This window comes from Streptococcus sp. IsoGale022 (genome assembly GCF_031142805.1).
In the GTDB taxonomy this organism is placed as follows: domain Bacteria; phylum Bacillota; class Bacilli; order Lactobacillales; family Streptococcaceae; genus Streptococcus; species Streptococcus sanguinis_A.
The window spans coordinates 1-56,466 of sequence record NZ_JAKZJI010000021.1 but is presented as its reverse complement, the minus strand read 5'-3'; the positions used below and the strand labels follow the sequence as shown (position 1 = coordinate 56,466).

Annotated in this window: 56 protein-coding genes and 2 pseudogenes; 9 read left to right on the top strand and 49 right to left on the bottom strand. The window is 42.8% G+C overall.

All coding sequences use genetic code 11. The annotated features are described in order from the left end of the window. Window positions 1-35: 35 nt before the first annotated feature. The 17 genes from RG608_RS10325 to RG608_RS10245 all read right to left on the bottom strand — a co-directional run bounded on the left by RG608_RS10325 (window position 36) and on the right by RG608_RS10245 (window position 14,605). Window positions 36-287 (bottom strand): hypothetical protein, encoded by a 252-nt coding sequence (locus tag RG608_RS10325; RefSeq protein ID WP_268687177.1) that lies wholly within the window; start codon window positions 285-287, stop codon window positions 36-38. Between the two features lie 247 nt (window positions 288-534). Then, window positions 535-1,437 carry an aldose 1-epimerase family protein gene (locus tag RG608_RS10320; RefSeq protein ID WP_268687178.1) on the bottom strand — a complete coding sequence of 301 codons (903 nt, stop codon included), beginning with the start codon at window positions 1,435-1,437 and terminating at the stop codon, window positions 535-537. A 19-nt stretch (window positions 1,438-1,456) separates the two neighbouring features. Next, a complete protein-coding gene (locus tag RG608_RS10315; protein ID WP_268687179.1) occupies window positions 1,457-1,735 on the bottom strand; it encodes a DUF3884 family protein in 279 nt (92 codons plus the stop codon). Between the two features lie 57 nt (window positions 1,736-1,792). After that, entirely contained in the window at window positions 1,793-3,199 is a 1,407-nt protein-coding gene (lacG, locus tag RG608_RS10310; RefSeq protein ID WP_308946943.1) for a 6-phospho-beta-galactosidase, read from the bottom strand. A 98-nt stretch (window positions 3,200-3,297) separates the two neighbouring features. Beyond that, window positions 3,298-5,004, bottom strand: a complete 1,707-nt coding sequence (locus tag RG608_RS10305; protein WP_002894736.1) for a lactose-specific PTS transporter subunit EIIC — start codon at window positions 5,002-5,004, stop codon at window positions 3,298-3,300. Then, complete coding sequence (locus RG608_RS10300; protein WP_308946942.1) at window positions 5,004-5,321, bottom strand: PTS lactose/cellobiose transporter subunit IIA; 318 nt, start codon at window positions 5,319-5,321, stop codon at window positions 5,004-5,006. The genes RG608_RS10305 and RG608_RS10300 overlap by 1 nt, the downstream gene beginning before the upstream one ends. A gap of 48 nt (window positions 5,322-5,369) precedes the next feature. Beyond that, a complete protein-coding gene (locus tag RG608_RS10295) occupies window positions 5,370-6,203 on the bottom strand; it encodes a PRD domain-containing protein (RefSeq protein ID WP_268687180.1) in 834 nt (277 codons plus the stop codon). Window positions 6,204-6,399: 196 nt separating this feature from the next. After that, complete coding sequence (gene lacD, locus RG608_RS10290) at window positions 6,400-7,380, bottom strand: tagatose-bisphosphate aldolase (RefSeq protein WP_268687181.1); 981 nt, start codon at window positions 7,378-7,380, stop codon at window positions 6,400-6,402. A gap of 3 nt (window positions 7,381-7,383) precedes the next feature. After that, window positions 7,384-8,313: a tagatose-6-phosphate kinase gene (locus RG608_RS10285; protein ID WP_268687182.1), complete on the bottom strand. Its 930-nt coding sequence runs from the start codon at window positions 8,311-8,313 to the stop codon at window positions 7,384-7,386. A 12-nt stretch (window positions 8,314-8,325) separates the two neighbouring features. Further along, a complete protein-coding gene (gene lacB, locus RG608_RS10280; protein ID WP_268687183.1) occupies window positions 8,326-8,841 on the bottom strand; it encodes a galactose-6-phosphate isomerase subunit LacB in 516 nt (171 codons plus the stop codon). 16 nt (window positions 8,842-8,857) lie between these two features. After that, window positions 8,858-9,283, bottom strand: a complete 426-nt coding sequence (lacA, locus tag RG608_RS10275; RefSeq protein ID WP_268687184.1) for a galactose-6-phosphate isomerase subunit LacA — start codon at window positions 9,281-9,283, stop codon at window positions 8,858-8,860. A 207-nt stretch (window positions 9,284-9,490) separates the two neighbouring features. Beyond that, window positions 9,491-10,246, bottom strand: a complete 756-nt coding sequence (locus RG608_RS10270; RefSeq protein ID WP_268687185.1) for a DeoR/GlpR family DNA-binding transcription regulator — start codon at window positions 10,244-10,246, stop codon at window positions 9,491-9,493. Window positions 10,247-10,462: 216 nt separating this feature from the next. Further along, on the bottom strand, window positions 10,463-11,119 hold the full coding sequence (locus RG608_RS10265; protein ID WP_268687186.1) for a DUF4230 domain-containing protein: 657 nt from the start codon (window positions 11,117-11,119) through the stop codon (window positions 10,463-10,465). 4 nt (window positions 11,120-11,123) lie between these two features. After that, entirely contained in the window at window positions 11,124-11,258 is a 135-nt protein-coding gene (locus RG608_RS10260) for a hypothetical protein (protein WP_002899817.1), read from the bottom strand. Between the two features lie 136 nt (window positions 11,259-11,394). Next, complete coding sequence (gene metG / locus RG608_RS10255; RefSeq protein WP_268687187.1) at window positions 11,395-13,392, bottom strand: methionine--tRNA ligase; 1,998 nt, start codon at window positions 13,390-13,392, stop codon at window positions 11,395-11,397. Window positions 13,393-13,520: 128 nt separating this feature from the next. Then, entirely contained in the window at window positions 13,521-14,153 is a 633-nt protein-coding gene (locus RG608_RS10250) for a DUF421 domain-containing protein (RefSeq protein ID WP_002909170.1), read from the bottom strand. Continuing rightward, entirely contained in the window at window positions 14,150-14,605 is a 456-nt protein-coding gene (locus RG608_RS10245) for a DUF3290 family protein (RefSeq protein ID WP_002897090.1), read from the bottom strand. Before RG608_RS10245 ends, RG608_RS10250 begins: the two co-directional genes overlap by 4 nt. 141 nt (window positions 14,606-14,746) lie before the next feature. On the opposite strand from RG608_RS10245, the gene RG608_RS10240 reads away from it, so the two are divergent. Continuing rightward, a complete protein-coding gene (locus tag RG608_RS10240) occupies window positions 14,747-15,574 on the top strand; it encodes an exodeoxyribonuclease III (RefSeq protein ID WP_308946941.1) in 828 nt (275 codons plus the stop codon). A gap of 11 nt (window positions 15,575-15,585) precedes the next feature. After that, window positions 15,586-15,972, top strand: coding sequence for a VOC family protein (locus RG608_RS10235; RefSeq protein ID WP_268687189.1), 387 nt, complete (start codon window positions 15,586-15,588; stop codon window positions 15,970-15,972). 27 nt (window positions 15,973-15,999) lie between these two features. Here RG608_RS10235 and nth read toward each other — a convergent pair whose 3' ends face one another. The 9 genes and pseudogenes from nth to tmk form a co-directional block, all read right to left on the bottom strand. Then, window positions 16,000-16,629: an endonuclease III gene (nth, locus tag RG608_RS10230; protein ID WP_061585660.1), complete on the bottom strand. Its 630-nt coding sequence runs from the start codon at window positions 16,627-16,629 to the stop codon at window positions 16,000-16,002. A 94-nt stretch (window positions 16,630-16,723) separates the two neighbouring features. Continuing rightward, on the bottom strand, window positions 16,724-17,077 hold the full coding sequence (locus RG608_RS10225) for an arsenate reductase family protein (RefSeq protein ID WP_268687190.1): 354 nt from the start codon (window positions 17,075-17,077) through the stop codon (window positions 16,724-16,726). 135 nt (window positions 17,078-17,212) lie between these two features. Continuing rightward, window positions 17,213-18,388 carry a 3-phosphoglycerate dehydrogenase family protein gene (locus RG608_RS10220; RefSeq protein WP_268687191.1) on the bottom strand — a complete coding sequence of 392 codons (1,176 nt, stop codon included), beginning with the start codon at window positions 18,386-18,388 and terminating at the stop codon, window positions 17,213-17,215. 12 nt (window positions 18,389-18,400) lie between these two features. Then, on the bottom strand, window positions 18,401-19,492 hold the full coding sequence (gene serC, locus RG608_RS10215; RefSeq protein WP_268687192.1) for a 3-phosphoserine/phosphohydroxythreonine transaminase: 1,092 nt from the start codon (window positions 19,490-19,492) through the stop codon (window positions 18,401-18,403). Window positions 19,493-19,729: 237 nt separating this feature from the next. Continuing rightward, entirely contained in the window at window positions 19,730-20,494 is a 765-nt protein-coding gene (locus RG608_RS10210; protein WP_268687193.1) for a DpnI domain-containing protein, read from the bottom strand. A gap of 85 nt (window positions 20,495-20,579) precedes the next feature. Next, a pseudogene (gene rsmI / locus RG608_RS10205) lies at window positions 20,580-21,448 on the bottom strand (16S rRNA (cytidine(1402)-2'-O)-methyltransferase). A 2-nt stretch (window positions 21,449-21,450) separates the two neighbouring features. Continuing rightward, window positions 21,451-21,768 (bottom strand): DNA replication initiation control protein YabA, encoded by a 318-nt coding sequence (gene yabA, locus RG608_RS10200; protein WP_002894690.1) that lies wholly within the window; start codon window positions 21,766-21,768, stop codon window positions 21,451-21,453. Window positions 21,769-21,792: 24 nt separating this feature from the next. After that, window positions 21,793-22,683 carry a DNA polymerase III subunit delta' gene (locus RG608_RS10195; protein WP_268687195.1) on the bottom strand — a complete coding sequence of 297 codons (891 nt, stop codon included), beginning with the start codon at window positions 22,681-22,683 and terminating at the stop codon, window positions 21,793-21,795. Beyond that, window positions 22,680-23,318: a dTMP kinase gene (tmk, locus tag RG608_RS10190; protein WP_268687196.1), complete on the bottom strand. Its 639-nt coding sequence runs from the start codon at window positions 23,316-23,318 to the stop codon at window positions 22,680-22,682. Before tmk ends, RG608_RS10195 begins: the two co-directional genes overlap by 4 nt. A gap of 313 nt (window positions 23,319-23,631) precedes the next feature. On the opposite strand from tmk, the gene RG608_RS10185 reads away from it, so the two are divergent. Further along, on the top strand, window positions 23,632-24,519 hold the full coding sequence (locus RG608_RS10185; protein ID WP_223321441.1) for a YitT family protein: 888 nt from the start codon (window positions 23,632-23,634) through the stop codon (window positions 24,517-24,519). Window positions 24,520-24,554: 35 nt separating this feature from the next. On the opposite strand, the gene RG608_RS10180 is transcribed toward RG608_RS10185, so the two are convergent. The 12 genes from RG608_RS10180 to RG608_RS10125 all read right to left on the bottom strand — a co-directional run bounded on the left by RG608_RS10180 (window position 24,555) and on the right by RG608_RS10125 (window position 36,347). Continuing rightward, window positions 24,555-25,211, bottom strand: a complete 657-nt coding sequence (locus tag RG608_RS10180) for a CBS domain-containing protein (protein ID WP_176798564.1) — start codon at window positions 25,209-25,211, stop codon at window positions 24,555-24,557. 374 nt (window positions 25,212-25,585) lie between these two features. Continuing rightward, entirely contained in the window at window positions 25,586-26,296 is a 711-nt protein-coding gene (locus RG608_RS10175; RefSeq protein ID WP_002894681.1) for an ABC transporter ATP-binding protein, read from the bottom strand. Then, on the bottom strand, window positions 26,296-27,060 hold the full coding sequence (locus RG608_RS10170) for an ABC transporter ATP-binding protein (RefSeq protein ID WP_002920617.1): 765 nt from the start codon (window positions 27,058-27,060) through the stop codon (window positions 26,296-26,298). Before RG608_RS10170 ends, RG608_RS10175 begins: the two co-directional genes overlap by 1 nt. Next, a complete protein-coding gene (locus tag RG608_RS10165) occupies window positions 27,060-28,013 on the bottom strand; it encodes a branched-chain amino acid ABC transporter permease (RefSeq protein WP_268687197.1) in 954 nt (317 codons plus the stop codon). The genes RG608_RS10170 and RG608_RS10165 overlap by 1 nt, the downstream gene beginning before the upstream one ends. 3 nt (window positions 28,014-28,016) lie before the next feature. Then, on the bottom strand, window positions 28,017-28,886 hold the full coding sequence (locus RG608_RS10160) for a branched-chain amino acid ABC transporter permease (RefSeq protein ID WP_268687198.1): 870 nt from the start codon (window positions 28,884-28,886) through the stop codon (window positions 28,017-28,019). A gap of 240 nt (window positions 28,887-29,126) precedes the next feature. Continuing rightward, window positions 29,127-30,287 carry an ABC transporter substrate-binding protein gene (locus RG608_RS10155; RefSeq protein WP_072074399.1) on the bottom strand — a complete coding sequence of 387 codons (1,161 nt, stop codon included), beginning with the start codon at window positions 30,285-30,287 and terminating at the stop codon, window positions 29,127-29,129. An 88-nt stretch (window positions 30,288-30,375) separates the two neighbouring features. Further along, window positions 30,376-30,645, bottom strand: coding sequence for a YlbG family protein (locus RG608_RS10150; RefSeq protein WP_268687199.1), 270 nt, complete (start codon window positions 30,643-30,645; stop codon window positions 30,376-30,378). Between the two features lie 160 nt (window positions 30,646-30,805). Beyond that, entirely contained in the window at window positions 30,806-31,423 is a 618-nt protein-coding gene (locus RG608_RS10145; protein ID WP_260467856.1) for an ATP-dependent Clp protease proteolytic subunit, read from the bottom strand. An 80-nt stretch (window positions 31,424-31,503) separates the two neighbouring features. Further along, the gene (upp, locus tag RG608_RS10140) at window positions 31,504-32,133 is read right to left on the bottom strand and encodes a uracil phosphoribosyltransferase (protein WP_002894672.1); all 630 of its coding nucleotides are present in this window, start codon (window positions 32,131-32,133) and stop codon (window positions 31,504-31,506) included. 163 nt (window positions 32,134-32,296) lie between these two features. After that, complete coding sequence (locus RG608_RS10135; RefSeq protein ID WP_268687200.1) at window positions 32,297-33,463, bottom strand: MalY/PatB family protein; 1,167 nt, start codon at window positions 33,461-33,463, stop codon at window positions 32,297-32,299. 1 nt (window position 33,464) lies between these two features. Beyond that, entirely contained in the window at window positions 33,465-34,562 is a 1,098-nt protein-coding gene (locus RG608_RS10130; RefSeq protein ID WP_268687201.1) for a cystathionine gamma-synthase, read from the bottom strand. 156 nt (window positions 34,563-34,718) lie between these two features. Then, window positions 34,719-36,347 (bottom strand): polysaccharide biosynthesis protein, encoded by a 1,629-nt coding sequence (locus RG608_RS10125; RefSeq protein ID WP_268687202.1) that lies wholly within the window; start codon window positions 36,345-36,347, stop codon window positions 34,719-34,721. 86 nt (window positions 36,348-36,433) lie between these two features. On the opposite strand from RG608_RS10125, the gene RG608_RS10120 reads away from it, so the two are divergent. Further along, a complete protein-coding gene (locus RG608_RS10120; protein ID WP_268687203.1) occupies window positions 36,434-37,879 on the top strand; it encodes a UDP-N-acetylmuramoyl-L-alanyl-D-glutamate--L-lysine ligase in 1,446 nt (481 codons plus the stop codon). A gap of 44 nt (window positions 37,880-37,923) precedes the next feature. On the opposite strand, the gene RG608_RS10115 is transcribed toward RG608_RS10120, so the two are convergent. From RG608_RS10115 to treP, 9 genes are all read right to left on the bottom strand, one after another. Continuing rightward, window positions 37,924-38,679 (bottom strand): CPBP family intramembrane glutamic endopeptidase, encoded by a 756-nt coding sequence (locus RG608_RS10115; RefSeq protein ID WP_268687255.1) that lies wholly within the window; start codon window positions 38,677-38,679, stop codon window positions 37,924-37,926. Window positions 38,680-38,914: 235 nt separating this feature from the next. Further along, window positions 38,915-39,109: a CsbD family protein gene (locus tag RG608_RS10110; protein WP_002894655.1), complete on the bottom strand. Its 195-nt coding sequence runs from the start codon at window positions 39,107-39,109 to the stop codon at window positions 38,915-38,917. 100 nt (window positions 39,110-39,209) lie between these two features. Then, entirely contained in the window at window positions 39,210-39,863 is a 654-nt protein-coding gene (locus RG608_RS10105) for a DUF1803 domain-containing protein (protein ID WP_268687204.1), read from the bottom strand. Next, window positions 39,856-40,368, bottom strand: a complete 513-nt coding sequence (locus RG608_RS10100; RefSeq protein WP_268687205.1) for a YiiX/YebB-like N1pC/P60 family cysteine hydrolase — start codon at window positions 40,366-40,368, stop codon at window positions 39,856-39,858. Before RG608_RS10100 ends, RG608_RS10105 begins: the two co-directional genes overlap by 8 nt. 91 nt (window positions 40,369-40,459) lie before the next feature. After that, a complete protein-coding gene (locus tag RG608_RS10095) occupies window positions 40,460-41,395 on the bottom strand; it encodes a manganese-dependent inorganic pyrophosphatase (protein ID WP_268687206.1) in 936 nt (311 codons plus the stop codon). 139 nt (window positions 41,396-41,534) lie between these two features. Further along, window positions 41,535-42,344, bottom strand: a complete 810-nt coding sequence (gene pflA / locus RG608_RS10090; protein ID WP_125341026.1) for a pyruvate formate-lyase-activating protein — start codon at window positions 42,342-42,344, stop codon at window positions 41,535-41,537. Window positions 42,345-42,566: 222 nt separating this feature from the next. Further along, window positions 42,567-44,816: an endonuclease/exonuclease/phosphatase family protein gene (locus tag RG608_RS10085; RefSeq protein WP_268687207.1), complete on the bottom strand. Its 2,250-nt coding sequence runs from the start codon at window positions 44,814-44,816 to the stop codon at window positions 42,567-42,569. A 187-nt stretch (window positions 44,817-45,003) separates the two neighbouring features. Further along, window positions 45,004-46,635, bottom strand: a complete 1,632-nt coding sequence (gene treC, locus RG608_RS10080; protein ID WP_268687208.1) for an alpha,alpha-phosphotrehalase — start codon at window positions 46,633-46,635, stop codon at window positions 45,004-45,006. Window positions 46,636-46,707: 72 nt separating this feature from the next. Next, complete coding sequence (treP, locus tag RG608_RS10075) at window positions 46,708-48,705, bottom strand: PTS system trehalose-specific EIIBC component (protein ID WP_268687209.1); 1,998 nt, start codon at window positions 48,703-48,705, stop codon at window positions 46,708-46,710. A gap of 188 nt (window positions 48,706-48,893) precedes the next feature. Here treP and treR point away from each other — a divergent pair, with 188 nt between their 5' ends. Beyond that, window positions 48,894-49,607 (top strand): trehalose operon repressor, encoded by a 714-nt coding sequence (treR, locus tag RG608_RS10070; protein WP_308946939.1) that lies wholly within the window; start codon window positions 48,894-48,896, stop codon window positions 49,605-49,607. A 365-nt stretch (window positions 49,608-49,972) separates the two neighbouring features. On the opposite strand, the gene RG608_RS10065 is transcribed toward treR, so the two are convergent. Then, the gene (locus RG608_RS10065; RefSeq protein WP_002897050.1) at window positions 49,973-51,313 is read right to left on the bottom strand and encodes a hemolysin family protein; all 1,341 of its coding nucleotides are present in this window, start codon (window positions 51,311-51,313) and stop codon (window positions 49,973-49,975) included. Between the two features lie 151 nt (window positions 51,314-51,464). Beyond that, complete coding sequence (locus RG608_RS10060; RefSeq protein ID WP_268687211.1) at window positions 51,465-52,589, bottom strand: AI-2E family transporter; 1,125 nt, start codon at window positions 52,587-52,589, stop codon at window positions 51,465-51,467. Window positions 52,590-52,663: 74 nt separating this feature from the next. Between RG608_RS10060 and RG608_RS10055 the strand changes: the two genes are divergently transcribed. The 4 genes and pseudogenes from RG608_RS10055 to RG608_RS10040 all read left to right on the top strand — a co-directional run bounded on the left by RG608_RS10055 (window position 52,664) and on the right by RG608_RS10040 (window position 56,388). After that, window positions 52,664-53,458 carry an ABC transporter ATP-binding protein gene (locus RG608_RS10055; protein WP_268687212.1) on the top strand — a complete coding sequence of 265 codons (795 nt, stop codon included), beginning with the start codon at window positions 52,664-52,666 and terminating at the stop codon, window positions 53,456-53,458. Next, window positions 53,455-55,018, top strand: a pseudogene (locus RG608_RS10050) (ArnT family glycosyltransferase). Before RG608_RS10055 ends, RG608_RS10050 begins: the two are co-directional and overlap by 4 nt. Window positions 55,019-55,129: 111 nt before the next feature. Next, window positions 55,130-55,504: a hypothetical protein gene (locus RG608_RS10045; protein ID WP_002905901.1), complete on the top strand. Its 375-nt coding sequence runs from the start codon at window positions 55,130-55,132 to the stop codon at window positions 55,502-55,504. Between the two features lie 119 nt (window positions 55,505-55,623). After that, window positions 55,624-56,388 (top strand): class I SAM-dependent methyltransferase, encoded by a 765-nt coding sequence (locus RG608_RS10040; protein ID WP_268687214.1) that lies wholly within the window; start codon window positions 55,624-55,626, stop codon window positions 56,386-56,388. The last annotated feature ends 78 nt before the right edge of the window (window positions 56,389-56,466 follow it).

The window sequence follows — 56,466 nt, the reverse complement described above, 5'->3', positions numbered from 1 at the left end:
CACTGCACCCATAGGAGGGTTATTCTCTTGTCCCATTATTGGGGGAGAGTTCTTTCTTCAACCTCTCCCCCAATATTCCTCGCAAAATCATAGATAGGTAATGCCATAGGAGCTTGTAGCATTTCTGGATAATACTCTTCTAAAATATCCTCTGCAATTTTATCTATATTATTTGAACTAACATAAGGGATAAAATCTTTTCTGAAATAAGGAATAGGTCCTTTGTCACCAGAAGAATCATATAGCTTTATTCTTATTATGGAAAGTTGATGAAGGCCGTTTTCCAATAAGTATCTTACTCTTATAGTAAAATCATCCAACCTAATATATTTTTGTTTTCAAATCAAATACGTGGATACATCCAATAATTCTCTACATTCATAAATATACTAGATTATATTGGCAAATAATGCATTATAAATAGTGTCTTGGAGTAACTTTTGAAACAACATAATAATCCCCCTCCCAACGATACCTTTACAGATTTTTTACCTACTAATCTAATAAAGCAACTACTTTTTATCCATTATTCGTTTAAATTTCTGTTATCTCAATGGAATAAGTTTTATAATCAGACATTTCAGGCTCAATAAAAGTTACATTTTCCTTGTAATTAAAAAATCCAGATTCTTCTTTTGATGTAGATAAGCCGCCCCATGGTTCAATTGCAATAAACGGCCCTTTATTCGCAGTAGACCACAAAATTAAATATGGAAAATCTTGGAAATCAATTTTTACTGCTTTATTATGATTTTTAGACTTTAATGTTACCGAACGAGAAACCAGCTTATCCAAAGTAATTGCATCCTTTGAAAATAGATCATAATCTAAAGCTAATACTTTTTCTTTATTTAAAAAAGGCGAACGGCTTTTTATGTCAAGTAATCCCGTCTCGGGATATGATGCTGGAATACTACAATTTTCTTCCTTTTCAAACTCGAGATAATAATCTTCATACCGTTCATTTTCAAATAAGGGACAATTAAAACCCGGGTGTGCGCCTATGAAATAAGGCATATCTTGATTTAATCCTAAGTTCTCAACTAAGTATTCTACTTCAATCTTAGATTTATCTAAAGTATAAAATATACTTAAACGAAAAGGATAAGGATATTGTTTTAACATTTCCGAATTACTTTCAATTGAAAACATAATTTGATGGTCATTTATTATCTTATGCTCAAAATCTTTCTTTCTAACTAAACCATGACGAGGAAGATGGCCTTCTATAACTCCTTCATCTCCCATAATAAAGAGAGGAGCATCATCACGGACACTACCACAGTTAGGAAACAAGACAGGAGCCTGTCCTCCCCAATATTCAGGATTTCCCTGCCATAAATATTCCACGCCATCCTTATCTTTTATAGAAGATAATTCTCCACCCTTTTCCTTAAATTGAACTTTTAGAAAATCATTTGATAACTCTAGTACCATATTTTTACCTCTCTTTTTACTATTTATCCTTTTCATAGGCTATTATATCTATATCAAAACTAACCAAACTTCTGTCAGATTCCTCAACTAAACTTAGAAACATGTACTCAAAACTATCAATAGTCAACTTAGAATAGCAAATCCCTTCTAAACCTTCTGATACGAACCAATCTCCAATAAAAATAAGTTCCATTTTTTTAATCCGAGGTGCTTGAGAACATCGTTCAAAATTAATAATATAAACTTTTTTATATAGAGAACCTGATACTGCTTTTAGTAAACTCTTTGTTTTTTTCAAGCATGGCTTCCCTCTTTTCGAAAAGCCGAAAGAGTTCAACTCTAACGGCTTTACTTTCTATTCAATCATTTGTGTTTCGGCTAGTTTCTTATACCAGTGAGCGGATTTCTTCGGATAGCGTTCCTGAGTTTCAAAGTCTACGTAGAATAAGCCGTAGCGTTTTTCATAACCGTTAGACCAAGAAAAGACATCCATCAGAGACCAGATAAAGTAGCCCTTGACATTAGCCCCGTCCGCAATCGCATCGGATAAAACTTCCAAATGCTGCTTGACGTAGTCAATTCGAGCATCGTCGTAAACCGTATTGTCCACAAATTCATCTTTATAACCCAGACCATTTTCTGTGATATAGATTTTCTTGTAGTTTGGATAATCTTTCTTAATCCGCATGATCTGATCATAAAGACCTTGCGGATAGATAATCCAATCCCAATCAGTTTTCGGAATATGGATTGGAGATTCTCTGCGCCCTACACCCTTAATCTGGTACTTGGAGCTTCCCTTTTCGCCTTTACCGTTATGGATAATTTCTGTTTCACCGTCAAAGTCACGCATCCAGTCACTCATATAGTAGTTGATGCCAAGGAAGTCATTAAGATCTTTAGCTGCTTCTAAAGCTGCAAAGTCTTCATCTCGCAGATCCAGCTGGCCACCATTGACCTTAAGGATGTGATTTACACCTGCCAGAGTTACATCTGAATAGTGCCCCAGATAAGTCGCATCTAGGATAAACTTGTTATGAATAATATCTTCCAACTCTGCTGCTCTGACATCTGCTGGATTTTCTGGGTCGTAAGGGTATTTTGTCGGCAGGGCATGAACGACACCGATTTCACCCTTGTAGCCCTTGTCCTTATAAAGCTTAACGGCACGGGCATGGGAGACCATCATGTTGTGATGGGATTGGAAAACCTTGGCCAAGTCATACTGGATACCCGGAGGGAATTTTCCAACTAAGTACTGACCATCACCAATGGGACCAATTTCATTGAAAGTCGTCCAATAGCGAACTTCTGGAAATTCTTCAAAACAGAAAGCCGCATAGTCCACAAAGTGCTCAATATTTTCCCGATTGAGGAAATCGCCATTTGAATGAAGAGCCTCTGGTGTATCAAAGTGGTGAAGGGTCACAAAAGGTTCTACATGGCGTTTGTGGCATTCTGCGAAAAGATTATGGTAAAATTCCACACCTTTTGGATTGACCTCGCCATAGCCTGTCGGGAAAATCCGTGACCAAGCAATGGAAATCCGAATACCATTGACACCATACTCTTCAGCCAATTTCAGATCCACAGGGTATTTGTGGTAAAAGTCGCTGGCAGGTTCTGCCGTGTACCAGTAGTTATCCTCTAGGTACTTATCCCAGGCAACAGGTCCTTTTCCATCTGTGTGGGTTGCTCCCTCAGCTTGATAGGCCGCTGTTGCGCCGCCGAAAATAAAATCTTTAGGTAAGCTTTTTGTCATCTTATTTTCCTTTCAATAGCATTTGAGGTGAAACAAGTAAGTAAATAGGTGAATAACAGGGGAATTGAACTTTGCTTCACCTCAAATGAACTAACAAATTAGTTGTTAAATTGCTCCTGAACGAAGGCCAGTGCTCCTTTGCCATCACGGGTTAGTTTGATGTATTGGCCGCCTTCAGTCTTAGCCAGCTTGATACCCAATTTATCAGTTTCCGCCTTCATGTCTTCAAAGTTGGAGGCAACTTGAGGAGCCAAGATAACCAGGTCAAACTCAGGCAGCATTTCACGGTGAGCACCGTAGCCGCCAGCTGCTGCTTTGACAGGAACATTGTATTCAGCTGCTGCTTTATTCAAAGCGTTGGCCAGCAATCCACTAGTACCGCCGCCTGCACAGAGCACCAGAACATTGGTTTCTTCGCTAATATTGTTTTGAGATGGAGCTTCTTCATCCACTCCTGCTTTTTCAAGGATAGCATCCGCTTTAGCAGTATTAAAGTTAGCTGCTACTTTTTCTTTAAGAGCATCGTTAGCTTTACCAGAACGTTCTTCTTCTAGGATTTGTTCGTCATAAACCTTGACAAATGGATAGTAAATAATTACATCTACTACGACAAGGAGGGCTGCAAGAACAAAGGACAGAAGCTGGAAGTTGGTACCCAGCACAATTCCCAGAGGTCCAGGTGTCACCCAAGGAAGGTTGGCTGAGAAGGAGTTCATGTTCAAAGTATCAACAAAGAATTTGAAAATCCATACGTTTGCGATAGGTGCAAAGATAAATGGAATAAAGAAAATCGGATTCAGTACGATTGGAGCGCCAAAGAGAATAGGCTCATTGACACCAAAGAAAGTTGGGACAACAGATGCCCGTCCAATTGCACGGTTACGCTCGGACTTACAGATCCACATGAAGAGGAATGGAACAATCAAGGTCGCACCAGTACCACCCATGGTAACGATGAACATTTGAGTACCAGAAGTGATGACCTTATCCGCATGCTGACCAGCTTGTACCAGAGCCAAGTTGGCATCGATATTGGCATAAGTAATGGCAGCAATTGCAGGCTCAACGATAGACGGACCGTGAATTCCCACGAACCAGAAGAAAGCGTAAGCACCAAAGATAAGCGTGATTCCCAGATAGCCATCTGCTGCTGAGAAGAGTGGAGCAAGAAGCGTTCCGATGGATTCTGCAACGGTTACTCCTAGACTTGCTTTAACAAGCAGTTCCAAACCGTAGAGTAGAACGACTGAAACAGTAAATGGAATCAAATCTTTAAATACTTGGGAAATATTTGGTGGAACTTCTTCTGGCATACGGATGGTAACATTATTTTTCACACAAACCTTATAGACATTAACCGTTACAAAGGCTGCGATGAAAGCTGTCAAAAGACCTTTGGTTCCCATGAAGGCAGTTAGGAAGCCACCTTCCTTGGCAGGTTCAGCCGCCATGAGGAGGAAGCCGACCATAGAAGCCAGCATAGTAGACAAGAAGTTAATCTGGTTTGTCGCAGGCAGGTCGCGATTGACAGAGTCTGTCAGCGCCTTAGCAGTGGTCCCACCCACAAAGAAAGCCAGAATCCCCATCGAATAGCTATAAGGGGTCATTAGGAATGTTTCAATATCCTTAGACCAGTGGAAACCCCAAGCATTTGGCACATAGGCAATCAAGATAAAGATAGATGAGAAGAGGATGACTGGCATACCAGCGATAAAGCCATCCCGAATAGCACGGAGATAGATATTCCGAGAAATCTTCTCAAAGAAAGGCTTCCCTTTCTCAATAAGTCCGATGAGTTTATTCATTATTTTACTCCTCTTTTATATAGTTCAATCAAATGGTACATCATGTCTTTTAGCAAGATGGTAGTCATTAGGTGGTCTTGGCCGTGCATCATGGTCACACTGTAAGCCAAGTCCTCACCAGCAGCTTCTTTTGTCAAGAGACTGGTCTGAGCATGGTGTGCTTCAGCGATGCAACCATTGGCTTCTTCCACCAAAGCATCTGCCTTAGCAAAATCCCCAGCCTCTGCTGCTTTCAAAGCTTCCAGAAGTTTGGAGCGAGCGTCACCAGCGTAGGCTACAATTTCAAAACCGAGCAATGTTACTTCTTCTCTATTCATGAGAGATCCTCCTTGTATTCTTATGTAAAATTTTATTATTATTTTCTATTATAAAAGGCGTTGAATATGCAGCACCAGGTAGACCCGTTCGCAGCGGTAGAGATCAATTCCCGTCTTCTGGGCAATGATGTGGTAAATATCACTTCCGACCTGATAGGCTTGAGGATAGGTCATCTGGATCTGACTTTCCATTTCCAACAGGGAAACATTGTCATCACGGCTTCTGTCCAGATAGTCCAAAAAGTAGTTCAGGTGAATCATAAAACGGTCATAAAAGTTGCTGTTTTCTGCACTTCTTTTAATGCCATTTTTCTTCAGCTCTTCTTCAACTGCAGCCAGAATATCTTTTCGCCTGCCCAAGTGACTTTGCCCCTCAGGATTGGTCTCCCCTTCGGCATTGATAAAGTGATAGGCAATGCGATTAACCTCGTCGCCAGGGAAATTATCCAAGAGCCGCTCGCGGTATATGGCTACCGCTTCCTGGGCAATCTGATAAGGGACAGGGTATTTGTCCGAAGCATCCGGCAGGTCACTCTCCTTGTACCGCCCCTGCTGCACAGCCTGATAAGAACAGTAGATGTGATCTGTCAGCGTGACATATATATACTCCTGGACAGGATAATCATACTTCTTAGAAAGGGTGTCAATCACATCATAGGTCACTGTGATAAAGTCCAGCGGAACATCTTTGAGCAAGGCCACAAAGTTTTCTTTAGACTCTTCCGTTCGTAGGCGAAAGATTTTCTCAATCTTACTTTCCAGAACGATGTCACCCTTCTTTTTATTAAAAGCTATGCCACTGCCAATCAGAACAACCTCTTCACCATTTTCATGTTTGGCTAGAGCAACATTGTTGTTCATAGGATGTATGATTCGATACATATCTCCTCCTCTTCATTTTCTAGGGTTCTGGCAAAACAAAAAGACCACAAATAAACCGAGGCTATATCTCCCCTCAATTTATTTGCGGTCACGCCTAATCCAACTTAGTAACGCTCACCCTATTCAATTTCTGATTTCATTATAGCATATCAGTATCAGAATGTAAACCCTTACTTTATTTATTTTTCAATAAATTTTAGACTCTTTCTTTCCAAGAGGTAGCTGTTTTTTGAAGAACCTTGTTGAGCTCATCAATATTTTCAAATCCTGTTGTACGAAGCCACTTGCGAGCTGCCTCTTCGCCTTGCTCAATGTAGTCTTTGACACTGCCAGCCCAAGTCGCACGTCCGCAGAGAACGCCGTTGAAGTTAGCACCTGACTCATGAGCGAAAACAAGTGTTTCTTGGAAAAGTTTAGCAGATACACCCGCACTCAAGTAGATGTATGGCAGGTTAGTTGCCTCATCTTGTTCCTTGAAGAAGGCAGCTGCTTCAGCTTTTGTATGTACCACTTCACCATCGCCAAAGCCTTCAACGTATTTAACGTTGACTGGTACTTCCACTTTCAAGACATCAATGTTGAAACGTGGATCTGAGAAGACCTTCATGGCACCGATAACCTTGTGAGGTTTCACTTTAGCGTATTCAGCACTGGAAGCATCCGCAATCTTTTCATCGTAAGCCAAGATTTCAAGGAAAAAAGGAATATCTTCTGCCACACACTCTGAGCCCACACGCTCGATATAAGCCTGCTTTTGTTGGTTAAGTTCTTCGGAGCTGTCTACATCATAGTAAAGGAGGAATTTCACCGCATCCGCACCTTGTTCTTTGATGCGTTTTGCAGACCAAACATCCAGACAGTCTGGCAGGCGCTTAGTGCTAGAAGTATCATAGCCTGTCTTTTCATAGGCCAATAGCAAGCCAGCATTTTTGTCCAGAGCTTTCGTAGCAGGCAGTCCATACTCAGGATCCAGCAGCATAGACGAAGCGTAAGGAGTCAGCTCTTCTGCGACCAAAACTTTCAGTTCTTCCATTTGAGCTACTGTTGGTTCTGCTTCCTGGTGTTGAGCCATAAGGCGTTTCAAAGCACCGCGTTGGTCAAATGCCAAAGCAGAAATGATGCCATTCTCATCAGAAAGTTTTTCCATGTACTTGCGTTTTTGTTCTGTTAATACCATTCTTTATACCTCTTTTACTGTGATTTGATTGTATAGGCCATCGTAGTTTTCAACATTGACATGGCCGGTCATTTTTTCTTGGGCATTGAGCATGCCAAGAACATTCGCTTTTTTGAGCAGAGAGACATCATCTTCTCGATGGCTCAAGGCTGACGAAATCCCTGCAACAGTTGAGTCGCCAGAGCCAACTGGATTGACCACTTGGATTTTAGGAATATCCACTTTATAGAAAGTGTCCCAGTGTTTGGCAAAAGCGCCATCTGCACCGAGTGATACGATGATCCACTCGATTCCTTCAAATAGCGGTTCTGAAAGGACAGCTTTTAACTCATCCAAATCTTTGGAAATCTCGCGATCCAATAACTGAGAAAGTTCCTCGTTATTTGGTTTGATGGCAGTTGGTTTCACATCTGATTTGAGCACAGCTTCCAGAGCAGCTCCAGAGCAATCCAGCACCACCTTATTGCCAGCTTGATTAGCCATTTCAATCAGCTGGATATAGTAGTCTGTCGGCAGGCCCGCTGGCAGACTGCCCGAGATACTGACAACATCTGCCTCAGCCATCAAAGACCGGAAGTGTTCTTGGAAATCCCTCGCCTCATCTGCTGTAATAGTCGGACCGGCTTCCAGGATTTCTGTTTGCTTACCTTCGTGCAAGACAGCAATGCAATTTCTCGTATCTCCCGAAATATTATAAAAGCATTGTCTAACATTAGGATGGAGATTTTGTAATAAAAATTCTCCATTGGTTCCACCGATAAGTCCCGTCGCAGCGACATGGTCTCCAATTTCTGCCAAGACCCTGGTCACGTTGAGACCCTTGCCGCCTGCTGTTTTACTGACTTCCGAAACACGATTAACAGTATCAATTTTCAATTCTTCTAAGGGATAGGAAATATCAATAGAAGGATTCATGGTCACTGTAAGAATCATCTAGCTACCTCTCTAATCGTGGTACTCTCCACGATCCCATTTTTCAAGAAATTCTGTAAAGAAGTTGGCATCTGTTTGATGAGCATTGTGAGTTTCAACGTGCTCAATTTTCGCAATCAATTTTTTGTTTTCTTCAGTTGGCTTGTACTCCGCATGAATGAAAGCTTCAATGATGTCACACATGAGAAGCTCACCAGTGATTTTACCACCAAAACCGATAACGTTGGCGTTGAGTTCTTCCTTAGCATAGAGAGCTGAAGTCATGTCACGTACCAAAGCTGAACGAACACCAGGAACTTTATTTACAGCGTTGTTGATACCGACACCTGTACCACAGATACAAACACCAAGATCAGCTTGTCCACTAACGACTGCCTCCCCTACTTTTTTACCAAAGATTGGGTAGTGAGTACGTGTATGGTCATAAGTACCAAAATCAAGAATTTCATAGCCTTTTGATTTTAGAAAATCTGAGACTGCCATTTTTTCATTGGTAACGATATGGTCACATCCAATTGCAATTTTCATTTGATTTCTCCTTTTCTTAGCACATCTTGTTGAGCATGTCGACCCGGATTTGGTGACGGCCGCCGTCGTATTTACCATTGACAAAGCCTTTGGCAATGTTCTTAGCCAGCTCTTCACCAACGATTTCAGCTCCCATCGTAATCATGCGAGAGTTGTTATGACCGCGAGTCATGTAGGCAGAGCGTTCATCTGAGACTTCCGCCGCTACCATGCCTTTGATTTTGGTCGCTACCATAAATGGACCAGCTCCATAAGCGTCAATGACAATACCAAGATTTTCCTCTTGTTTATTCACCTCTGCTGCAACTGCAAGGGTCACATCAACAAAATCCTGACCTTCTTTCGTCACATCGACCACTTCAAAGTTTTCTTCGACGAGAAAATCCTTGACCACATCTTTCAGCTTGCTTCCAGCAGCATCTGCTCCAATAATAATTGCCATGAGCATTCTCCTTTGTTTGATTTTTTGCACAGAATATTGTTTATAAAAAACATTTTCTGTTTCCTATAAGTATACTATACTCCTTTAAAAGTTATTTGTCAACAGATTTTTGTTTATTTTAATCAAAATATTTTTAAAAATGATTAAAATAAACAAAAAAGCCCTGAAAAGAGCTTTTTGATAATTTTTTCATCCATTTAAAATAAACTAGGAAATAATCTTGGTATAGACTTCCAGTTCTTCCTGAGCATTTTCCGACATCTGATCTGTGATAACAGCTGTAATATTAGCCAAAGGACAGATAGAGGTGAAATCTTCCTTTCCAATCTTAGAAGAATCAATCAAGAGGTAAGACTCTGATGAGCGCTCCAAAGCCAGCTTCTGAGTATAGGCCTCTTCAAAAGAAGAGGTCATAATCTGCCCATTTTTGATTCCATTGCCACTGAAAAACATTTTAGTAAAGTACATTTTATCCATGATGGCATTGGTCATCTCGCCGACAAAGGCTTGAGTCGCTTCCCGCATCTCCCCACCCAGGAGAAAAACTTTGAAGGTATCTGACTTCTTCTTCAAAAGATCGCGAAAAATCGGCAGACAATTGGTAATCACGCGCAGATGTTGATTGGTGATTTCCTCAGCCAGCACTTCCACAGAAGTCCCCGGCCCAAGAAAAATAGTATCGCCATCTTCAATCAGCTCCACAGCCTTCTTAGCAACAGTCCGCTTGGCCTCGATATTCTGATAAAGCTTCTCTTCATGAGGGATTTCTCTGTACTTGAGGTGCTGATTACTTTTAGCCCCACCATGAACACGAGTCAGTAGCCCTTTACTTTCCAGCTCAATCAAGTCCCGCCGAACCGTCATATCAGATACCTTCATAGTCTCCACAATATCCGCAACCGTCACCGTTCCCACTCGATCAACCAGCTTAACTATTTCGTCTTGTCTCTGGTTTTTTCCCATACTTTAGCCTCTCTACACTCTAGTTTTGTTTATTATAACTCATTTTTCTGTTTTTTTCCATATTTTCTGTTTGTTTTAAACAAAAATGAGGGTTTGCGATATGGTATAGGACATAAAAAAGCACCTCGCAATGATGTGCAAGATGCTTTCTCCAGTTGATAGAACGATATATTTCACAATATGCCAAACTGTATCACTATAAAGAAATTTTAATACCTATTGATTTACATTTTTAAAGGTCACTTTAGCTTCTGGGTCAATACTAGTAACAATAGTTTTATAATAATGTTCTGCGGATTCTGTAATGAGATTTTTATATTGCTTAAGATATTCTTCCTGTTCTTTATTGCTAAGAGATTTAGCAACATGCTCTCCAGTATCAATATTTTCTGTTGCACCACTCAGCAGCTGACCACTCGTGTCATATAGTTTGTATCGCTCTTTGGGATCATCTGAAACCTTAACTCCTATAACTTCATATTTAGGGATAGTCAACTCATATTCATGATCAGCAATTTTCTTAACCTTGACTCCTTCTTTAATCCCAAATTTAGCTGTATAGTTAAGAATGATGATTGCTTTCTTAACAGACAATGGAATTCTGAAATTGGTACCAGGTATTTTTTTATCTTTCTCAATCGTTTCAACCTTTTGAATCCCTACATCCAAAAAAACACTTTCGTTGACTTTCTCCAAGCGAGTGATTTGCGTATAGATTTGGCTTCGCTCATCTGAAGCATGTTTCCCTTGAAAATATCCAATGATGTTATAAGTTTTCGCAACAACAAAAAAGATAGCAAGAACGGCTACCACAATCCATATGTAAATCTTAGCCCCCAAAACTTTTTTTATGAAATCCTTAACTATTTTCATTATACTACTTCCTCCGAATCAAAAATGCTGCTCCAAGGCTAATAATAGCTAGAAAAGCTGCCAAATAAGGATTCAGCGGAAAGAGAATGACAATTAAAAGCAACAACAAAACAAGTGATGCAATTTTTACTATTTTCATAATATAACTCCTAAAACTTTTTCAAATAAAATTATATAAATATCTATAGAATTTGTCAAGCGGTTTCAAAGTGATGATTATAGCAAAAATCCCCCAGCAGCCTCCTGCTAGGGGATTGTCATTAGAACAAAGCTTGTTATCCAATCAAACTTCCATTTGGCACTTTCTCGTCCACGGTAAGGAGTGTCAGTTGGTCGCCATGCTCAGCTGATAGAATCATACCTTGGCTGATACGTCCCATCATTTTGCGCGGTTTGAGATTGGCTACGATTTGGACTTTCTTACCGACCAGCTCCTGCTCGTTTGGATAGTATTTAGCAATACCAGAGAGAATTTGGCGGTCCTCACCGTCTCCTGCATCTAAGCGGAACTGAAGCAGCTTATCAGAACCTTCAACTTTAGAAACCTCTTTGACTTCAGCAACTCGGATTTCCACCTTATCAAAGTCGTCAAACTTGATTTCCTTTCGGTTAAGTTTGAGCTCGATTTCCTCTGGCTTCCATTCTTTTTCAACCGCAGGTTTGTTTCCTTCCATTTGTTCTTTGATATAGGCAATTTCTTCTTCCATATCCAGACGCGGGAAGATTGGTGTCCCTTTCTCTACAACTGTCAAGCCTCCTGGGAGCTGGTCAATTGCTAGATTTTCCAGTGAAACCGCTTGAGGCAAGCCAAGTTGGCTGAGGACAGCCTTGCTGGTTTCCATCATGAATGGCTCAATCATATGGGCTACAACACGGAGGCTAGCTGCCAAGTGACTCATAACTGCTGCCAGTTCTTTGAGCTTAGCTTCATCCTTAGCCAGAACCCAAGGAGCTGTTTCATCGATATATTTATTAGTGCGGGAGATGAGCGTCCAGACTGCTTCCAGAGCACGTGGGTAGTCAACTGCATCCATGTGTTTGTAGTAGTCAGCGATGGATTCAGATGCCACCTGAGCCAGAGCTCTGTCAAAGTCTGTCACATTTTCTTCATAGGCTGGCACCTGACCGTCAAAGTACTTGTTAATCATAGAAACAGTACGGTTGAGCAAGTTGCCTAGGTCATTAGCTAACTCATAGTTGATACGACCTACATAGTCCTCAGGTGTGAATGTTCCATCAGATCCCACCGGAAGACTGCGCATGAGGTAATAACGCAGAGCATCCAAACCATAACGTTCTACCAGCATTTCCGGATAGACCACATTGCCCTTAGACTTGGACATCTTGCCATCCTTCATGACAAACCAACCGTGGGCAATCAAGCGGTCGGGCAGCTTAATATCCAGCATCATGAGCAGGATTGGCCAGTAGATAGAGTGGAAACGCAGAATGTCCTTGCCCACCATGTGGAAGACTGTTCCATTCCAGAATTTATCGTAGTTAGCATGATTATCCTGACCGTAGCCAAGTGCTGTCGCATAGTTGAGCAGAGCATCAATCCAGACATAGACAACGTGTTTAGGATTTGATGGCACAGGCACACCCCAAGTAAAGGTCGTCCGAGATACGGCCAAGTCTTCCAGACCCGGCTCTATAAAGTTTTTCAGCATTTCATTGAGACGTCCGTCCGGAGTAATGAAGTCTGGATGAGATTTGAAAAATTCTACCAAGCGGTCTTGGTATTTGCTGAGTCGGAGGAAGTAAGACTCTTCTGATACCCACTCCACTTCGTGTCCAGATGGCGCAATTCCGCCAGTTACTTTCCCATTTTCATCACGGAAGACTTCAGCCAGCTGGCTTTCAGTGAAAAACTCCTCATCAGATACAGAATACCAGCCTGAATATTCACCCAAGTAAATATCATCTTGAGCTAAGAGACGTTCAAAGACATCGGCTACAACCTTTTCATGGTAGTCATCGGTCGTCCGGATAAATTTATCATATGAAATGTCCAGCAGTTTCCAGAGTTCCTTGACTCCAACTGCCATACCATCGACATAAGCTTGTGGGCTGATACCAGCTTCCTCTGCCTTAGCCTGAATCTTCTGTCCATGCTCGTCAAGACCAGTCAGATAGAAAACATCGTAGCCCATGAGACGCTTGTAGCGAGCCAGAACATCACAGGCAATGGTCGTATAGGCAGACCCGATATGGAGTTTACCGCTCGGATAATAGATAGGGGTTGTAATATAAAACGATTGTTTTTCAGTCATTTTTTAATCCTTTCAAGGCTAATGAAACCTTTTTTAATAGCACTTCATTATATCATATTTTGTTAAGTTTGCGAAAAGACATTCATTAACAGTCAAATCAATTAAAAAACCTAGAAAATATTCTAGGTTTAATAGGTCACAACATTCAAGTTGCCGCTTTCATATTCTGCGATGAAGATATTAGAAATATCAGTGTAACCGTCTTTAGCCAGTCTCTCCACCAACCACTCTTCTGTTTTATCAATAGACTCTAAAATATCAATCTGGACAACACCATCTGTGATAAGGGGATATTTAGGATTCTCTTCACCAGCCTGTACAATAATCAGCTGGCCGTTTTGCTCTATAACCGCCCGTTTGACCTGCTTGAGCTGGAAAATACCTTGGCTGCGCAGCTTCAAAGCTACATCTGCTGCTGAAAGACCAACAGAACGGCAGGCTTCGGGACTCAATTTCCCATGCTGAATCAACGTTGTCGGCTTGCCATCAATCAAATGCTTAACCGCACGGACGTTGTTATTGAGCCACTTTAGGGTCAAGACCAAGATGGTCCACATGATGAGAATGACAGCATACTGAAGAATGTTAATGGAGCTATTATAAATCACCCCACCTATAATGCCACCAAGGACATAGTTTTGAATCTGGTCGATTGCTGAATTGGGCGCCAGATTACCTTTTCCCGTCACATTGATGACAAAAACCAGTGAGAAAAGCCCCAGCGCTAGCTTAATTAGGATTTCAAGAAAATTCAATGTCATTTTTCAACCTCCACTATTTCGATATCTGTCGTCTTATGCAAGTCAATTTTTTCAAGCAAATATTTATCCGGCTCACTTCCGCTCATAGCCCGATAAAAGTTCTTTCCGACCTTTAAAATCGCTCCATCAGTTGCGGCTGAAGTATTGACATAAACTTCCGACTTATCCACACCCAAGTCTTCTGAAATGACCTCAATGAAATGCAGAGAGGTTTGAAACTGGTTGTTAGAGTCTTGGTCAGTCTGAAAATTGCTAATGCCAATCAAGACCATAGCCACCAAGGCCAAAACAGAGATGATGGCTAGTTCCCGAAATTTTGAATCACGCTTATTGCGATAGGCCTTAAAAGCGAAAAATCCTGTCACAAGCAGCAGCAAGACAGAAAGCGCAACTGTCACCCAGTTTTGCTGGCTAATCTGACTCAAAACATAATCATAAGAATAGAATTTCATGGTTTCTTCCCTCTATTTTTCTAGAAACATTATAGAAAAATTTTCATTATTTTTCAAGCTTTCTTACAATCACTTTGCTATAAATCAGCCCTAAATTTTGTTATAATAAACTCAGGAAATTTTACTAGAAAAGGAAATTTTATGAAACTCATCTCTTGGAACATTGACTCTCTCAACGCTGCACTGACTAGTGATTCTGCCCGCGCTCAGCTCTCTCAAGCCGTCCTTCAAACCTTGCAAGCAGAAAATGCAGATATTATCGCCATTCAGGAAGCAAAACTGTCTGCAACAGGTCCGACTAAAAAGCACCTGGAGATTTTGACAAATCTTTTTCCTGACTATGAAAACACTTGGCGTTCCTCTCAAGAGCCGGCCCGCAAAGGCTATGCAGGAACCATGTTCCTCTACAAAAAAGAACTGACGCCAACCGTAACCTTCCCTGAAATCGGCGCCCCGTCAACCATGGATGTTGAAGGCCGCATCATTACGCTGGAATTTGACGACTTCTTCGTCACTCAGGTCTATACGCCCAATGCTGGCGATGGCCTCAAACGCTTGGATGACCGTCAAGTCTGGGATACCAAATACGCTGAATACTTGGCAAGACTAGATGGACAAAAACCAGTCCTCGCTACTGGCGACTACAATGTGGCCCACAAAGAAATCGACTTGGCCAATCCAGCCAGCAACCGCCGTTCACCAGGCTTTACCGACGAAGAACGTGCTGGCTTCACCAACCTGCTGGCTAAAGGCTTCACCGATACCTTCCGCCACTTACACGGCGATATCCCTAACCAATACACTTGGTGGGCGCAGCGCAGCAAGACTTCTAAAATCAACAATACAGGCTGGAGAATCGACTACTGGCTAACCAGCAACCGTGTTGCTGACAAGGTGACCAAGTCTGATATGATTGACTCCGGTGCGCGCCAAGACCACACACCCATTGTCATGGAGATTGAACTCTAAGGAGAAAACGAATGGACTATCAAGCTGTCATTCCTGAATTTGTGGTTTCAGACATCGAAAAATCACGCCACTTCTACTGCGACTTGCTGGGATTCTCTGTCCAATACGAGCGTCCAGAGGAGAAATTTCTCTTCCTCTCGCTTGAAGACTGCCAACTTATGCTAGAAGAAGGCAGCGCAGAAGAATTAGCCCAACTAACCTATCCTTTCGGGCGCGGTATCAATATTTCCTTTGGCATTGAGGATGTTCCTCAGCTCCACCAAAAACTGCTGGAAGCTGACTATCCCATCCATCGTCCCCTGACAAAAAGAGAATTTCGAGTGGGGAATAGCTTTATTTACCCTCATGAATTTGCGATTTTGGATCCTGATGGTTATTTTTTAAGATTTAGTGAATAATAAAGCGAAGTCATCAGACCTCGCTTTTTAAATGTCTTTAAAGTTATAGAGTTGCGGATAGTGTTCGCACTCGGGATTTTTAGGATGACAGATGGCCCGGCCAAAGTAAATCATGGCCTGATGAGCTGGCAACCAACGTTCCGGTGGAAGGACATCCATAACTCGCTTTTCTACTTCTAGTGGCGTTGCTGACTTTTTTACAATATCATGGTGCTTGCAAATGCGCTCCACATGGGTATCGACAGCAAAGGCTGGAATACCAAAGCCCACACTCATGACTACATTGGCCGTCTTGCGACCAACACCAGCAAGACTTTCCAATTCAGCCCGTGTTTGCGGGACTTGGCCATCAAAATCGTCCAAAAGTTGCTGGGCACATTTCTTCAAAAACTTGGCCTTATTGCGATAGAGCCCGAGGCGAGAGATGTATTTAGCAATGTCTGCTTCACCAGCCGCAGCCATGTCTTGAGGACTTGGATAGGCTTCAAATAAAGCCGGCGTTGCCTTATTGACCGCAGCATCTGTTGTCTGAGCCGACAGCATGACCGCTACTAAAAGCTCAAAATGATTACGAAAATCCAGACTGGGCTTGGCGTCAGGGAAGAGAGCGATAATCTCTTCAATCACATGACGAGCCCGTTTTTTTGATAAAACCATGATTCTTCTTTCTAAGATTGAGATAGATTTATTATATCATGAAAAGAAGAAGCATCCAAAAATCATGATTGAGAATGCAGCTGTTCTTAATACTTTACAAACCTAACTCTTCATACGCCTTTCGGTAGCCAATCTGCAAGATTTGGTTATCTCGAACCAAGAGCGGTCGCTTAATCAACATGCCGTCTGTAGCCAGTAAATCTGCAGCTTCCTGAGCAGACAAATGCGGAACTTTTTCTTTTAGACTCAGTTCACGGTATTTGAGACCGCTAGTATTGAAAAAAGCCTTGAGCTCAAAGTCCGAGTTCTGGATCCAGTCTAGGAGCTGGTCCCGGCTAGGTGTATTTTGGACAATATCCACCGCTTCAAAGTCCACTCCTAATTGATTGAGCTCAGCCTTGGCCTTACGGCATGTAGAGCATTTGGGGTATTCGATAAATTGTAACATTGTTTTTCCTCCGTCCCTATGATAGCCCAGCTAGCTCCTTCTTGTCAAGCCGAGACTCATTTAGAAAAGCCGATAAGCGAAAGACTCATCGGCTGGTACAGACGCATTCCATAAAGAAACACCTCTATTTTTCGATTATTTTTTAATTAAACGCACGCGCACAATATTGTCGCTATTTTCAAATTTATCAACCAGTTCCTGAATCTTGCTTTCATCCGACTCATCCAGATCCAACAAAGTATAGGCATAATCGCCTTTGGAACGATTAATGATATTGTCAATATTGATATTTAAATCACTGACTGCTGTTGAAATCCGAGCCACAATATTCGGTACATTTTTGTTAATCAGGGTAATCCGATAAGGTGCTGAGAGAGCCTGACGGACATTAGGGAAATTCACAGAGTTGATAATCTCTCCCGTTTCCATGAAGCGGCGGATAGTTTTCCCAGCCATAATAGCACAGTTTAGCTCAGCTTCTTCGGTCGAGCCGCCTAAGTGCGGAAAGACAGTAATCTGTGGATGACGGAGCAGTTCTTCTACACCAAAGTCTGTGATATAACGCTTGACTACACCAGCTTCTAAGGCATCAAAGAGGGCAGCATTGTCCACCAGCTCGCCACGGGCAAAGTTGATGAGGGTTGTTCCCTTTTGCATAAGACCAAAAGCAGCCTGATCAAAAGTGGCACGTGTATCCTCAGTCAGGGGCACGTGGATAGTAATATAATCACTCTTCTCAAAGATTTCCTTAATGTCTGCTACCCGCTTGACATGACTAGAGATATTCCAAGCCGTTTCAATGGATACATAAGGATCATAGCCCAGGACGTTCATCCCCAGACGATAGGCATCGTTGGCAATACGGCCGCCGATAGCTCCCAGCCCAATGACTCCTAGAGTCTTCTCTGAAATCTCTGTCCCAGCAAACTGTTTCTTACCAGCTTCTACTTGCTTGGGAACATCATCTCCAGAAAGGCCGTTAGCCCAACTGTTAGCTGCGATATAGTCACGGGCAGACAGGAGAATGGAAGCCAAGACCGCTTCTTTCACCGCATTGGCATTAGCTCCTGGCGTGTTGAAGACCACAATTCCCTGAGCTGTTGCCTGTTCGACCGGAATATTATTGGTTCCTGCACCTGCCCGCGCAATGGCTTTGAGCTTGCTCGGAAATTCCTGTCCATGCATATTTTGACTGCGCAGGATATAAGCATCCGGATTGTCAGACTTATCTCCGTCAATCTGAAAAGCATTGCCCAGCTCCTTGAGCCCGATTTGATTGATATTGTTAAAGGTTTTGACACTAAAGACCATAGATTCCCTCCCTTAAGAATTCTCTTCTTCAAATTTCTGCATAAAGGCAATCAAGTCCTTGACTCCTTGGAGCGGAAAGGCATTGTAGAGACTAGCTCTCATACCGCCTACACTGCGGTGCCCCTTGATATTCTTGAATCCCTCTGCTGCGGCCTCTTTGTTAAACTTGGCATCCAGCTCTGGAGTTGGTGATACAAAGGGAATATTGGCGACTGAGCGCTGCTCCTTATAACGGACTGGACTGCGGTAAAAGTCAGACTGCTCAATGAAGTCGTACAAAAGGCCCGATTTTTCACGGTTGAGCTTTTCCATTTCTGCTACGCCACCCAGCTCCTTGACCCACTCAAAGACCAGCTTGGCCATATAGATGGCGAAGGTCGGTGGTGTATTGTAAAGAGAGCCATTGTCCGCCTGAATGCGGTAATCCAACATGCTAGATAGAACTGGCTCATCATCCAGCAAGTCTTCTCGGATGATGACAACTATCACGCCGGCAGGTCCGATATTCTTCTGAGCCCCAGCATAAATCAAACCAAAATCCTCTACTCGGTACTGAGCAGCAAGGATATTAGAAGACATGTCCGCCACAATCGGTACGCCATTTGTTGCAGGCAGATCATAAATAGCCGTTCCTTCGATAGTATTATTGGTTGTCAGATGCACATAAGCCGCCTGCGGATCAATCTCCTTTTCATCAAAAGAAGGAATTTCTGTGTAATTTAAATCCTCTGACGAAGCCAAGAGAATAGGCTCAAAAGGAATAAACTTAGACAGCTTGACTGCCTCAGTGTAAGCTTTCTTTCCCCAAGATCCAGCCACTAGGTAATAGGCCTTGCCACCTTGAGCTAGATTAAGGGGAATCATGCTAAACTGGGTAGAAGCCCCACCCTGCAGAAATAGCACGCGGTAATTGTCCGGAATATCCATGAGCTCACGCAGCAAGTTCTCAGCTTCTTTTATAATATCGTCAAATTCCTTGGATCGGTGGGACAGCTCCATCACACTCATGCCACTTTGGGCATAGTCTAAAAACTCAGCCTGAGCTTTTTTCAAGACTTCCTTGGGCAATACTGCCGGTCCAGCAGAAAAATTGTAAATCGTCATATCCTACCTCCAAAATTTATTTTGTATATCATATCACAAAGTTTAGAAAATATCTATTTTATTTCAGAAATCAAGCACTTTTTTAGCCAATTCCCGAACATTGTTGAAATATAGATAAGCAAAACCAACTGTCTAATCCAGATAACAAAAAAATCCTGATTTTAAGTCAGGATTACTAAGTCTGAGGACATAGAAAAATTACAGATTTAATTTCGATAGAAAGTGTTTAATCAATTTTCATAACTTCCTATATCTTCCTCTTCCAATAAATTCTATCATCCCTTTATCTCTTAGCAATTGCAATTGTTGGCGAATCTTGTCCTTAATATGATGGTTGTTAGGGAAAATGAGTTTTAAGCTTTCTTCAAAAGAATACATATCTTCAAGCGTAAACTCTCTCTCCTTGATTTTATCCAAGCATTTGAGAATTTCCAGCAACCATCCCCTAGTAGCAAAAGATTGCTTTCTAAGAAATAAGGTCTCTCTAAATTCTTTATGTACTAGTTCAGGCTCTCTAATCTGACCATTTTTAACTAGAAATATTCTTCCCTTTGATGACACTTGTGACAAATCGATATTGCAGCCTACCCAACCCGCTCGTCTTGCAGTCGGACCAAGTGGCTTCCTCTTAATTATAGTGTCAACTGTTATAAATTGCTTGGGAAGGACTATAAAATTTTGAACTTCATAAGTTTCCGAATAGGTCAAAAAGAAAAAGTTTGGATTATTATCTGCTTGTACTCTCTCAACCATAGTTGCATAAGCACCGTCATTGATAATAGAAGAAAAATTTCCCTTCTTACTTTTTAGTTCAAATTCTTCTGAACAACTCTGGCAAAAGAAGTCTGCAACAGGGCGATTATTTTCAAAGTGTTTCAAAGGGGTTTTACCACAATTTGGGCAATAGCTATGACGAGCAACCCAATCTTCTGTCAAAACACGAGACTTTTGACTGTTGCTTTTATAATTTTTAATTAAAGCTAAGTTAAGCTGTAATTGCATAAGAACCTCGAAGTATGATAAACATCAACAAGCTACTATAAAAATTTGACAGCAGGGAGCATGATTAAACACATTTTTAAAGTCTTCAACTTTCTCTTAGTTCATGATAAACCGCATAGAGCTCGCTCTTGTTCCTGCCGTATTTCTTGGCCACTTCCTTGATGGCGAGATTTTTTTGCTGCCGGCTTCAACTAAAAGATCAATCTCAGCGAGTAATTGGTCCTGAGATATTTCTTGTGAAGCATTTTCTGCTGCCCCAGCTACAATCAAGAGACACTCTCCTTTAGGCGGATGTTCAGCCGTATAAGCTAACAATTCTGAAATCTGCCCTCGCTGATACTCCTCGTGAATCTTAGTCAGCTCACGCACCAAGACGACTTGGCGGTCACCATAAACTGCAAGCATGTTTTCCAGCGTAGCCCGAACCCGATGAGGCGATTCATAGAAAATCTGGGTCTCAGGATAGGATTTTTTGCTAGTGAAAAAATCCTTCTGCTGGCCAGCCTTTCTAGGTAGAAAACCATAGAAAATATGCGGTTGGGGAGCCAATCCGCTAGCAATCAAGGCTGTTATTCCAGCACTAGGACCAGGAATCGGCACTACAGTAATTCCAGCTTCTAGCGCTGCCTGAACCAAATCATGTCCAGGATCAGAAATGCTGGGCAGACCAGCATCTGAAACCTGGGCTATATCATTTCCTCTTTGAAGCATGTCCAAGAGAACTGGGATTTTCTCCTTGGCATTGTGCTCGTGAAAGCTGATCTGTTTAGTCTCAATCCCAAAATGCTTGAGCAGCAGGCCTGTGTTTCTCGTATCTTCAGCCGCAATCCTGTCAACCTCTTTCAGGGTATTGACCATACGGATACTCATATCATCCAGATTGCCAATAGGAGTCGCGACCAGATAAAGCATGCCGTAGGCAGTTTCGCCCTTAAAACTTTTTTGAACCTGCATCGCTACTCCCTAAATAACAATTCATCGCAGAACATGCACTCTGCGTCATTCTCCCGGCGCTGGCCATAGAAATCCGTACAGACATGAAAGCCGTCATAGTAAAGCTTGCGCAGATTATCCCGGTTTTTCTTGGTCTTGGTCGGAGCTTCCTTCTCCACCTCTCCCAAGCGCTCCCTCAGCTTGTCATTTTCCAGATGCAGAGCAATATTTTCCTCTACCACACTCTTGAGATTTTTCTTGACGGCCTCAACCTCAGCAAGGGTCACTAAAAGCGTCTGTGAAAAATCATCTAAGGCGTCAAATAAGTCTTTTTTATCCATTTTATACTCCTGTGCTGCCTCTTTTTACTTTCCCTTCAAAGTCATATATTCTAAAGCGTTTTGAAAAGATACATTGGCTCGCCACATCTTCCGAGCCAGCAAAAGCTGCTCCAAGGCTTGTCGACCATTTTCTGTTGCTATCTCTTTATAAAATAACACTTCCAAGAGCTTGAAGACCTGTTCCTGCTTATCCTTATCATCAGCCATCTTAGCCAGACGTGAAACCTGCAGAAATGCCTGACTGGAGCGAGTCTGAAAATCCTTGACAAAGCGCTCGCATTCGCTGACTAATTCAAAAAAGGCGTTATTATGAGCCAAGCTTTCCGCTTCTGACTGAGTCTGACTGTAGGCAGCTAGTAGCTCTGCTCGACTTTTAATCAAGCCATCCTGTTCCAAACTGTGCTGCAGAGCAGCTGTATTTTTCAAGAAATGATAAACCTGAGTCCGACTCCGAATCGTCGGCAGAATCAGCTGTTCATCAGCAGTCAGGAGAAAGACATAAATCTCGCTCTGTGGCTCCTCAATGACTTTGAGCAAGGAATTGGCTGCATTGACGTGCATCCGATCCGCATCGCAGATAATGAAAACCTGCCGACTGCCTTCTAAACCACTTTGAGAGAAGTTTCGGACCAGCTCCCGAACTCGGTCTGTTTTGATAATGTTATTAGCCGGTCGCACCACCGTCACATCAGAAAAATCTTCTTCTGCAATCAAACGGCAGGAACGACAGGACTGACAAGGCCAAACGCCTTGCTTATTCTCGCAAAAGAGACTCTGAGACAGGATTTGGGCCATTTCAAAACTGCCAAAAGCTCCGGTAAACAAGTAGGCATGACTAAGCCGCCCCTGTTCCAGAATATGCTGAAACTGCTCAAACAAGCTAGGCTGGCTTTGCTGTAAATCTTTTATCTTCATGACAGATTCCCAAATCGTTCCTGAATGATGGCCAAACTATCAGCCACCACCTTATCCAAAGGTTGGCTAGCATCCACCTTGACAAAGCGCTCGGGCTCCTTATCAAGAATCGCCAAATAGCCCTGTCGAACCCGCTGATGCAAGTCCAAACCTTCCAGATCAAGCCGATTCACCTCTCGACTCTCACTTCTAGCAATCCGCGCCAGCCCTTCTTCAACATCAATATCAAAATAGAGGGTCAAATCAGGCTTGAGTCCATCTGTCGCAAACTGATTGAGCCATTCAATATCAGATACATCCAGCCCTCGGCCGTAGCCTTGATAGGCCACCGAACTATCGATAAAACGGTCCATCAAGACAATATTTCCTTGCGCCAAAGCCGGCAAAACCCGCTCAGCCAAGTGCTGACGGCGGCTGGCAATGTACAGCAAGAGCTCAGTCTTTGCATCCATAGCCGTATGGCTAGGCTCCAAAATCACTTCGCGAATAGCCTCCGCAATCTGGACACCGCCCGGCTCCCGCGTCGTAATCAGACCAGTGCCATAATTTTTCAAAAAAGGAAGCAAGGCTTCCAACACACTCGACTTTCCAGCCCCTTCCGGACCTTCCAGCGAAATCAAAATACCATTTTTCATCTTTACCTTTAATCTCTAACTTCTAATTTCTTAATCTTTATAAGAAAATGCAGATGAGACTTGCTCTAAAGCTTGATATAAGCTACTTTTCAGAGTTCGTCCACATTGCTGAGCAGCCTGATAAGAGCCGACTCCGTCAACTCATTATTTTCATCCCACTCTTTTTTACCTAATGTTTATTTTACCAAAAAAAAAGCTAAAATCCCATCATAAGAAAAAACTTTAAATATTTTTTCAAAGTGTTTTACAAAGGCTAAATTTTTGGTAAAATATATTCAGAAGAAATTTCTAGAAAGAGATTTAGGAGGATCTTATGTTTAAATTAAAAAACGTACTGGCCATCATTTTTGGGGCTGGAATTTTTTCTTTTGCGATTCATTATTTGGTCATTCCCTTTCATTTGTATGAGGGTGGAGCAACGGGTCTGACCTTGATTACCTACTATCTATTTAAAATCCCTGTCTCAACGACCAACCTAGTGATTAACATTCCTCTCTTTATTATTGCATGGAAGCTACTGGGTTCGCGAACTCTCTACCTCAGCATTCTAGGAACTTTCTCTGTGTCTGCTTGGCTCAAGATTTTTGAAATCTTACCTGCTTCTAAACACCTGCAAGACTATTTTATCTCAGCTCTGGACGGCGATGTCTTACTAGCCTGTCTTGGAACGGGGATTATTATGGGGATTGGACTGGGCACCATCTTTAATGCCGGCGGAACAACTGGCGGTACCGACATTGTGGCCCGCATCTTCAATAAATACACCAGCATTTCCATGGGCAGACTCATGCTGACGGTTGACTTTGTAGTCATTACTTTGGTTCTCTTAGTCTTCAAAGACTTACGTATGGTATCTTACACCCTGATGTTTGTCTTTATCACCTCCCGCGTCATTGACCTGATTGCAGAAGGAGGTTTTGCTGGTAAGGGATTCCTTATTGTTACCAGTAAGCCGACAGAACTAGCTGAAGCTATCAATGACAAACTAGATCGTGGAGTGACCTACCTCAAGGGGCAAGGCTTCTATAGCAAGCAGGACCTGCAGATTGTCTACTGTGTTGTTTCCCGTAATGAAATGCAGCAAATGAAGAAACTCATTAACCAAGTCGATCCATTTGCCTTTACTACTATTACCGAAGCCCATGAGATTTTGGGCGAAGGCTTCACTTTAGATGCCAATAAACAACCTATTGTACGTTAAAAACCTCATCTAACGATGGGGCTTTTTTATGTTATTTATAAAGCTTTTGCAGCAGTATGTGTAATCTCAGCCAGCTGAATAGCATGCTCTTCAAATTTTTTCTTGAGAAGCTCCATGTCTATATCACCAGCTAACTGTACTTCAATGACGACTTTGCCATCCTTGCGTGGGATATTGACTGTATTGGAGATGTTGAGATTTTCTTCCACCAAAAGACGGATAATCTGCTCAAGAACCCCCACCTTATTCTCAGTGACAAAACGCAGCCGAACTCCCTCTTCGCCATAGCCAGATACTTCTAAGAAGGCCTTGAAAATATCACGATCCGTGATAACTCCGTAAAGCTGCTCATTGTCCACGACAGGCAGGATGCCAATCTTATTTTTCAGCATCAGATAGGTCGCATCTTCCAGACTGGCAAACTGAGAAATCGTGACCACATCACGAATCATAACATCACCAACCTTGGTTTTGTTGAGAAGATAGTTCATCTCATAAATGGACAGGCTCGTTGCCTTAGACGGACTAGCTTCTGCAATAGTTCCTTCTGTCACCAGTCCCACTAATTGGTCATTCTCAATCACCGGCAGACGGTGGAGCTTCTGCTCACGCATCATATCTGCCGCATGAGCAATCGTTGTATCTGGACTGATATAAACCACCTTACGCGTCATAAAATCTTTAACTGCCATAAAAGTTCCCTCTTCTTCCTATCCATAATTCTTATACTTATTATACTTTATTTTGCAGCTGATTTCAAACGCTTCCAAGTTCTTTGCCTAAGTTTTCAAAATTTAGAAAAATCCTACGATTGGAAAAATTGAAGATAGGAAATGCCTAGCTAAAATATTTTAAGCATCTAAGAGAAAAAAGTACAAAGGACCTTAAAGAGCGAAAACTCGCTCTCGCGAGTTCCCATCTGCAACCTGAAACAATCCCCTAGGCATCTTGACGAAAACCTTGTTTTCTTTAGCTGCAACTTAAAAAGGTCCACTGGACCTTTTCAAAATGTTAAGTTACTACCGTAACTTTCTATCAACAACCTAAAAATGTCTCCCAGACATTTTTAGCCACCTAGATATGCTTTGCGGACTTCGTCAGAAGCGAGGAGTTCTTGTCCAGTTCCAGATAGAACGATTTTACCTGTTTCAAGGACGTAACCACGGTCGGCAATAGAGAGAGCCTTGTTTGCATTTTGCTCAATCAAAAGAACAGTCGTTCCTTGTCGCTGAATATCTTGGATAATATCAAAGATTTCCTGGATAAAGATCGGCGCCAAGCCCATAGAAGGTTCATCCAGAAGCAAAAGCTTAGGCGTAGACATCAAAGCACGTCCCATAGCCAGCATCTGCTGCTCACCTCCTGAAAGGGTTGCAGCATCTTGGTTTTTACGCTCTTCCAAGCGTGGGAAACGAGAGAAGACCTTTTTGAGATTGGCTTGATTTTCTTCGCGGTTTGTTTTGAGAAAGGCACCCATTTCCAAATTCTCCAAAACGGTCAAACCTGGAAAGACATGACGGCCTTCTGGTACTTGCGAAAGTCCAGCTGCTACGATTTTTTGAGCAGGAACTTTTTGAATTTCATTGCCTACAAATTCAATTTTACCAGCACTTGGACGAACCAAGCCTGAAATAGTCCGGAGAATGGTCGTTTTCCCAGCGCCATTGGCACCAATCAGGGAAACGACTTCTCCTTCATTTACTTCAAAGCTGACATCACGAACAGCCTGAATCATGCCATAATGGACAGAGAGATTCTCAACTTTAAGCATGGACATTAGGCTTCACCTCCTAGATAAGCTTCAATAACACGTTTGTCATTCTTGATTTCATCAGGTGTTCCGTGCGCAATCAAGCGGCCGTACTCCAAAACATAGATTCGCTCAGTGACTTCCATTACCAGACTCATGTCATGCTCAATCAGCATGATGGTAATGTTAAATTCGTTTTTAATCCGTCGAATCAATGCAGTCAGCTCTGCTGTCTCCTGAGGGTTCATTCCTGCAGCTGGCTCATCCAAGAAGAGGATCTTTGGCTCTGTTGCCAAGGCTCGAACAATCTCCAAGCGGCGCTGCTGACCATAAGCTAAGTTCTTAGCCAAGGTTTCTGCTTCCTTGTCCAAGTCAAAAATTTTCAGCAACTCCAAAGCCTTGTCTTTGAGTTCTTCTTCGTTTTTGTAGTAAGCTGGCAGGCGGAAGAAGGAAGCCAACACATGAGCCTTATGATGATTACCAAAGGCAATCAAAACATTATCCAAAACACTAAGATCCTTAAAGAGCCGGATGTTCTGGAAGGTTCGCCCCAGACCTAAAGCAGCAATCTTGTAAGGAACCTTACCATTGAGCAAATGACCATCTAGTGTCACTGTCCCTTCACTCGGCTCATAAACGCCCGTTAAGAGATTGAAAAGAGTCGTTTTTCCTGCACCATTAGGGCCAATCAGACCAACCAGCTCCCCCTCGTTGAGTTCCAAGGTCACATCGCTGACAGCAGTCAGACCGCCAAAGTTTTTAGTTAGATTTTTTACATCAAGAAGTGCCATTATTCTTTGACCTCCTTATTCTTTTTGAAGAGCTTAGACAGGCTGAGCTCCCAAGTTCCTAAAAGTCCGCCTGGACGGAAAATCATGACCAAGATTAAAGCCAAAGAATAGACAATCATCCGAATGCTGGATACATCCTGCAGCAGCATATTGAGAATGCCCAATACTACTGCAGCTACAATGGTTCCAGTCATAGAGCCTAGACCACCAAAAACGACAATAATCAAGATATTGATAGTGTTGGTAAAGGAATAGTCCTTAGGAACAACTGAACCAACGAAGCCAGCTTGAAGAGAGCCAGCAATAGAAGCCGTGATAGCTCCCAAGACAAAGGCTGTCACCTTGATTCTAGTAGTATTAACTCCAACAGACTCAGCAGCAATCTCATCTTCACGGACAGACAGAGTACTGCGGCCAATAGGACTGCGCAGGAAATTCAAGGTCAAAATAGTTGTGATAACAACAAAGGCATAGACCATCTGCCAAGAAGTAAAGGGCGGAATGGATAGGATACCAGCTGCGCCATTAGTTAAAGTACCGCCATTAATAATCAGAATCCGGATAATCTCTGAGACACCAAGAGTCGCAATGGCTAAGTAGTCCCCTTTAAGACGTAGGGTCGGCAAACCAACTGCCAAAGCCACAATACCAGCAATGACAGCTCCCACCAGCATAGCAATAAAGAAAGCTCCATAAGTTGGCGATTTAGAGCCAATAATTGCTACAGCGTAGGCACCGATAGCCATAAAGCCAGCATGCCCAAGAGAGAATTGACCTGAGAATCCGACGATGAGATTGAGCCCCACAGCCAAAATAATATTAATTCCGATCTGCTCTAAGATTTGAATGTAAAAAGCATTGAGAACACCGGCACTAACCAATACTGTCATCAGCAGGTAGCCGATTAAGACAAGGCCAAGCCAGAAAATATTTACCTTTAAATTCTTTTTCATACCTTACACCTTCTCTTTCACATTTTTGCCTAGGATACCAGCTGGACGGATCAGAAGAATGACAATCAAAATCGCATAGACAATGGCATCGCGGAAATCAGATAATCCAAGCGCTGTCGCAAAAGTTTCCAAAAGACCAATAACAAAGCCACCAAGCGCTGCACCAGGAATGATTCCAATACCACCGAGAACGGCCGCTACAAAGGACTTAATACCTGGAGTCATCCCCATCAAAGGCTCTAATGAATTATAGTAGAGGGCAATTAGAACACCAGCAGCTCCTGCAAGAGCTGAACCCAAAGCAAATGTGAAACTGATCGTGCGATTGACATTGATTCCCATCAGCTGAGCAGCATCACTGTCTACAGATACAGCGCGCATAGCCTTACCCATCTTTGTCTTCTGCACGATGAACTGCAAAGCCACCATAAGGAAAATCGAAATTCCCAAAATCAGCAGCTGAATATTTGAGATAGAAATCGGCCCCAAGTTAAAGCGTACTGTTTTAATAACCTGCGGGAAGGAACGGGTATTGGCACCGACAAAGAAAATCATGCCATACTCTAGGAGAAAGGAGACCCCAATGGCTGTAATCAAAGCCGCAATCCGAGTCGAATTTCGCAGAGGACGATAGGCTAAAAACTCAATAACCACACCGAGAAGCGCCGTTAGAAACATCGCTAAAATAAGAGATAGGAAGAAATTTAACTTCCAGATATTTATCAAGTAATAACCTATAAAGGCACCTATCATATAGATATCGCCGTGGGCAAAGTTAATCAGCTTAATAATCCCATAAACCATGGTATAACCCAAAGCCAGAAGCGCATAAACACTACCCAGGATTAGACCGTTGACTAATTGTTGGAGCATTAGACACCACTCTTTCTATAATAAAATAAGGAATGGGACAAAAATCAGCAGACTAGGTCGTGATTTTATCATCCCACTCCCAAAATACGAATAATAGTTGATTGAGAAACGAAGAAGAATAGATTATAAAACAATACTCTTTCAATCCATAGATTCAGAAAGAAATCATTTACTAACTTGCTCAAGCAACTAAAAATAGAAAACAAGTCAAAGACTGGGATAGACCCAGCCTCATAACTCTTATTCCGCTTTAACTGTTTCTACAGTATCTACCTGACCGTCTTTCAAACCAATCATCAAAGCTGTTTTCACTGGATTGTGATCTTTATCAATCGTGATAGAACCAGTCACTCCATCGAAATCTTTAAGCTTAGCCAAGTTGTCTTTGATATCTACAGAAGTTTTAGCACCTTTGGCTGCTTCTGCTGCCATATAAACAGAGTCATATGCCAGAGCTGCAAACATAGATGGCTCTTCTTTGTACTTAGCTTTGTATGCTTCAATAAACTTCTTAGCTTTTTCTGACATTTCACCAGAAGTTGTAAAGCCAGATACATAGTAAACATTTGTAGCTGCAGCAGGAGTTGCTTGCTCAACGAACTTAGCATCACCAAAGCCATCAGGACCAACGATTGTTTGGTCAATACCCAAACCACGCGCTTGATTAACAATTTTACCAGCTTCTGTATAGTAACCTGGAACAACCAGAGCGTCAAATTCTTTGCCCTTAATCTTTGTCAAAGCAGCTTGGAAGTCTGTATCCTTGGATTGGAACGTTTCTGTTGCTACAATCTCACCCTTGAATTCCTTCTTGAAGGCATCCGCCATTCCTTTAGCGTAGTCGCTAGATTGGTCGTAGTAAAGAACGACTTTCTTAGCTTTCAAGTTGTCAGTGACATACTTAGAAATGATTTTACCTTGGTAGCTATCAATAAAGGTAGCACGGAAAAGATAATCTTGCTTGTTGGTCAGGTCATCCTGTGTCGCACTTGGTGTAATGATTGGTACACCCGCTTTAGCAGCATTTGCAGTAGCTGAAGCTGTAGCTCCAGAAGTCGCAGGACCAATGATTGCATTTACCTTGCTTTGGGTAACCAAGCTAGTAGTGATGGTAGATGCTTCAGCTGTTTCTGATTTGTTATCCTTATCAGTAACTTCAATCTTCTTGCCATCTACGCCACCAGCAGCGTTGATTTCATCAACTGCCAACTGAGCACCATGTTGTTCAGCTGTACCGTAGGCTGCTACTTCACCTGATTCTTCAAAGTTAAAACCAAATTTAATCGTATCGCCAATTTCTGTACCAGTTGCTGTTGAGTTGTTGTTAGATACTTCTCCACAAGCTGCGAGAAGGGCCGCACTAGCAAAAGCTACTAGGGATAGTGCAAATTTTTTCTTCATTCGGAAATCTCCTTAAGTGATTTGATTGATGATATAGTAAGAATATATCGAATTATCTGACAATTGTCAACCCTTTATAGAAATTTTATCAAATGATAACGTTTTCTTTCTCTCTATACAGGCTTCCAACAAAGTTTTGATCTAGTTCTTTTATGTGAGAAATCCGAACTTGCTTAACATAACGCTCCTTGGGCAGATTCTCCTGTAAGTTCTGGGCTTCCTCTTGCTTGACATAGAGATGCAGATAGCGATGCTTCTTAGAATGATAAATAATATCCCCAAAGTTAGCTAGCTTTTTGGCATCTCGATTATAGTAAAGATAGACAATCAAGCCCACTCTTTCTTCTCTCTCTATCATAAAACTCCTTTCCGGTCCATGTAGTTCTTAGATGATTATAGCAAAGATATATCAAAAAAACTAGCCCTGAAAAGCTTTATGATTAGCTTAAAACACCTGAACTTGCTAACTTATCAGATTCAAAGCAGCAAAAAAGGAGCCGCTTTTGGCTCCTCCTATGTTAGTTCAAATTGCTATTTTCCATGATTTCGTCAATAAAGCCGTATTCCAAGGTTTCTTGAGCACTCATCCAGTAGTCGCGTTCTGCATCCTTGTGGATTTGCTCAACAGACTTGCCAGAGTTCTCAGCCAAGATTTTTTCCAAGGTATTCCGAGTTCTAAGCAAGTGCTCAGCTACAATGGCCATATCCGTTTGCTGAGTGCCGCTTCCAGCTCCTCCCATTGGTTGGTGAATCAGATATTCTGCATTTGGCAGCATGAAGCGTTTGCCTTTGGCACCACTGGAAGCAATGACCGTTCCCATGCTGGCAGCTACACCCATAACAATGGTCTGAACATCAGACTTGATGAAGTTCATAGTGTCAACAATAGCCAGACCTGCTGAAACGGATCCACCCGGCGTATTTACATAGAGATAAATATCTTTAGTATTGTCCTGTGCATCCAAGAAAAGGAGCTGGGCAATGACTGAATTAGCCATATTATCCTCTACTGGACCAGTCAGCATGATAATCCGATCTTTTAATAGCCGAGAATAAATGTCATAGGAGCGCTCCCCTCGGCTGGTTTGTTCAATAACTACAGGAATCATAGTTTTCTCTCTTTCTCTTTTTAAAATTTTCTATCAAACTAGGGAATAGAATTTCAAATTACGGAACTATTATATCCTTTTGGTCAAAAAAGGTCAAATAGAAACTTTTACTTGGTTCCGAAAAGACGATCTCCTGCATCTCCCAGTCCTGGTACGATATAACCATGGTCATTGAGGTGGTCATCCAGAGCAGCTGTGAAAATATCAACATCTGGATGAGCTTCCTGCAAGGCTTTTACTCCTTCAGGTGCAGAAACCAAACACACAAATGTAATGTGGCTAGCACCACGTTTCTTGAGAGAATCCACAGCCAAGATCGCAGAACCACCCGTAGCTAGCATTGGATCTACAACAAAAATCTGACGTTGGTCAATATCTTCTGGTAGCTTGACCAGATATTCAACCGGCTTCAAGGTTTCCTCATCACGGTACATTCCGATATGGCCGACCTTAGCTGCTGGAACCAAGCTCAGAAGTCCATCCACCATGCCAATACCAGCCCGCAGGATTGGTACAATAGCTAATTTCTTCCCTGCAATCTGCTTTTGGACTGTTTTAGTAATCGGTGTTTCAATTTCTACATCTTCAAGTGGTAAATCGCGCAAGACCTCATATCCCATCAGCATTGCGATTTCATCAACTAATTCACGAAATGCCTTGGTAGAGGTATCTGTACGACGCAAGATAGACAATTTATGCTGAATAAGCGGATGAGCAATAACTTCAAGTTTTCCCATGATTGGATTTCCTTCTTTCAATTTATTCTTCTTATTATATCAAAAAAAGAGTGAAAAGGCTTGCTATAAGCAAACCTTTTCAACGATTTTCTGCACTTTACTTCCGTAGACTATAACACATGATATAAAGGTATTTGAGAAATAAATCAAAAAAGTTTTTGATTTATTTTGGCAATACCTCTGCAATACGGGAGCAGATTTCTTCAACCATCGTCTCTGGAGCAGCAACATTTAAGCGGGCATGATCTTTACCTTCTGGGCCAAAATCACTTCCTCGATTCAGGACGACCTTAGCCTCTTCTCGCAGCAGCTGGAAGAGCTGGTCATCTGTCATGCCATAATCTGAAAAGTCCAGCCAAATCAGATAGGTTCCTTGAGGCTTCATGACCCGCAAACGCGGCGCTTCCTTGGCAAAATAATCAACCACAAAATTCACATTCTTCTCCAGAACTTCCTTGAGCTCCATCAACCAAGACCAACCGTAACGATAGGCTGCTTCAGTCGCTAAAAATCCAAGACCAGGAATTTCATGCTGGTTATTGGCCAGCTGGCGTTTTTTAAATCGTTGCCGCAAGTCAGGATTCTCAATCACTGCATAGGAATTTTTAGTCCCAGCAATATTAAAAGTCTTAGTCGCACTGGCTAAAATCAAGCTAAAGTCCTTAAAGTCAGGCGAAACAGTATTGAAAGACTGATGTTCATGGCCAAACAGCGTCAAGTCTTGATGGATTTCGTCTGAGACCAGGAGGACGCCGTACTTTTGGCAGAGGCGGCCAATTTTCTCTAACACTTCCCGTTCCCAAACTCGACCTCCGGGATTGTGCGGATTGCATAGAACATAAATCTTGACTTCATTATCTGCAATGTCACGCTCCAACTGCTCAAAGTCAATCTGAAAAAGACCGTCCTGCTCTATCAAAGAATTGGTAATGAGCTTTCGATTATTGAGCTTAACACTGCGGGCAAAAGGTGGGTAAACAGGAGTGTTGATGAGAACGGCATCGCCTTCCTCTGTAAAGGCTTGAATAGCCGTCGAAATAGCAGGAACAACCCCTTCAATAAATACCAAGGCTTCCCGATCAAAGGTATAGTCGTGCTCATCCCTCTCCCAATTTAGAACGGAATTGATTAGCTCCTCACTAGCATAGGTATAGCCATAGACTAGCTGATTAGCGTAATCATGAACGGCTTGCTGGATTTCAGGCAGGACTTCAAAGTCCATATCTGCAATCCAGGCTGGCAGGACTTCTTTGTCCTTCTCCGCTTCTTTCCATTTATAAGTATGATGCCCTACACGACAAGGGGCTTTTTCAAAATTATATCTTCCCATATTATTCATTCTCCAAGGCTGCACGTAAATCGTCTACCAAATCTTGACTATCCTCAATTCCAATCGACAGGCGCAGCAAATCATCAGTCAAGCCATAAGAATGACGCACCTCCACCGGAATGTCTGCATGAGTCTGGGTCGTCGGATAGGTAATCAAGCTCTCTACTCCGCCCAAACTTTCCGCAAAAGTGAAGACTTTAAGACTATTTAGAAGATGAGGGATCTTTTCTTCATCTACAATCTTAAAGGAAATCATACCACCCTTGCCTGGATAGAGAACCTCTTTTACCGCAGGAGATTGCTTCAGAAAAGCGACCACTTCTTGTGCATTCTGAGTAGAACGCTCCATACGGAGAGCCAATGTCTTGAGACCGCGCAGAAGCAGATAGCTGTCAAAAGGAGACAGGACTGGCCCAGTTGTATTGAGGTTATAGAATAGCTTGTCATAGATAGCAGCGTCATTGGTCATGATGGCTCCAGCTAAAACGTCATTGTGTCCACCCAGATACTTGGTCGCAGAGTGTAGAACAATATCAGCTCCATCCTCCAGCGGTTTTTGATAAATGGGACTGTAAAAGGTATTGTCCACAATGACAGCTGCTCCTCGCTCGTGAGCCGCTTGGGAAATGCGGGCAATGTCAAACTCTACCATAAGAGGATTGGTCGGTGTCTCGATATAGACAATATCTATATCCTCTGTCAGATTATTCAGTAGTTCTTCTTCTGTATTAGCATAGGTAAAGGCAAAGCGTCCTTCCGCTTCAGCCTGGGCAAACCAGCGGAAAGAGCCGCCATAGAGATCCCGAACAGCCAAAACCTTACTGCCGACTGGAAAGGCACTAAAGGCCAGCACAATAGCCGACATTCCAGAGCTAGTCGCTAGGGCATAATTTGCACTTTCGATAGCAGCCAGAGTCTCTTCCAAGCTAACCCGCGTTGGATTCTTGGTCCGAGTATAGTCATAACCGGTTGACTGGCCAAACTCAGGGTGCTGGTAGGTCGTTGAAAAATGCAGGGGTGTTGTTAAGGCACCGGTTGCTTCATCTGTTTTAACCCCAGCCTGAGCCAGTAGTGTATTTAATTTTACGTCCTTACTCATATTAACCTTCCAATCCTTCGCTAATATTTCACCCTCTATTGTAACATCTTTTGAAAACATTTATCTTTTTTCTTTTCAAGAGCTAGTTATAGTTTGAAACTATAATGTTAATGTTTTAGAAAAACAAAGCTAAAAATTAAAAAGCCTAGCGGCTTTTTAATAGATATGAAAGCGTCGACGGAGACTGGCTGCTTTTGAGCCGATAAAGCGATCCATAAGGCGAACTTTGAGCGCCAGACCACCATAGACAGCGAGGCCAATGCCGCCAATCAGAGCTATATAGACAAAGCTGGAAATCCGTCCGCTAGGATGGAGAAAGAGGCCAATGAGCAGCTCTGCTACCAAGACAAAGATGGTCATCAGAACCGTCAGAATCACTGATAGAAGACTCCGTTTAAAGAGGTTCTTAGGATTCAGACCTGTTACCTTGCGAATTTCCTGATACATGAGCAGGATTGGGATAATCAGACCAATTGTCGTCGCAAGAAGAGGTCCATAAGCTTTGAAAATATAAATCAATGGCACTTGCAGCACCAACTTCACTCCTACTCCATAGAGGAAGTAGATAATCGCCTTTCTATTCTGGAAGAGGGCCTGAATCATCGGAGCTAACACCGTATATAGACTGAGGATAATGGTCTGCAGCATAGCAAAAATGAAAAGTCCCAGTGCTAAGCTATCTGGCTTGCCATAGAAAACGGTATACAGAGGTTCCGCTACCAAAACAGCACCAATGGTTGCTGGCAAGATAAAGAAAATCAGCATGCTGAGATTATCCTGCACTAAGCGGGCAGCCGAGCGGAAATCACCTTTGACATAGTTCTCGGTCAAGAGAGGAATCCCAACACCGCCGATCGAGGTAGCCACTGCAATCAAAATCATGGTGACTTTATTAGGATTGGCTGAGAAATAGGCAAACTGAACCAAGAGCTCGGACCTGCTGTGCTTACTAATCCAACTCATGACATGGATAAAGGTAGCTTGGTCAATAATCTGAAAAAGCTGAATGGCAGATCCTGTAATAATGAAAGGAATGGCTTCACGAATGGTATCCCAAAGGAGAGCACGGCCATTAATCTCTGTAGCATTCGATGGCTTATGAAGGATGGAAGTCAGCATTCCTGTCTTCCAAAGATAGAAGGCCAAGACAGCCATACTAGCCAGCATACCGATAAAAGCGGCAAAAGTTGATTGGGTAACCGCTTCTACATAGTTGCCAGAACCGATTTTCATGATGAAAAAGGCTGTCAGCAGCATCCAGATAACCCGAATGACCTGCTCCGCAATCTGACTGATGGCATAAGGCTTGAGATTGTTAAAACCTTGGAAAAAACCTCGGATAACACTCATCGATGGGAATATCAAAACAGCCCAGGACAGACTCTGCATAACAGGCACCAAGTCCGCTCCGCCCCCTGACATAGAAGCGAAAACTGGTGAAAGCAGGTACATCATCACCGCAAAGATAGCTCCCAAAAGCAACATAAACTTGAGAAACTCTCGAATCAGAGTGAAGCTATGCTCTTCCTTGTCAATGGTATTGTACTTAGCTACCTGCTTGGCCACTGCCACTGGCACGCCGGCTGTCGAAATCAGTAAAAACCAAGCATAGATATTGTAGCCCATAGTAAAAAGGCCGTTGGCCTCGGCGCCGTGCTTGCCCATCCAGATATACCAAGGAATGATATAGATGGCACCCAGAAGACGACTGATAAAATTGCTGGCAGTTAACCAGGCAGTTCCCCGCAGCATCTGCTGCTGCTGGCTTGTTGTTTCTTGGCTCATAGAAAACCTCTTCTATTTATTCTTCTTTTATTATAAACTTTTCCTTGCCTCTTGTAAAACCCAGCCATAAGGTTTACAATAGATTTATGATTAAAATTGAAACCGTATTAGATATTTTAAAAGAAGACCATAATTTTCGTGATATTGTTAAAGACGGAGAATACTTCTTCTCCTACGGCGGCTTGACTTTCGATAGTATCAGCTATGACAGCAGGGAAGCGGATGCCTCTACCCTCTTTTTTGTCAAGGGTGAGGCTTTTAAGAAAGAATTTCTAGAAAAAGCCGTCACAGCTGGCCTGCGCTTTTATATCAGCGAGACAGACTTTCAAGTGGGCATTCCGGTCCTCTTGGTCAACGATGTCAAGCAGGCCATGAGTCTCTTAGCCATGGAATTTTACGACCATCCTGAGAAAAAGCTCAAACTGCTAGCCTTTACAGGCACCAAGGGCAAGACAACTACAGCTTATTTTGCCTATCAAATCCTTTCCCAAAGTCATCGGCCTGCCCTGCTCTCGACTATGAATACCACTTTGGATGGCGAGACCTTCTTCAAGTCAACTCTGACCACACCAGAGAGTCTGGATCTCATTAAAATGATGGCCCAAGCCCTTTCTAATGATCGGACTCATCTCATCATGGAAGTTTCCAGTCAGGCTTATCTCAAGAAAAGGGTTTATGGCCTTACCTTTGATGTGGGTGTCTTTCTCAATATCAGCCCCGACCATATCGGTCCTATCGAGCATCCGACCTTTGAAGATTACTTCTACAATAAGCGGCTCTTGATGGACAATAGCCGAGCAGTTATCGTGAATAGCGGCATGGACCATTTCCAAATCGTGAAAGAGCAAGTCGCTTCTATGGAACACGATTTCTATGGAGCAGACTCTAGCAACACCATCACGGATTCTCAGGCTTTCAGCTTTGAAGCTGCTGGTAAATTAGCTGGCCGCTACGATATCCAGCTCATCGGCTGCTTCAATCAGGAAAATGCAGTAGCAGCTGGTCTTGCCTGTCTGCGTCTGGGTGCTAGCCTCGAAGACATCAAAAAAGGAATTGCCGAAACCCGAGTCCCAGGCCGTATGGAAGTTCTGACTCAGAAAAACGGCGCCAAGGTCTTCGTTGACTATGCCCACAATGGCGTCAGTCTAAGCAACCTACTGTCTGTGGTACAGGAACACCAGAAAGGCAAGATTATTCTCCTTTTGGGTGCTACTGGCAACAAGGGTGAAAGCCGCCGCAAAGACTTCGGTCTCCTACTTAATCAGCATCCTAAGCTGACCGTTATCCTAACCGCGGACGACCCCAACTATGAAGATCCTCTAGCCATTGCGGAGGAAATCGCATCCTACATCTCCTATCCAGTGGAAAAAATAGCCGACCGTGAAGAAGCCATCAAAAAAGCTCTCAGTCTGACGGATCAAGAGGGAGATGCCGTCATTCTAGCTGGTAAAGGAGCGGATGCTTACCAGATCGTAGAAGGAGAAAAAGTAGCCTATCCAGGAGACTATGCCCTAGCAGAAAAGTATTTATAATAAAAAGGCGAGCATATCGCCTTTTTATTATTGTTTTGTAAAAATTACCGCCATTTAATCAGAACATACATCAAGCTGGAGCCAAACATATCCGCCAAGGCGTGCATGAGAAAGAAAGGCAGGAGGTTCTTGACCTTGTACTTGTATAGGAAATAGTAAAAGAGACCATACACCACTCCGATAACCAAGGCCCAAAGCATGCCCTGATAGGTATGGAAAGAAATCCGAATGATAGTAGAGTAGGCCAGCGCCCACCACTTATACTTATCCTTAACAGAGGTCATAAGACCCAGAAAGAAGAATTCCTCATAGAAGCCATTGAGAAGTCCGTAGAGAATAGCCATAGGTGTCAGTTCAGCAAATTTCCTAAAAATTTCTAGCAAATCTACATAAGACCAAAGAGTTGGATCAAAGTAATTATACTCGCCGCTCAGCGTCGTTACAATATCACCAAAGAACCCTACCACTACAAAAATAAGAGGAGTCCAAAGGAGAACCGACCAGCTCATACGGATGGGAACCTGCTTAAAGTCAAAGCACCGAAGTAATAGATAAAGAATGGTCAAGACCAGCATCAGTAGCTGAAAATTGAAATTGCTAGAAAAAGCCGCTCCCTCGCTGGCTGTATTGGTCGCCGTTTCAGTCGCTCCTGCGCTGGAAGCTGGTGCAAAGCTAGCTAGATAAAGCTCCGTTGAGCGGTAAATAAACTGCCCAAACATAAGCAGGGTGATCACAGCAATATCAAACCACCTCAACTCTTTCAAAGGCTTTGAGGGGCGTAGGTGCGTCAATAGTTTCATCATCTTTCCTTTCACCACCTGTAAATTCATATTACCATTGCAGGTTCTTTTTTATATTTCTATCCTAGCATGAAAAGCTTAAATTTTTATTATTTACAATTTTATAAAACTTTTTTATTGCTGTTTACTGATATCTGTTCCGTTTTTCATCTACAAACAGAAGGTGGAAAAAAGATTTCATCTCTACTTGGAAAGGAAAAAAGAGAGTTAAATTTTAACTCTCTTCTCACTATTCTTATTTATCCAAGCTGTTTTTGATACCTTCAACGGCACCTTCTACAGCTTCTTTAGCATCTTCAGCAACTTCTTTGGCTTTAGCAACTGTTTTTTCTACAAAGCCTTCTGCTTCTGTCTTGTTATCTCCTGTAACTTTGCCCACGCCTTCTTTAACAGCGCCCTTAGCTTGATCGAATTTATTTTCTAGTGACATATGATTGCCTCCATTCTTTTTTACAGTATCTGATACCGTTTACAGTAGTATAAGTTTTTTCTTTTCAAAGGTCAACTATTCTGCTCATTCTATGGGAGAATCAGTCAAGCTGGAAAGTCAATCTCTCCTTGTCAAAGCTGGCCTGCAACTCATACTTTCCTACTTCGTTTTGCCGGATATAGCCCAAGATTACTAGGCTATCGACAAAAATGTCCCGCCGCTTCTGCATGAGCTCATCCTTGCGAACATACTTGAGAAGAAAGGTCGTCATATACTTGAGTGCATATTCTGGATTGACATCGCCCAAGACAGCATAGAGGGGCTTTTGTGCCTCAGACAGCGGATATTGGCGTTGCATCTTGTAAAAATAATTAGCCAAGGTCAGCTTATCTCGCAGAAAATCTGTATCTTCCAGCAAGACCGCCGCATTTGTCTGATTGGAAAGTTGGGTCTCAAAGCGCAGCTCCAACAATTCCTGATAGAGGGGACTATCATCACGGATAAAGACCTCCTGATCCAAACGCAAGTCCTCCAAACTTTCCACAAAAGGCAGCGTCAGATAATATCGCTTGTTCTCTCGCCGGATGTAGCCAGCTTTGATATACTCTTCTATCGAGCGGTCAATATTAGCCACACCCTCAAACTCTCGCTTAATCTCACGTAGAATCACCGCCTCATGCTGATCCAAATAATCAATCAGCTCCTGAAAAAAAGGCTGGCGCGTCAAACGGCTGGGATTGATGATTTTAATCATGGAGTTCTCCTTTGTAGATGAGTTTTCTTGACTGAGCCAACTGGCTAGGATTCGTCCCAGGCTGACCTATGGGAACCGTTAAGCCCAAATCCCGATAATACTCCTGCCAAAAATCAGAAATCAGATTTTCCTCATCGCCAAACTGCATAGGAATCGTATCAAAAATCGGCAAAATTTCCGCAATATACTCCGAACAGTAAAAACCATCGGACTGAGGATAAAAGCTGAAATTGTATGACTTTCCTAGATGTAATTTGGCCCTTTTAAAGACAGCATCTGCTTCAATAGCTGGATAGCGGTACACGTCATAAACATCCTCATCCTGCAAAAAATCAGACAAGTCTTGATTGACAACACCCTTCTCATCGGTTGCATGAAAAATCTCACCATTAAAAAAGATGGCCACGTGGCTGTATGAGCCAGTCGCTGCTCGGATTGCTGCAGCAATTTCTGAAGATCCGACTGTAAAAATCAAATCTCCGTCTTGTAAATCTTGAATCTTCATTTCTCTCGTCTATCAAAAAAGGAGCCGAAACTCCTTTTTAGTATGAGGGGAATAGCCCCCATCTAGTAACCTATTTCGTCAAATGAGCTCTTTAAGCATTAAAACTTGCTGTCAGTTGAGGCACCACTTGCTTCTTACGAGAAACAGCGCCTGCTAGGAAAGCATGATTATTCTCAAGAGCAAAGTTAAAGGCTGCTTCGACCTTGTCCATATTGCTTCCGATAGCTAAAATTTCTGAGTTTGAGTTGATAATATCTGTAATCATCAAGACAAAGTCAGAGTAGCCATTATCAGAAATTGCTTTTTCAATAGCAGCTTCGATTTCTGCCTGACGCTCCAAAACTTCGGCAATATCAACAGTGTTGACTTGTGCTACACGGACATTGTTTCCGTTCAGCTCAAAGGTTTTAGCATCAATGTCAATCAATTCTTCTGCAGACTTGCTAGCCAAGTTTGTACCTGCCTTGAGCATAGCCAAACCATACTCTTCTATGTTGACACCAGCTAGCTCAGCCAATTCTGGTGCAATGGCCTTGTCAGTCAGATGAGTTGTTGGTGACTTGAGCAAGAGAGTATCAGAGATCAAACCAGACAGCATCAATCCTGCAATCTCTTTTGGAACTGCTACGCCGTGCTCCTTGAACATGCGGTAAACAATAGAGGAAGCAGATCCCACTGGCTCCAAGCGCATGTAGAGGGGACTAGCTGTTTCAAAGTTGCCTACACGGTGGTGGTCCACCACGCCATAAACTTCAACTTCTGTAATATCTGCCACAGACTGCTGGAATTCATTGTGGTCTGTCAGGATAACTTGCTCAGCTCCCTCTGCCTTTGCAGATGTAATCACGCGCGGTGCAGCCACGCCAAAGTAATCCAAAACAAAGGCTGTTTCTTCATTAGGATCACCCAGAGCAACAACTTCTGTATCCAAGCCATAAGCTTCACGAGCCAAGTAAGCAAAAGCGTAAGATGAACCAATGGCATCTGAATCAGGATTTTGGTGACCGAAAACTAAAATTTTAGACATGATAAACCTCTTCTTTTATATAATGTTTATTGCATTTATTTTACCACAATTACAGGCATTTCACAAAAGCAGAAGGACATTTTCTTAAGAAAAATGGACCGGTTAGCCCACCAGCCCATTAATTCATACTTAAAGTAGATTAGTTACTATGCACCCGATTCATATACTCTGTATAGGATTCAGTCTGCATGAGTTCCTTGGCATTCTTGACCCGATCAGCTGTCGGAGGCTTAACACCTTCCAGCTTGTAAGGGATGCCCAGCTCCCGCCATTTGAATTCTCCCATGGTATGGTAAGGTAGAATTTCAAACTTATCAACATTCTTCAGCGTCTTTACAAATTTACCCAGCTCAATCAGGTCATCATCGCGGTCGGTCAATCCAGGAACCAAAACATGGCGTATCCAGACTGGCTTTCCAATGTCAGACAGGTACTTGGCACAAGCCAAAATATTCTTGTTGGTCTGACTGGTCACAATTTTGTGCTGTTCTTCGTTAATCTCCTTGATATCCAGCAGAACAAGGTCAGTGACTGCCATAAGCTTGTCAAATTTTTTCAGATAGCGAGGCGTATTTCTGAAGGGCAGGGCACAGGTATCCAAAGTACAGTGGATGCCCAGCTCCTTAGCCTTGGTAAAGAGGGCAATCAGAAAATCAATCTGCAGCAAAGCTTCTCCTCCGCTGACGGTGATGCCGCCTTTGTTGCCCCAGAAGCCCTTATAACGGAGAGCTTCTTGCAAGACATCGTCCACCGTCCGCAGCTGAGATTTGTTGGTCTCCATCTCCCATGTGTCCGGATTATGGCAATACTGGCAGCGCATATGGCAGCCCTGCAAAAAGACAATAAAACGGATGCCCGGTCCATCCACAGCTCCAAAACTTTCGGTGGAGTGGACCATGCCCGTTACCTTTCCATAATCAACTGCTTCTTCAATTTTCTCTTCAACCATCGCGCAACCTCTTAACTCTGAAAACGTTTTATAACTAACTACATTATAACATGATTAAAGCAAAAATAGACTTAATTTGCCTATTTTTTAGAAAACAAACTGTTTTTCAGTTTCATTTTCAGTGTTTTACAACAGATAAAACTTTAGGGCGAAAGCAGTAGGCAAAAAAATCAGGGCAGAATCTTTATTCCACCCTGATTTCACTTTTTAAATTGTTTTTAGTTAATTTCTGCTTCTCTTTTTAAGAGTAAAAGCAAACATCAGCAGGGTCAATCCCAAGACTGCCCAGCCGCTGTTATTTTGGCCGGTCTGCGGGAGTCCCTTCTTCTTGCTGCTAGCTGTCTGACCTTGTCCAGTTTGATTGGACGATGGAGGATTGGTCTGAGACGGAGCTCCTTGTTCTACTGCTACAGTAGATTGTCCAGTTGATTGAGACGGTTGGGAGCTGTCAGATGTTGAAGCTGCGACATCCTTAGAAAAGTCAAGCTGAACCACTACTGGATCATGGTCTGAAGCTCTGCCATGTTCCTCCATGAAAGAGGCATTGATATGGACAGGTGCAAAGACTGCCTTGCCTGCTAGGTTCTTCGAAATGAAAATGTTATCCAAGCTTTGGTTGCTGCCGCGGTAGAAGTAGGAATAACGGTCAGCCGCGTCATGTTCCTGCATGAGATTAATGAGTTCATTGCCCGCCAGTGCTTTAGCTGTTTCGGAAAATTCAAAATCGTTAAAATCACCAGTCAGCACAAACTTAAGGTTAGGGTTCTGTCTCAACCCTTCCTGAACAAAGCTATTTAAAATTTTAGCCTGTTCTATCCGGGCTGCCTGCGTATGCTGAACCGCTGGCTGAGCGGAGCCATAAACGGCATCATCCCCAATCTTGGACTTCAAATGATTGGCGATAACGACGATATGCTGTCCCTTAAATTCAAACTCAGCTGCCAAGGATTTACGAACCTTGGTAAAGGCTGGATTTGTTGGATTAATCCGGGCAGGATTCTTAACCAAATGGCCACCGGAAAAGCTAGCTGCTTCGTCACTCGTACCGGCTTCTTTTTCGACTAACTTCACTCGATTTGGATCGTAGAGAAAGGCCACGCGGATATTAGAGCCAGGCTTGCCGCCATCTTGACCGTCAAGTGGGGCAACTTCGGTATACTTGTAAGTTTTACCGCCCAGTTCTTTGATGCGGGCCGCTAGTTTCTCGCCGCTTTTGACACCGCTGGTCGTTCCGTCATTAACGCTGCCATTTTCATCTTGAACCTCAATGAGCGTAATGATATCTGGACTGTGGATTTCATTGATAAAGGAATTAGCGATTCTAGTCACTTTTTCCTCAGGTGTTTCACCTTTTTTAGCATTAGCTGAAAAATTCTCGATATTGTAGGAAGCAATAGTCAACTTGTCCTCGCTTGGATAGATAGGAGAGACCTGTCTCTGCAAGCCACCGTTCACCAAATCAGGCAGCTGAGTCGGCTCCAACTTGTAAATCTTCCCACGATAAGTCACGACTCCGACCACATCACCATTGAAATAATCCTTGGCCTTGGCAATGAATTTATTGCCAACATAGACTGGAATGGTTGCTGTATTTTGAGCGTTTGGACGAAGATTAAGACCTCCGATATTGTTTAGCGGTAAGGCTTGGTAGCCTTCCGGCAAGAGATAAATATCTCCACGGTACTGCGGGCCTAAAACGCGGGGCCTCTTCACCGTCGTCAACATTCCTTCTAAACTTTCCCAGTAGTCCAACGCTTCACTTTGAGGTTGATAGTTATTAATATCGTTATCGACCGTATCCTGAGGCATGTTGGCTACGATGTCTACTGGAGCAGGCAAGTCAGCCTTGCCTTCCTTGGTCACCTTGGAAGCGATAAGCATGGTGACAGTCAAGCTATCGCTTGGCTTGTTGAAAGTCTGCCCCTGACGAACGCTGAGCTCTTCCATGTAGCCTTCTTTGACGCGTCCTTCAAGACTAAGTTTGTCACCGACATCGACTTTTTCTTTAGAAACAACATAAAGAGCATCAGAAGTCCTGCTATTTCCATCAGGAGTCACGTCTTGAACATAAAAACCATAGCGGTCTGTTTTCGTCACAACTACATTGGAAACTTGAACCTCTTTGTCCTCATAGGGAGAGGCTTGTGATTCTCCCTGAATGGTTCCTACATTAGGCACAACTTCTGGTCCGCTAGCTGCAGCCTGTACTGCAGCAGGGGCCTGGTCTGCCTTTTCCACTGTCTCTGTAGAAGCTGGCCTTGACTCTCCCGATTCTGCAGATGGACTCTCAGCTTGACTGGCAACCGACGCATCGCTTACAGTTGGATTCTCTGTAAGAGCTGCCGCATCTGAAGTTGACGAACTTACTGCTTCTTCTGCTCCGACCGGTCGGACAGAAAAAAGCAGGGACAGAAAAGCAGCTAGCAAAACCACTGTGGGGAAGAGCTGCTTGTAAGAAACTTGTTTTTTCATGAACTTCTCCTTTTCTGTATAAATGTATATTATCCTATTTAATTTTTATTATAAAGAAAAGAATCAAATTTTGCAAAGGCTTTCTTAAAATTCTGTATTAGTTTCTCTTACTTCAGAAAAATACTTGCCTAGACTGGCCCAACACAGAAAAAAGAATCTGGAATTTTTTCCAGATTCTTTCGAGACTTTAGTTTTCACCTATTAAGATTGCCAAGGTTTCGTATGGCTGCAGGGTCATCACATGGTCAATCTGAGTCTTGCCGTAGTTGGATAGGAGAACCTGACCATTTTGATAATCCGGCAGGGTGTCCACTGTAATCGGATCTGCATAAAAGTTGTTAAGGACTAAAAGTTTTTGACCTTGCCACTCCCGCTCAAAAGCATAGACCTGAGGACTGTCCTCATAGGCTGGCTGATAGCTGCCCTCTGCGATGATAGGTAGTTCCTTACGCAGGGCAATCAATTTCTGATAAAAGGTAAAGATCGGTCCCTTGATTTCATTTTCCACATTGATAAGAGGATAGGATTTGCCCACCTTCAGCCATGGAGTTCCTGTTGTAAAACCTGCATTGACTGAATCATTCCACTGCATAGGCGTCCGAGAATTATCACGAGATTTAGCCTTGATAATCCTGAATGCTGCTTCTGGCGATTGACCTTCAGCAAGCAAACTCTGGTAAGCATTGAGAGACTCGACATCCACATAATCTTCCATGGAGTCATAGTCAGGATCCACCATGCCAATCTCCTCACCCATGTAGATGTAAGGTGTCCCGCGCGACAGATGAATACTGGCTGCCAACATGGTTGCCCCTTCATTGCGGAAATTCTCTACATCGACAAAGCGGTTGAGAGCTCGCGGCTGATCATGGTTGTTCCAAAAGAGAGCCGACCAGCCTTCATGATTACTCATTTCCTTGCCCCAAGTATGGAAGAGGCGTTTTAATTCTTCAAAGTCAAAAGCCTTAAGCGTCCACTTCTGTCCAGCTTCATAGTCCACCTTGAGATGATGGAAATTAAAAGCCATAGATAGCTCCTGCCGATCTGGATCCGTGTAAAGAATGCAATTTTCAATCGTCGTAGCACTCATTTCGCCAACCGTCATAAAGGAATCATCCTGCCCGAAGGTCGCTTCGTTCATCATACGCAGATAGTCATGCACGATTGGCTTATCAGTATAGGCTGGCTTGCCCTCCTGTTCTGGACAGTCCGTCAGCACCTCATCTTTTCCGATGACGTTGATGACATCAAAGCGGAAGCCCTTGACTCCTTTGTCTCGCCAAAAATTCACCACTTTAAAGAGCTCTTGACGAACATTGGGGTTGCGCCAGTTAAGATCAGCTTGAGTCACATCATAGAGATGCAGATAATATTTGCCCGTATCGCCAAATGGCGCCCAGGCACTGCCGCCAAACTTGGACAGCCAGTCCGTTGGCTCATCCCGCAAGATAAAGAAGTCCTGATAGTAGGAATCACCAGCCAGCGCCTTTTGGAACCACTCATGCTCAATCGAGCAGTGGTTAAGCACCATGTCCAGCATAAAGTCAATACCATGCTGCTGGCCAACCTTTACCATCTCTTCAAAATCTGCCATATCTCCAAAGATAGGGTCTACCGCAGTGTAATCAGAAATATCGTAACCATTGTCCCGCTGCGGACTCGGATAGAATGGATTGAGCCAGATCATGTCCACTCCCAGCTCTTTCAGGTAAGGAAGTTTTTCAATAATCCCTCGAAAATCTCCCAAACCGTTGCCAGACGTGTCTTTAAAAGATTTTGGATAGATCTGGTAGACAACCTTTGTTTTATCAAGTGTCATATTTTCTCCTTTTTTTGAGAAAAGGGACAGATTTTAAAGAACCGTCCCTTTCTATAGTCATTTCATTTTTCTTTAAAGTGGCTTAGCGTTCATCAACTGGCTTCCTCGCTCAACTGCCCGAGGAAGTTGTTCAAGCTCCTCCACCTGATAACTGTCTGAGTTTGTAATGATGACTAGTGTTTCCGTTACATAGCCCGCTTTCTTGATCATGTCTATATCAAAGGAAATGAGTTTGTCGCCAACCTTGACCTTATCTCCCTGAGACACATAACCTTCAAAGCCTTTGCCTTCCAGATTGACAGTGTCCATTCCGATATGTATGAGGATTTCAACCCCTTCATCTGACAAGATGCCAATTGCATGCTTGGTTGGGAAGAAGACTGTTACTCTACCATTGACTGGTGAAACCAACTCACCTTGGCTAGGAACAATGACAACTCCACACCCCATCAAACCTTGTGCAAAGACAGGATCCGTTGCCTGACTCAATTCTTTTACTTCTCCTGCCAGCGGACTAGTAATCGTTACAGGAGCTGATAAATCAGCTGCTTTCACCTCTGGAGATGACTCGGCTTTGGAAGTCCCAGCAAATTCTGCCTCTTCCTGAGCTGCAAATTCTGCCTGCAATTCTGGATCTTCCTCTGTCTTCGTTAAGAAGCCTGTCTTGTGGAAGAAGAAAGTCAGGAACATTGGTACAAGAATTGCTACAAACATAACTCCTGCAAATGGAATCATATATTTTGCTTGGATAGAAAGGATACCTGGTAAACCACCAATACCAATGGCATTTGCTGTTATATTAAAGGTTACAGAAAGCAGACCCGCAATAGACGAACCAATCATTCCCGCAACAAATGGATAAACGTACTTGACATTGACCCCGAAGAGAGCAGGCTCAGTAACACCAAGGTAAGCTGAAATGGTAGCAGGCAGGGAAATTTGCGCTTCCCGCTCATCATGGCGTTTAATAAGGTAATAAGCAAATACAGCTGAACCTTGAGCGATATTGGACAGAGCAATCATTGGCCAAAGACCAGTACCACCAGCATCAGCTACCAACTGAGTATCAATGGCATTGGTCATATGGTGAAGACCTGTGATAACAAATGGAGCATAAAGAGCACCAAATACTGCGCCAAAGAGCCATTTAACTGGACCAGTTAAACCTGCAAGTACAACTGTTGAAAGCCCCTGACCGATTGTCCAACCGATAGGACCCAAGACAGTATGAGCCAGAATCAGAGCTGGAATCAATGATAAGAATGGCACAAAAATCATAGACACTACTTCCGGAATATGTTTACGCCAAAAGATTTCCAGATAAGATAGAGATAAACCTGCTAAAAGGGCTGGAATAACCTGAGCTTGATAACCAACACGATTGACAGTGAAGAAACCGAAATCCCAAACCCAGTCCTTAGCGATTTCAGCTGCTGGTGTCGATGCTACTGAATAAGCATTGAGCAATTGTGGGGACACCAAACAGATTCCCAAGACAATCCCAAGAATTTGGCTAGTTCCCATTTTACGAGAAACAGACCAAGTGATTCCAACTGGCAGGAATTGGAAAATTGCTTCTCCCGGAAGCCACAAGAAATGGTTTATTCCAGACCAGAATTTGGATACCTCTGTGATTGTTTTCCCATCCAACATAGACCAATGCACGCCCTCAAGGACATTGCGGAAGCCAAGGATTAACCCTCCGACAATCAAAGCTGGAATAATCGGTGTAAAAATTTCCGCCAGAGTGGCCATAACCCGCTGAAGGGGATTTTGGTTGCTCTTAGCAGCAGACTTTGCTGCTTCTTTTGATACCCCCTCAATACCTGAAACAGCAGTGAAGTCATTGTAAAAGATTGGCACATCATTTCCAATGATAACTTGGAATTGCCCTGCATTTGTGAAAGTTCCCTTGACCACTGGGATTGCCTCAATAGCCTTGACATTGGCCTTTTTACCGTCGCCAAGTACAAAGCGCATCCGCGTTGCGCAGTGGCTAACTGCTGTGACATTCTCTTTGCCGCCGATTGCATCTAGCAGATCTTTAGCTTCCTTCTCAAATTTTCCCATTTGACTACTAGCTGAATGAGAATCCAGCACTCTCCTTATATTTTTTTACGAGTCGGTTTTTCAACACACTCCTACAAATTATTGTAATCGATTTCAAAGATGTAGGCAAGTTGTTTGTTGAAAAAAGCCCTCATTTTTGATAAAATTTTCTAGGTTGTATGCAAAAAAGAAAACAAGTGGAGTCTATGATGAAGAAATACAAACAATTATTCAAACAGATTGAGAAAGATATTTTAGAGGAACGTTATGCAGTCGGAGACTTCTTGCCCAGCGAACATCAGCTGACAGAAGACTATCAGGTTAGCCGCGACACAGTCCGCAAGGCTCTGGCCCTGCTGCAGGAAGAAGGATTGATTGAAAAGGTCCGCGGACAGGGTTCTAAAGTCATCAAGCATGAACAGTTTGACTTTCCTGTGTCTAAGCTGACCAGCTATCAAGAAGTAGTCCAGCAGAATAATATGCAGTCCAAAACCAATGTTGTCAGCTTGGAAAAGATTACCGTAGATCAGAAACTGTCGGACATCACTGGCTTCCCTCCCTACCGACTGGTTTGGCGAATCATCCGTCAGCGCGTTGTAGACCAAATCGCCTCGGTCTTAGATATTGACTATTTAGACAAGGGTATCGTCCCTCATTTGACAAGGGAAACCGCTGAGCAGTCCATTTATGCCTATTTGGAAAATGATTTAAAGCTCAATATCGCTTATGCCAAGAAGGAATTTACCATTGACCACGCCAATGACCGAGACAAGATTCTCATGGACCTAGGCAAGGACCAGCAGGTCGTCTCTGTCAAGTCTCAGGTCTATCTGGCAGACGGCCGCCAGTTTCAATATACCGAGAGCCGCCACAAGCTAGACAAATTTCGCTTTGTAGATTTTGCTAAGAGACAAAAAGAATGATGAGCAGTTCTTTGTAGATAAAAAATCACCTCTGCCAGCTGGATGGCAGAGGTGATTTCTTTTATGAGTAGTCTAAGGCTGCCTTGTTTTGGAGCGACAAAGAGCCTCAAAATTTCTTTATACTTGTTTTAGGAGATTTATATGAAAAAATTAGTTAAGGGCTTCTGCTGCTTTTTAAATGTTACTGATTCTTATTACTTCCTTTCCTGCTTTTGCGCCTGTGAGAATGTCAATACTTGCTTATCATATAGAGTAACTTTAGATGTCATTGGACTGTCCTCATTTCTATTTTGATGGTATTAGTATAATCCCAGAAACTTAAGACAGACTTATAAAAAACTTGAAGGAAACTTAAAAGGCTGAGTTTATTTCTCAGCCTTTTCTGCTTCTTCAATAATGTCAGAAATTTCAACTTTCACCTTCGTAACACGGCCATTTTTAACCTTGTCATTGGTTAAAATGAGTTGCTTATTCTGACTTTCGACTTCGTAGCTAATACGTTCTTTGGGATCTGGAATAGTCCCTACACAAGTCAAGTAATAACCAGCTATCGTATCCACATCGTCGCTTTCGATTTCGACTTCAAAGTATTCATTAAAGTCATTGAGGGTCATGGTTCCTAAGACAATGTAGGTGTTCTCGCCGATTTCATGGACTTCGATTTCAGCCTTGTCAGTCTCATCATCTATCTCACCGACAATCTCCTCCAAGAGGTCTTCCAGTGTAACCAGACCAGCCATTCCGCCATACTCATCCAAGAGAATCGCCATTTGATTTTGCGTGTTGCGAAGCTCCTTGAGCAAATCATCGACAAACATGGTTTCCGGTACAAAGAGTGGTTCCTGCAGAATCTTACGCAGAACGATATTGTCAAAACCATTGATGAATCCTTCATTGAGCAGTCGCTTGGTATGAATCAGACCGATGACATTGTCCTTATCCCCATCATAGACAGGAATCCGCGAGAAACTCTGCTTGAGAATGCTTTCGATGATTTCCTTGGTATCGTCCTGAATGTCCACCATAAAGGCATCCGTCCGCGGCACCATCAGTTCACGCGCCATCAGCTCATCCAGAGAGAAAATCCCCTGCAGCATCTCAATCTCGTCCGCATCCAAGGTCTCCTCACTCTTGGTCAGCATATACTCAATCTCGTCCCGGGTCATCTTTTCGTCTGCATCATCAAACTTCATCGGCGTTATCCGGCTCAGCAGGTTGGTTGATGCTGACAGCAACCAGACGAAGGGGCTGACAATCTTACCAAGAAAAATAATGACCGGCGCTGCCCGCACAGCTAGATTATCTTTCAGGTTCATGGCAATGCGCTTAGGATAAAGCTCGCCCAAAACAATGGAAATATAGGTCAGCAGCACCAGAGCCAAGAAAGTTCCGATAGCACGTGCAGTTTCGGAATTTCCCATCCAAGAAGAGAAAAGTTTTCCCAGATTATCCGCAAAGCTGGCCCCAGACAGGATATTGATAACCGTAATCCCAACCTGAATAGTTGATAAGAAGTTATTGGGGCTTTCCAAGACAGCTAAGAGCCGGATATACTTGAGGTCGCCCTCCTCAGCCTTTTGCTCCACACGCGCCCGATTGAGCGATACCATTGCCATCTCAGCAGCTGAGAAAAAGGCATTTAACAAAGTCAATATAAACAGTAATAAGGCTTGCCATAACATGTTCTGACTGCCAGGGTCTTCCATTGATTCTTTCTCCTCGAAATGTATAAGTAAATCTGATTATATCATATTTTTAAATTTAGTGCACAGGAAATGAAAATAAGACGGAAGAGCCTTCTTCCGTCTTATTTTCTGGTCTTGAGATTCCTGAATCGATTGATTCCCAAACTCATCTTTATTTATTAATAATCCCAAACTCTTCGTTCTTCTTTTGCTGCTGGGCTTCCTTGTGATTGTCATAGAGATTGGCCAGGAATTTGGCGATTTCCTTGAGGATAGAATAGGTCGGGATTGCCACAATCATCCCCAGAACGCCATAGATATTGCTGGATAAGAGCAAGAGCACCATGATAGTAATAGGATGGACTTTCATCACACCGCCAACGATACGGGGATAGAGGATATTGCCATCGACCTGCTGGATAATCAGCATGTAAATCAAGGCCGCCACCATCTTCTGAGGATCCGTAAAGGCATAAGTAACGACCATGGGAATCAAGCCGATACTCGGTCCTACATAGGGGATTAGATTAGCCAGACTGGAGAAAATAGCAAAGACCAAAGCGTACTTGAGCCCAATCACGCTATAGCCAATATAGGCCAGAGCACCGATAATCAGGGCATCGATTGAAATCCCGCTGATATAGCGGGCAACAGTAGCGTTGAGATTGGTCAGCAAGCTTGAGATATTGAGCTTATCGCGCTTGAGGACTGTCCGCTCCAGCATGGGCAAAAGCTTATGGCCGTCCATGAGGAAATAAACCAAGAAAATCGGTGTCATAATCAAAATCATCAGCGTATTGACGACTGCCGATAGAACGCTGCCCAGACTGTTGGTCACACTGTTAAGGATATTTTGCAGAATATCCACATAAGACAGGTTGAGCTGCTGGATGGTGGACTGGATATTCAGATTTCGAAAGAGCGGATTTTTAGATAATTGATTGACAAAACTTTGAATTTCCCAATAAAGGCCTTGCGTTGAATTAATCAAGCTGCTCAGCTGATTAATCAAAATCGGCAAGAGGTAAATAACGCCCAAAGCGATCAAGCCAAACAGAAGGCTGAGCGTCATCAGAATTCCAATCATTCGGTTGATTTTGAGCTTGTCCTGGAGAAATTTCACCAGTGGATTCGTAATATAGTAAAGAAATCCTCCCACAAGAAAGGGAATCAAGATTGTATTCACAACGCTAACAATCGGGGTTATCATATCACCCATCTGGCGCCAGATAAAGAAAATAATTGTTAGCAAAAGGACCTCACTGGTCCAAAACATCAGCTTACTTTTATGAAACATTTGACTCCTCCTATCAGTTATTTTACCATAAATTTTGTTATAATAAAGGAGATTTAACGAAAGAAAGAGTAAAAATGGAAAAGATTATCAAACTGGAAAATGTAAGCTTGGCTAAACAAGGCCGAACCATCTTAAAAGATCTCAACTGGCAGGTGAAAAAGGGGGAGCATTGGGCTATTCTCGGTCTCAACGGTTCTGGAAAATCTACTCTTCTGCGCCTGCTCATGGCTGAGCATTGGAAGACTCAGGGCAAGGTAACAGTTCTCGGTACGGAATTTGGCGCCGGCAACATTCCTCAGCTGCGAACTAAGATTGGAGTAGTCGGCTCCTTCATTGCTGAGCGTCTGCCCAGCCATCTCACTGCCGAAGAAATCGTTCTGACAGGCAAGTATAAAAGCAGTATTCTCTATGCTCCTTACGGTCAAACTGAGCTGAATCAAGCTAGGGAAATGCTGGCTTCCATTGGCGGGCAAGAATTGATTGGCCGAAGCTACGCCAGTCTGTCTCAAGGGGAAAAGCAGCTCTTGCTGATTGCGCGCAGTCTCATGGAAAAGCCAGAACTGCTTATCTTAGACGAAGCGACCAGCGGTCTGGATCTCTTTGCCCGCGAGCGCCTGCTGGATCAAATTGGTAAGATTACACAGATGAATCAGGCTCCAACCATCCTCTATGTCACCCACCATGTAGAGGAAATCACTGCTGCTATGGATCATGTCCTGCTCCTAAAAGAAGGAGAGACTATTGCCCAAGGTCCTAAAGAAGACATTCTTCAAAAAGAGGTCATGGATCGATTTTATCCCCAACCAGTCAAGCTGATTGAGCTGGGAGAAGACCGCTATTTCGTCAAGGTGGAGGTCAGGTCCTCATGAAGCAATTTTCTAATACCATCTTCAACCTAGGCTACTTCCTGATTCTGACCATGACTGCGATTGCCTTACTTTTCCTGTCTGGACAGATTCTGCTGTCCCATACTTACATCCCTTTAAGGATTGCTGAAGGGGTCCAATTCGTCAGTAATCCTTGGTATTTCTACCCTATACTCTTACTTTTTCTCCTCAGCCTCTTTTTAATCCGGCCCCTGTTGGAAAAGGTTCAGACCAAGCATCTTTTTTGGTTTTTGTCCTTCCTCTTTATAGCAGCAGCGATTTTTCTGATAACGGCCTACGATGGCCGCATCCGAGCTGACGCCAAGCATGTTTTCAATGCAGCGTTGGCCTTTAACCGAGGAGATTACAGCTCGCTGACAACCGTCGGAAGCTACATGTATCGTAATCCCCATCAGCTAGGACTGATGACTCTGGAGCGACTTTATGCTTTTATTTCTCCAACGACTCAGTTTGCCTTTAGCATGAATGTCGTCTGGACTTTACTCACTCATTTATTGATTTATAAGATTACAGCTCTCCTCACTACCAGAGAAATGATTCAGAAATACACGATTCTGCTGACCTTTCTCTTTCTACCACAGCTCTTTTTCGTCCTCTTTGTCTACGGTACCATTCCCGGGCTCTTCTTCTGTCTGCTCAGTCTCTATGCTTTTATCAAGTTGGAGCAGAAAGGAAATTTACTCTATGCTTTGCTGGGAGCGGCCAGTATCAGTCTGGCCTGCCTCCTGCGCAACAACTACATCATCTTTGCCATCATGCTGATTGGAGTCTGCTTCCTGTCCATTTTTTATAAATGGTCTTGGAAGAAACCACTGACTATCATCTTGATTTTAGCTGGCATTGTCCTTTCAAACAAGGGACTGACTGCCTACTATGAGCAGCTGATTGGGGACAAGATTGGTGTCGGTACCCCAAAAATCGCCTACATCACTATGGGCCTGCGGGATGATCCCAATCGGCAGACCTTGGGAGGCTGGTACGATGCCTACAATACCAAGATTCTCAAGCGCAACAAATACGATGAAAAATTGGCTACAGAAATGGCCACTCGGGATTTGAAGGACATTTTGATTCACTTCAGCAAGCATCCGGCTTATGCGCTGAAATTCTTCTACGAAAAGGTCAAGTCGACCTGGACTGAGCCAACTTTTCAGTCTATTTGGACTGGACCTCAGATTGAGCGCCAGCAATACATGAAACCAACTATCCTACGCAGCATTTATGAGGAAAGAAAAGGTTATCAGATTGTTAATTTCCTGCTCTTAACCCTGCTAGCCAGCATCTATCTGCTCTCCTGCTTCTTTATCCTGCATAAATTTTTCGTTGCCGAGGAAAAGCTGACGCCTTTCGACCTCTATCCCTTCATCTTTCTATTGGGGGGGCGGCCTCTTCCACTTCTTCTGGGAAACCAAGAGCCAGTATGTCTATATCTATGTCCTCCTTCTCATCCCTTCCGCCGCTCAATCCTTAGTCGACCTGAGCGATTGGTGGAAGAACAAAGGAAAAGGGAAATCAACAGACCAGCTTGAGAAAAACCTATAAAACTTGAACACTTGATAAGAATTTCTTATAATTTTATAGGGATATTAAGTGACACAAAGTTGAATTTGTAACTGAAACTTTTTAGATTTTACGAAGGGAGAATAGTGATTTATGTTTTCAATATTAGGTGCAGTATTATTTGGAATTATAGCAATTATGACAGTTCTTGTTGCTTGCGGTCTGCCTTTGGGCGAATATACAATGGGTGGACAACATAAAATCTTACCTAAGAAATTTAGACTTGCGGCAGTCATTTCGATAGCTATTCAAATTTTTGCCATGATCATTATTTTGCAAGCCGGAGGTTTTATTCCCCTGTGGCTGTCTTTCAAGGTTACTAAATATATTTGTTTCTTCTTTGCCGCTTACCTATCCTTGAATACGATTATGAACATGATTTCAAAAAGTAAGAAAGAAAAATATGTTATGACTCCGATTTCACTTATAGCCGGAATATGTTTTTGGATAACAGCATTTCAGATGTAGCATTTGAAATGAAGATAATCTACAGTGCTTCAAATTGGAATTTGTAGAGGTGAGAAAAATGTAATGGCAACACATTCAACTTAAATCGAAATAGTATAAAATTACGAGGAGATTATAAGATGAACAATTATATAAAATTAAATGAAGATAGATGGAATAATGTAAAAAATGACTATACTGAGCCATTGACACATGAAGAATTAGAAGAAGTTAGAAAACATCCAATTTCTGTTGCATTAACTGTTGGGAAAAAAGTTCCAAAAGAATGGTTTGAAAAAGCAAACGGAAAAAAGATATTAGGTTTAGCTTGTGGTGGTGGACAGCAGGGGCCAGTTTTTGCTATAAAAGGTTATGATGTCACCATAATGGATTTTTCTAAATCACAATTACAAAGAGATGAGTTGGTTGCTAAAAGAGAAGGCTTAAAAATCAACACAGTTCAAGGCGATATGACAAAATCATTTCCATTTGAAAATGAAACCTTTGATATTATTTTTAATCCAGTTTCAAATGTATATATAGAAGATTTAAAAAACATGTATAAAGAAGCTTCTCGAGTATTGAAAAAGGGTGGACTATTAATGGTCGGATTTATGAACCCTTGGATATATATGTATGATGCTGACACCGTATGGGACAAACCCGATGAGGAATTACTTTTAAAGTTTTCAATACCTTTTAATTCAAAAGAGCTTGAAGAGGAAGGCAAGATAACCATAAATCCAGAATATGGATATGAATTTAGCCATACCTTAGAAAGTCAGATTAGAGGACAACTCAAAAATGGTCTCGCTATGATAGATTTTTATGAATCGTGTGACAAAAGACATAGATTATCACGCTATGGAAATGACTATATAGCTACACTTTGCATTAAACTATAATGTTATAGAACGTACTTTAGGAGAATAGTCCGTTTTATTTTCCGTAAGGGTTAGAATCTAAAAATCCCAGTTTGTCTA

What these genes read in the sequence shown, in the direction of transcription:
- RG608_RS10165 (WP_268687197.1), bottom strand. Translation starts at nt 28,013, where the DNA reads ATGAAAAAGAATTTAAAGGTAAATATTTTCTGGCTTGGCCTTGTCTTA.
- RG608_RS10120 (WP_268687203.1), top strand. Translation starts at nt 36,434, where the DNA reads ATGATTAAAATTGAAACCGTATTAGATATTTTAAAAGAAGACCATAAT.
- RG608_RS10175 (WP_002894681.1), bottom strand. Translation starts at nt 26,296, where the DNA reads ATGTCCATGCTTAAAGTTGAGAATCTCTCTGTCCATTATGGCATGATT.
- lacB (WP_268687183.1), bottom strand. Translation starts at nt 8,841, where the DNA reads ATGAAAATTGCAATTGGATGTGACCATATCGTTACCAATGAAAAAATG.
- treP (WP_268687209.1), bottom strand. Translation starts at nt 48,705, where the DNA reads ATGGGAAAATTTGAGAAGGAAGCTAAAGATCTGCTAGATGCAATCGGC.
- RG608_RS10040 (WP_268687214.1), top strand. Translation starts at nt 55,624, where the DNA reads ATGAACAATTATATAAAATTAAATGAAGATAGATGGAATAATGTAAAA.
- upp (WP_002894672.1), bottom strand. Translation starts at nt 32,133, where the DNA reads ATGGGAAAACTTGAAGTTATTGCTCATCCGCTTATTCAGCATAAATTG.
- RG608_RS10105 (WP_268687204.1), bottom strand. Translation starts at nt 39,863, where the DNA reads ATGATTAAAATCATCAATCCCAGCCGTTTGACGCGCCAGCCTTTTTTT.
- RG608_RS10235 (WP_268687189.1), top strand. Translation starts at nt 15,586, where the DNA reads ATGGACTATCAAGCTGTCATTCCTGAATTTGTGGTTTCAGACATCGAA.
- RG608_RS10155 (WP_072074399.1), bottom strand. Translation starts at nt 30,287, where the DNA reads ATGAAGAAAAAATTTGCACTATCCCTAGTAGCTTTTGCTAGTGCGGCC.
- RG608_RS10125 (WP_268687202.1), bottom strand. Translation starts at nt 36,347, where the DNA reads ATGAGCCAAGAAACAACAAGCCAGCAGCAGCAGATGCTGCGGGGAACT.
- RG608_RS10270 (WP_268687185.1), bottom strand. Translation starts at nt 10,246, where the DNA reads ATGGGAAAAAACCAGAGACAAGACGAAATAGTTAAGCTGGTTGATCGA.
- RG608_RS10100 (WP_268687205.1), bottom strand. Translation starts at nt 40,368, where the DNA reads ATGAAGATTCAAGATTTACAAGACGGAGATTTGATTTTTACAGTCGGA.
- RG608_RS10245 (WP_002897090.1), bottom strand. Translation starts at nt 14,605, where the DNA reads ATGAAATTCTATTCTTATGATTATGTTTTGAGTCAGATTAGCCAGCAA.
- RG608_RS10305 (WP_002894736.1), bottom strand. Translation starts at nt 5,004, where the DNA reads ATGAATAAACTCATCGGACTTATTGAGAAAGGGAAGCCTTTCTTTGAG.
- RG608_RS10250 (WP_002909170.1), bottom strand. Translation starts at nt 14,153, where the DNA reads ATGACATTGAATTTTCTTGAAATCCTAATTAAGCTAGCGCTGGGGCTT.
- RG608_RS10060 (WP_268687211.1), bottom strand. Translation starts at nt 52,589, where the DNA reads ATGTTTCATAAAAGTAAGCTGATGTTTTGGACCAGTGAGGTCCTTTTG.
- RG608_RS10220 (WP_268687191.1), bottom strand. Translation starts at nt 18,388, where the DNA reads ATGGTCTTTAGTGTCAAAACCTTTAACAATATCAATCAAATCGGGCTC.
- RG608_RS10160 (WP_268687198.1), bottom strand. Translation starts at nt 28,886, where the DNA reads ATGCTCCAACAATTAGTCAACGGTCTAATCCTGGGTAGTGTTTATGCG.
- RG608_RS10300 (WP_308946942.1), bottom strand. Translation starts at nt 5,321, where the DNA reads ATGAATAGAGAAGAAGTAACATTGCTCGGTTTTGAAATTGTAGCCTAC.
- lacG (WP_308946943.1), bottom strand. Translation starts at nt 3,199, where the DNA reads ATGACAAAAAGCTTACCTAAAGATTTTATTTTCGGCGGCGCAACAGCG.
- lacD (WP_268687181.1), bottom strand. Translation starts at nt 7,380, where the DNA reads ATGGTATTAACAGAACAAAAACGCAAGTACATGGAAAAACTTTCTGAT.
- RG608_RS10285 (WP_268687182.1), bottom strand. Translation starts at nt 8,313, where the DNA reads ATGATTCTTACAGTGACCATGAATCCTTCTATTGATATTTCCTATCCC.
- RG608_RS10095 (WP_268687206.1), bottom strand. Translation starts at nt 41,395, where the DNA reads ATGTCTAAAATTTTAGTTTTCGGTCACCAAAATCCTGATTCAGATGCC.
- RG608_RS10225 (WP_268687190.1), bottom strand. Translation starts at nt 17,077, where the DNA reads ATGTTACAATTTATCGAATACCCCAAATGCTCTACATGCCGTAAGGCC.
- metG (WP_268687187.1), bottom strand. Translation starts at nt 13,392, where the DNA reads ATGACTGAAAAACAATCGTTTTATATTACAACCCCTATCTATTATCCG.
- tmk (WP_268687196.1), bottom strand. Translation starts at nt 23,318, where the DNA reads ATGAAAAATGGTATTTTGATTTCGCTGGAAGGTCCGGAAGGGGCTGGA.
- treC (WP_268687208.1), bottom strand. Translation starts at nt 46,635, where the DNA reads ATGACACTTGATAAAACAAAGGTTGTCTACCAGATCTATCCAAAATCT.
- RG608_RS10210 (WP_268687193.1), bottom strand. Translation starts at nt 20,494, where the DNA reads ATGCAATTACAGCTTAACTTAGCTTTAATTAAAAATTATAAAAGCAAC.
- RG608_RS10110 (WP_002894655.1), bottom strand. Translation starts at nt 39,109, where the DNA reads ATGTCACTAGAAAATAAATTCGATCAAGCTAAGGGCGCTGTTAAAGAA.
- yabA (WP_002894690.1), bottom strand. Translation starts at nt 21,768, where the DNA reads ATGGATAAAAAAGACTTATTTGACGCCTTAGATGATTTTTCACAGACG.
- nth (WP_061585660.1), bottom strand. Translation starts at nt 16,629, where the DNA reads ATGGTTTTATCAAAAAAACGGGCTCGTCATGTGATTGAAGAGATTATC.
- RG608_RS10170 (WP_002920617.1), bottom strand. Translation starts at nt 27,060, where the DNA reads ATGGCACTTCTTGATGTAAAAAATCTAACTAAAAACTTTGGCGGTCTG.
- RG608_RS10065 (WP_002897050.1), bottom strand. Translation starts at nt 51,313, where the DNA reads ATGGAAGACCCTGGCAGTCAGAACATGTTATGGCAAGCCTTATTACTG.
- lacA (WP_268687184.1), bottom strand. Translation starts at nt 9,283, where the DNA reads ATGGCAATTATTATTGGAGCAGATGCTGCTGGAAGCAAGCTGAAAGAT.
- RG608_RS10320 (WP_268687178.1), bottom strand. Translation starts at nt 1,437, where the DNA reads ATGGTACTAGAGTTATCAAATGATTTTCTAAAAGTTCAATTTAAGGAA.
- RG608_RS10265 (WP_268687186.1), bottom strand. Translation starts at nt 11,119, where the DNA reads ATGAAAATAGTTAAGGATTTCATAAAAAAAGTTTTGGGGGCTAAGATT.
- RG608_RS10260 (WP_002899817.1), bottom strand. Translation starts at nt 11,258, where the DNA reads ATGAAAATAGTAAAAATTGCATCACTTGTTTTGTTGTTGCTTTTAATT.
- RG608_RS10240 (WP_308946941.1), top strand. Translation starts at nt 14,747, where the DNA reads ATGAAACTCATCTCTTGGAACATTGACTCTCTCAACGCTGCACTGACT.
- RG608_RS10150 (WP_268687199.1), bottom strand. Translation starts at nt 30,645, where the DNA reads ATGATAGAGAGAGAAGAAAGAGTGGGCTTGATTGTCTATCTTTACTAT.
- pflA (WP_125341026.1), bottom strand. Translation starts at nt 42,344, where the DNA reads ATGGTTGAAGAGAAAATTGAAGAAGCAGTTGATTATGGAAAGGTAACG.
- RG608_RS10295 (WP_268687180.1), bottom strand. Translation starts at nt 6,203, where the DNA reads ATGTATCGAATCATACATCCTATGAACAACAATGTTGCTCTAGCCAAA.
- RG608_RS10180 (WP_176798564.1), bottom strand. Translation starts at nt 25,211, where the DNA reads ATGGCAGTTAAAGATTTTATGACGCGTAAGGTGGTTTATATCAGTCCA.
- treR (WP_308946939.1), top strand. Translation starts at nt 48,894, where the DNA reads ATGAAGAAATACAAACAATTATTCAAACAGATTGAGAAAGATATTTTA.
- RG608_RS10135 (WP_268687200.1), bottom strand. Translation starts at nt 33,463, where the DNA reads ATGGGAAGATATAATTTTGAAAAAGCCCCTTGTCGTGTAGGGCATCAT.
- RG608_RS10055 (WP_268687212.1), top strand. Translation starts at nt 52,664, where the DNA reads ATGGAAAAGATTATCAAACTGGAAAATGTAAGCTTGGCTAAACAAGGC.
- serC (WP_268687192.1), bottom strand. Translation starts at nt 19,492, where the DNA reads ATGACGATTTACAATTTTTCTGCTGGACCGGCAGTATTGCCCAAGGAA.
- RG608_RS10130 (WP_268687201.1), bottom strand. Translation starts at nt 34,562, where the DNA reads ATGAGTAAGGACGTAAAATTAAATACACTACTGGCTCAGGCTGGGGTT.
- RG608_RS10045 (WP_002905901.1), top strand. Translation starts at nt 55,130, where the DNA reads ATGTTTTCAATATTAGGTGCAGTATTATTTGGAATTATAGCAATTATG.
- RG608_RS10085 (WP_268687207.1), bottom strand. Translation starts at nt 44,816, where the DNA reads ATGAAAAAACAAGTTTCTTACAAGCAGCTCTTCCCCACAGTGGTTTTG.
- RG608_RS10115 (WP_268687255.1), bottom strand. Translation starts at nt 38,679, where the DNA reads ATGAAACTATTGACGCACCTACGCCCCTCAAAGCCTTTGAAAGAGTTG.
- RG608_RS10195 (WP_268687195.1), bottom strand. Translation starts at nt 22,683, where the DNA reads ATGAAGATAAAAGATTTACAGCAAAGCCAGCCTAGCTTGTTTGAGCAG.
- RG608_RS10185 (WP_223321441.1), top strand. Translation starts at nt 23,632, where the DNA reads ATGTTTAAATTAAAAAACGTACTGGCCATCATTTTTGGGGCTGGAATT.